Annotated in this window: 54 protein-coding genes, 1 rRNA gene, 2 other RNA genes and 1 pseudogene (1 of these 58 running past the window's edge); 31 read left to right on the top strand and 27 right to left on the bottom strand. The window is 41.4% G+C overall.

Annotated elements, in window-relative coordinates:
- Positions 1 to 543, top strand: the 3' portion of a protein-coding gene (locus AS219_RS00285; protein ID WP_067978512.1) for a DMT family transporter. It extends 348 nt beyond the left edge of the window; the window shows 543 of its 891 coding nt (coding positions 349-891); its start codon lies beyond the left edge, outside the window; it ends in the stop codon at positions 541 to 543.
- Positions 544 to 569: 26 nt separating this feature from the next.
- On the opposite strand, the gene AS219_RS00280 is transcribed toward AS219_RS00285, so the two are convergent.
- Positions 570 to 1,802: a multidrug effflux MFS transporter gene (locus AS219_RS00280; protein ID WP_231861787.1), complete on the bottom strand. Its 1,233-nt coding sequence runs from the start codon at positions 1,800 to 1,802 to the stop codon at positions 570 to 572.
- Positions 1,765 to 2,784 carry a substrate-binding domain-containing protein gene (locus AS219_RS00275; protein ID WP_067978509.1) on the bottom strand — a complete coding sequence of 340 codons (1,020 nt, stop codon included), beginning with the start codon at positions 2,782 to 2,784 and terminating at the stop codon, positions 1,765 to 1,767. The genes AS219_RS00280 and AS219_RS00275 overlap by 38 nt, the downstream gene beginning before the upstream one ends.
- Positions 2,785 to 2,988: 204 nt before the next feature.
- Between AS219_RS00275 and rpsF the strand changes: the two genes are divergently transcribed.
- The 7 genes from rpsF (at position 2,989) to fumC (ending at position 9,867) form a co-directional block, all read left to right on the top strand.
- Positions 2,989 to 3,333 carry a 30S ribosomal protein S6 gene (gene rpsF, locus AS219_RS00270; protein WP_067978506.1) on the top strand — a complete coding sequence of 115 codons (345 nt, stop codon included), beginning with the start codon at positions 2,989 to 2,991 and terminating at the stop codon, positions 3,331 to 3,333.
- A 12-nt stretch (positions 3,334 to 3,345) separates the two neighbouring features.
- Positions 3,346 to 3,600, top strand: coding sequence for a 30S ribosomal protein S18 (gene rpsR / locus AS219_RS00265; protein WP_067978502.1), 255 nt, complete (start codon positions 3,346 to 3,348; stop codon positions 3,598 to 3,600).
- A gap of 12 nt (positions 3,601 to 3,612) precedes the next feature.
- On the top strand, positions 3,613 to 4,095 hold the full coding sequence (rplI, locus tag AS219_RS00260) for a 50S ribosomal protein L9 (RefSeq protein ID WP_067978500.1): 483 nt from the start codon (positions 3,613 to 3,615) through the stop codon (positions 4,093 to 4,095).
- 11 nt (positions 4,096 to 4,106) lie between these two features.
- Positions 4,107 to 5,405, top strand: a complete 1,299-nt coding sequence (gene purB / locus AS219_RS00255) for an adenylosuccinate lyase (protein WP_067978497.1) — start codon at positions 4,107 to 4,109, stop codon at positions 5,403 to 5,405.
- A gap of 198 nt (positions 5,406 to 5,603) precedes the next feature.
- Positions 5,604 to 5,864: a 30S ribosomal protein S15 gene (rpsO, locus tag AS219_RS00250; RefSeq protein WP_067978495.1), complete on the top strand. Its 261-nt coding sequence runs from the start codon at positions 5,604 to 5,606 to the stop codon at positions 5,862 to 5,864.
- Between the two features lie 3 nt (positions 5,865 to 5,867).
- The gene (gene pnp, locus AS219_RS00245) at positions 5,868 to 8,144 is read left to right on the top strand and encodes a polyribonucleotide nucleotidyltransferase (RefSeq protein ID WP_067978492.1); all 2,277 of its coding nucleotides are present in this window, start codon (positions 5,868 to 5,870) and stop codon (positions 8,142 to 8,144) included.
- A gap of 331 nt (positions 8,145 to 8,475) precedes the next feature.
- Positions 8,476 to 9,867, top strand: coding sequence for a class II fumarate hydratase (gene fumC / locus AS219_RS00240; RefSeq protein WP_067978489.1), 1,392 nt, complete (start codon positions 8,476 to 8,478; stop codon positions 9,865 to 9,867).
- A gap of 1 nt (position 9,868) precedes the next feature.
- On the opposite strand, the gene ffs is transcribed toward fumC, so the two are convergent.
- From ffs to AS219_RS00215, 5 genes are all read right to left on the bottom strand, one after another.
- Positions 9,869 to 9,957: signal recognition particle sRNA small type (ffs, locus tag AS219_RS00235), an RNA gene on the bottom strand.
- Between the two features lie 15 nt (positions 9,958 to 9,972).
- Positions 9,973 to 10,533 carry a BON domain-containing protein gene (locus tag AS219_RS00230; protein WP_231861786.1) on the bottom strand — a complete coding sequence of 187 codons (561 nt, stop codon included), beginning with the start codon at positions 10,531 to 10,533 and terminating at the stop codon, positions 9,973 to 9,975.
- A 127-nt stretch (positions 10,534 to 10,660) separates the two neighbouring features.
- Positions 10,661 to 11,671 carry an NADH-quinone oxidoreductase subunit NuoH gene (gene nuoH / locus AS219_RS00225; RefSeq protein ID WP_067978483.1) on the bottom strand — a complete coding sequence of 337 codons (1,011 nt, stop codon included), beginning with the start codon at positions 11,669 to 11,671 and terminating at the stop codon, positions 10,661 to 10,663.
- Positions 11,649 to 13,688 (bottom strand): NADH-quinone oxidoreductase subunit NuoG, encoded by a 2,040-nt coding sequence (nuoG, locus tag AS219_RS00220; protein WP_067978480.1) that lies wholly within the window; start codon positions 13,686 to 13,688, stop codon positions 11,649 to 11,651. The genes nuoH and nuoG overlap by 23 nt, the downstream gene beginning before the upstream one ends.
- A 7-nt stretch (positions 13,689 to 13,695) precedes the next feature.
- The gene (locus AS219_RS00215; RefSeq protein ID WP_231861785.1) at positions 13,696 to 13,950 is read right to left on the bottom strand and encodes a hypothetical protein; all 255 of its coding nucleotides are present in this window, start codon (positions 13,948 to 13,950) and stop codon (positions 13,696 to 13,698) included.
- Between the two features lie 268 nt (positions 13,951 to 14,218).
- On the opposite strand from AS219_RS00215, the gene AS219_RS00210 reads away from it, so the two are divergent.
- Together AS219_RS00210 and AS219_RS00205 are read left to right on the top strand one after the other, a co-directional pair.
- Positions 14,219 to 16,732, top strand: a complete 2,514-nt coding sequence (locus AS219_RS00210; protein ID WP_067978477.1) for a hypothetical protein — start codon at positions 14,219 to 14,221, stop codon at positions 16,730 to 16,732.
- Positions 16,733 to 16,897: 165 nt separating this feature from the next.
- Positions 16,898 to 17,602, top strand: coding sequence for a Bax inhibitor-1/YccA family protein (locus AS219_RS00205; protein WP_369814145.1), 705 nt, complete (start codon positions 16,898 to 16,900; stop codon positions 17,600 to 17,602).
- Positions 17,603 to 17,672: 70 nt separating this feature from the next.
- Here the strand turns inward: AS219_RS00205 and argS are convergent, their stop codons facing one another.
- From argS to AS219_RS00185, 4 genes are all read right to left on the bottom strand, one after another.
- Entirely contained in the window at positions 17,673 to 19,388 is a 1,716-nt protein-coding gene (gene argS, locus AS219_RS00200; protein ID WP_067978472.1) for an arginine--tRNA ligase, read from the bottom strand.
- Between the two features lie 4 nt (positions 19,389 to 19,392).
- Positions 19,393 to 19,722 carry a succinate dehydrogenase, hydrophobic membrane anchor protein gene (sdhD, locus tag AS219_RS00195; protein WP_067978468.1) on the bottom strand — a complete coding sequence of 110 codons (330 nt, stop codon included), beginning with the start codon at positions 19,720 to 19,722 and terminating at the stop codon, positions 19,393 to 19,395.
- Positions 19,719 to 20,096 (bottom strand): succinate dehydrogenase, cytochrome b556 subunit, encoded by a 378-nt coding sequence (sdhC, locus tag AS219_RS00190; RefSeq protein WP_231861784.1) that lies wholly within the window; start codon positions 20,094 to 20,096, stop codon positions 19,719 to 19,721. Before sdhC ends, sdhD begins: the two co-directional genes overlap by 4 nt.
- A 65-nt stretch (positions 20,097 to 20,161) precedes the next feature.
- A 16S ribosomal RNA gene (locus AS219_RS00185) occupies positions 20,162 to 21,658 on the bottom strand.
- 326 nt (positions 21,659 to 21,984) lie between these two features.
- Here AS219_RS00185 and AS219_RS00180 point away from each other — a divergent pair.
- Together AS219_RS00180 and thiS are read left to right on the top strand one after the other, a co-directional pair.
- Entirely contained in the window at positions 21,985 to 22,521 is a 537-nt protein-coding gene (locus AS219_RS00180) for a gamma carbonic anhydrase family protein (RefSeq protein ID WP_067978465.1), read from the top strand.
- A gap of 26 nt (positions 22,522 to 22,547) precedes the next feature.
- Entirely contained in the window at positions 22,548 to 22,766 is a 219-nt protein-coding gene (gene thiS, locus AS219_RS00175) for a sulfur carrier protein ThiS (protein WP_067978463.1), read from the top strand.
- A 33-nt stretch (positions 22,767 to 22,799) separates the two neighbouring features.
- Here thiS and AS219_RS00170 read toward each other — a convergent pair whose 3' ends face one another.
- The gene (locus AS219_RS00170; RefSeq protein WP_067978459.1) at positions 22,800 to 23,600 is read right to left on the bottom strand and encodes an enoyl-ACP reductase; all 801 of its coding nucleotides are present in this window, start codon (positions 23,598 to 23,600) and stop codon (positions 22,800 to 22,802) included.
- A 263-nt stretch (positions 23,601 to 23,863) separates the two neighbouring features.
- On the opposite strand from AS219_RS00170, the gene AS219_RS00165 reads away from it, so the two are divergent.
- On the top strand, positions 23,864 to 25,597 hold the full coding sequence (locus tag AS219_RS00165) for a type I secretion system permease/ATPase (protein ID WP_067978456.1): 1,734 nt from the start codon (positions 23,864 to 23,866) through the stop codon (positions 25,595 to 25,597).
- A gap of 4 nt (positions 25,598 to 25,601) precedes the next feature.
- Here the strand turns inward: AS219_RS00165 and AS219_RS00160 are convergent, their stop codons facing one another.
- The 4 genes from AS219_RS00160 to AS219_RS00145 form a co-directional block, all read right to left on the bottom strand.
- A complete protein-coding gene (locus AS219_RS00160; protein ID WP_067978453.1) occupies positions 25,602 to 26,687 on the bottom strand; it encodes a hypothetical protein in 1,086 nt (361 codons plus the stop codon).
- Between the two features lie 162 nt (positions 26,688 to 26,849).
- Entirely contained in the window at positions 26,850 to 27,761 is a 912-nt protein-coding gene (gene ribF, locus AS219_RS00155; RefSeq protein WP_067978451.1) for a riboflavin biosynthesis protein RibF, read from the bottom strand.
- A 21-nt stretch (positions 27,762 to 27,782) separates the two neighbouring features.
- Complete coding sequence (gene rpoZ, locus AS219_RS00150; protein ID WP_067980382.1) at positions 27,783 to 28,169, bottom strand: DNA-directed RNA polymerase subunit omega; 387 nt, start codon at positions 28,167 to 28,169, stop codon at positions 27,783 to 27,785.
- Positions 28,170 to 28,219: 50 nt separating this feature from the next.
- Entirely contained in the window at positions 28,220 to 28,522 is a 303-nt protein-coding gene (locus AS219_RS00145; RefSeq protein WP_067978448.1) for a helix-turn-helix domain-containing protein, read from the bottom strand.
- A 533-nt stretch (positions 28,523 to 29,055) separates the two neighbouring features.
- Here AS219_RS00145 and AS219_RS00140 point away from each other — a divergent pair.
- From AS219_RS00140 to AS219_RS00095, 11 genes and pseudogenes are all read left to right on the top strand, one after another.
- Entirely contained in the window at positions 29,056 to 29,754 is a 699-nt protein-coding gene (locus tag AS219_RS00140) for an RsmE family RNA methyltransferase (protein ID WP_067978444.1), read from the top strand.
- Positions 29,755 to 29,784: 30 nt separating this feature from the next.
- Positions 29,785 to 29,934 (top strand): hypothetical protein, encoded by a 150-nt coding sequence (locus AS219_RS04015; protein WP_156469304.1) that lies wholly within the window; start codon positions 29,785 to 29,787, stop codon positions 29,932 to 29,934.
- 31 nt (positions 29,935 to 29,965) lie between these two features.
- On the top strand, positions 29,966 to 30,235 hold the full coding sequence (locus tag AS219_RS00135) for a monovalent cation/H(+) antiporter subunit G (protein WP_067978441.1): 270 nt from the start codon (positions 29,966 to 29,968) through the stop codon (positions 30,233 to 30,235).
- A gap of 30 nt (positions 30,236 to 30,265) precedes the next feature.
- A complete protein-coding gene (locus AS219_RS00130) occupies positions 30,266 to 30,802 on the top strand; it encodes a DUF4040 domain-containing protein (protein WP_067978438.1) in 537 nt (178 codons plus the stop codon).
- On the top strand, positions 30,792 to 31,232 hold the full coding sequence (locus AS219_RS00125; protein ID WP_067978435.1) for a Na(+)/H(+) antiporter subunit B: 441 nt from the start codon (positions 30,792 to 30,794) through the stop codon (positions 31,230 to 31,232). Before AS219_RS00130 ends, AS219_RS00125 begins: the two co-directional genes overlap by 11 nt.
- 209 nt (positions 31,233 to 31,441) lie before the next feature.
- A complete protein-coding gene (locus AS219_RS00120) occupies positions 31,442 to 31,768 on the top strand; it encodes a cation:proton antiporter subunit C (protein WP_082784601.1) in 327 nt (108 codons plus the stop codon).
- 214 nt (positions 31,769 to 31,982) lie between these two features.
- The gene (gene purM, locus AS219_RS00115) at positions 31,983 to 32,951 is read left to right on the top strand and encodes a phosphoribosylformylglycinamidine cyclo-ligase (protein ID WP_067978426.1); all 969 of its coding nucleotides are present in this window, start codon (positions 31,983 to 31,985) and stop codon (positions 32,949 to 32,951) included.
- Between the two features lie 363 nt (positions 32,952 to 33,314).
- Positions 33,315 to 33,959, top strand: a pseudogene (locus AS219_RS00110) (queuosine precursor transporter).
- Positions 33,960 to 34,301: 342 nt separating this feature from the next.
- An RNA gene (gene rnpB / locus AS219_RS00105) (RNase P RNA component class A) lies at positions 34,302 to 34,658 on the top strand.
- A 26-nt stretch (positions 34,659 to 34,684) separates the two neighbouring features.
- Entirely contained in the window at positions 34,685 to 35,560 is an 876-nt protein-coding gene (locus tag AS219_RS00100; protein ID WP_067980379.1) for a hypothetical protein, read from the top strand.
- Positions 35,561 to 35,789: 229 nt separating this feature from the next.
- Positions 35,790 to 36,410, top strand: coding sequence for a hypothetical protein (locus AS219_RS00095; protein ID WP_067978422.1), 621 nt, complete (start codon positions 35,790 to 35,792; stop codon positions 36,408 to 36,410).
- A 497-nt stretch (positions 36,411 to 36,907) separates the two neighbouring features.
- On the opposite strand, the gene AS219_RS00090 is transcribed toward AS219_RS00095, so the two are convergent.
- The 3 genes from AS219_RS00090 to truA form a co-directional block, all read right to left on the bottom strand.
- A complete protein-coding gene (locus AS219_RS00090; RefSeq protein WP_067978421.1) occupies positions 36,908 to 39,163 on the bottom strand; it encodes an ankyrin repeat domain-containing protein in 2,256 nt (751 codons plus the stop codon).
- Between the two features lie 157 nt (positions 39,164 to 39,320).
- Positions 39,321 to 39,599 (bottom strand): hypothetical protein, encoded by a 279-nt coding sequence (locus AS219_RS00085; RefSeq protein WP_067978418.1) that lies wholly within the window; start codon positions 39,597 to 39,599, stop codon positions 39,321 to 39,323.
- Between the two features lie 454 nt (positions 39,600 to 40,053).
- Positions 40,054 to 40,785 carry a tRNA pseudouridine(38-40) synthase TruA gene (truA, locus tag AS219_RS00080; protein WP_067978415.1) on the bottom strand — a complete coding sequence of 244 codons (732 nt, stop codon included), beginning with the start codon at positions 40,783 to 40,785 and terminating at the stop codon, positions 40,054 to 40,056.
- 223 nt (positions 40,786 to 41,008) lie between these two features.
- Here truA and dnaK point away from each other — a divergent pair, with 223 nt between their 5' ends.
- On the top strand, positions 41,009 to 42,919 hold the full coding sequence (gene dnaK / locus AS219_RS00075; RefSeq protein WP_067978411.1) for a molecular chaperone DnaK: 1,911 nt from the start codon (positions 41,009 to 41,011) through the stop codon (positions 42,917 to 42,919).
- A 468-nt stretch (positions 42,920 to 43,387) separates the two neighbouring features.
- Positions 43,388 to 44,596, top strand: a complete 1,209-nt coding sequence (gene tgt / locus AS219_RS00070) for a tRNA guanosine(34) transglycosylase Tgt (RefSeq protein ID WP_082784569.1) — start codon at positions 43,388 to 43,390, stop codon at positions 44,594 to 44,596.
- A gap of 26 nt (positions 44,597 to 44,622) precedes the next feature.
- On the opposite strand, the gene AS219_RS00065 is transcribed toward tgt, so the two are convergent.
- The 4 genes from AS219_RS00065 to AS219_RS00050 form a co-directional block, all read right to left on the bottom strand.
- Complete coding sequence (locus AS219_RS00065; protein ID WP_231861783.1) at positions 44,623 to 45,180, bottom strand: ankyrin repeat domain-containing protein; 558 nt, start codon at positions 45,178 to 45,180, stop codon at positions 44,623 to 44,625.
- A 192-nt stretch (positions 45,181 to 45,372) separates the two neighbouring features.
- Positions 45,373 to 47,331: an NADH-quinone oxidoreductase subunit L gene (gene nuoL, locus AS219_RS00060; RefSeq protein WP_067978405.1), complete on the bottom strand. Its 1,959-nt coding sequence runs from the start codon at positions 47,329 to 47,331 to the stop codon at positions 45,373 to 45,375.
- Between the two features lie 278 nt (positions 47,332 to 47,609).
- Entirely contained in the window at positions 47,610 to 47,909 is a 300-nt protein-coding gene (nuoK, locus tag AS219_RS00055; protein WP_067978402.1) for an NADH-quinone oxidoreductase subunit NuoK, read from the bottom strand.
- 237 nt (positions 47,910 to 48,146) lie between these two features.
- On the bottom strand, positions 48,147 to 48,716 hold the full coding sequence (locus AS219_RS00050; RefSeq protein ID WP_067978400.1) for an NADH-quinone oxidoreductase subunit J: 570 nt from the start codon (positions 48,714 to 48,716) through the stop codon (positions 48,147 to 48,149).
- Positions 48,717 to 48,917: 201 nt separating this feature from the next.
- On the opposite strand from AS219_RS00050, the gene pgsA reads away from it, so the two are divergent.
- Both pgsA and AS219_RS00040 read left to right on the top strand, forming a co-directional pair.
- Positions 48,918 to 49,466, top strand: a complete 549-nt coding sequence (pgsA, locus tag AS219_RS00045) for a CDP-diacylglycerol--glycerol-3-phosphate 3-phosphatidyltransferase (RefSeq protein WP_067978396.1) — start codon at positions 48,918 to 48,920, stop codon at positions 49,464 to 49,466.
- A gap of 62 nt (positions 49,467 to 49,528) precedes the next feature.
- A complete protein-coding gene (locus AS219_RS00040; RefSeq protein ID WP_231861782.1) occupies positions 49,529 to 49,771 on the top strand; it encodes a hypothetical protein in 243 nt (80 codons plus the stop codon).
- Between the two features lie 75 nt (positions 49,772 to 49,846).
- Here AS219_RS00040 and AS219_RS00035 read toward each other — a convergent pair whose 3' ends face one another.
- Positions 49,847 to 51,121, bottom strand: coding sequence for a phage portal protein (locus AS219_RS00035; RefSeq protein WP_369814138.1), 1,275 nt, complete (start codon positions 51,119 to 51,121; stop codon positions 49,847 to 49,849).
- A 93-nt stretch (positions 51,122 to 51,214) separates the two neighbouring features.
- Between AS219_RS00035 and AS219_RS00030 the strand changes: the two genes are divergently transcribed.
- Together AS219_RS00030 and AS219_RS00025 are read left to right on the top strand one after the other, a co-directional pair.
- Entirely contained in the window at positions 51,215 to 51,694 is a 480-nt protein-coding gene (locus AS219_RS00030; RefSeq protein ID WP_067978391.1) for a RuvX/YqgF family protein, read from the top strand.
- A gap of 13 nt (positions 51,695 to 51,707) precedes the next feature.
- Positions 51,708 to 52,739 carry an extracellular solute-binding protein gene (locus AS219_RS00025; protein ID WP_369814137.1) on the top strand — a complete coding sequence of 344 codons (1,032 nt, stop codon included), beginning with the start codon at positions 51,708 to 51,710 and terminating at the stop codon, positions 52,737 to 52,739.
- 41 nt (positions 52,740 to 52,780) lie between these two features.
- Here AS219_RS00025 and AS219_RS00020 read toward each other — a convergent pair whose 3' ends face one another.
- Positions 52,781 to 53,773, bottom strand: coding sequence for a hypothetical protein (locus AS219_RS00020; RefSeq protein WP_231861781.1), 993 nt, complete (start codon positions 53,771 to 53,773; stop codon positions 52,781 to 52,783).
- Between the two features lie 312 nt (positions 53,774 to 54,085).
- On the opposite strand from AS219_RS00020, the gene AS219_RS00015 reads away from it, so the two are divergent.
- The gene (locus AS219_RS00015) at positions 54,086 to 55,429 is read left to right on the top strand and encodes a sensor histidine kinase (protein WP_067978386.1); all 1,344 of its coding nucleotides are present in this window, start codon (positions 54,086 to 54,088) and stop codon (positions 55,427 to 55,429) included.
- Positions 55,430 to 55,449: 20 nt separating this feature from the next.
- Here AS219_RS00015 and AS219_RS00010 read toward each other — a convergent pair whose 3' ends face one another.
- Positions 55,450 to 56,832 (bottom strand): hypothetical protein, encoded by a 1,383-nt coding sequence (locus tag AS219_RS00010; protein ID WP_067978384.1) that lies wholly within the window; start codon positions 56,830 to 56,832, stop codon positions 55,450 to 55,452.
- 65 nt (positions 56,833 to 56,897) lie between these two features.
- Positions 56,898 to 57,671 (bottom strand): ParB/RepB/Spo0J family partition protein (locus tag AS219_RS00005; protein ID WP_231861780.1); only part of this gene is annotated, 774 nt, incomplete at its 5' end.

The raw sequence follows: 57,671 nt of genomic DNA, 5'->3' as shown, positions 1-57,671 counted from the left end.
CATGAAAAAATCGGTGTGAGTAAAGCTACTTCACTAGTGATAGCCTTCATAGGAGCAATAATCATAGTCAATCCCGACTATTACAGCTTCAATTACTACTCTCTCTTTGCAATTCTTGCGACTTCTTTGTGGGTACTTTACGATTTGGCTACGGCAAAGTACGGAAAAACAGAGTCCATAGTGACTCAATCATTCTTCATCATGTTTTTTATTACGTTATTTTCTGGCCTATTAGCAGCTTATAGAGATTTTACAAGCATCCCAGAACTATTCTGGGAAGATGTTCACTACTTTGGATTAGTTGCTTTTGTTTACTTTGTCAGCGGAATTGGAGCAATCATGTATACAAACGAACTTGGTCTGGTCATGCCCTTTTATTTTCTCGTACTAATTGTTTCCACGGCGATAGGATACTACGGCTTTTCGGAAAGTATATCATTTAAAACATCTTTTGGAGCAACAACAATCCTGTGTAGCACCATCTACATTGCATACTGCGAGTACAAAAACAAAGGTAAAAGAAACCTGAAAAAACAAAACTAACGCACGGATAAGAATCAACTCAATACCTATCTAACCGATTTTATAGTGGGACCCCTCACTGCGTAGCGGAAAACCAGCATACTTATAAGAACTGACACAATTGTAAATGACGATAGTGGAACTATTGTGCCGTCATAAAAAGGTGCGTTTAGGTAGACACTCAATGCACCAAGTACCATTTCGGAACACACTAAAAGTGCTGTAGCCTTGCCATTGTCAGATTCATCAACTTGGTCAAGAGCAAGCGTCGTTGAATTCCCAATTACGAACGCGAGTCCCATAGCACTGAAAAACCATATACATTCAAGTACAAGCGGCGAAAACCCAACAGTATAGTGGAGAATAATAAGCGTCACTTCACTAAACAGAGGAAGGATCAACCCAAATGCTACCAACTTCTTTAGACCTACCTTCGTAATATATCTGTTATTTAAGATTGTTCCCAGTAAGAAACCCATTACATTAATTGCAACTAGATACCCGTACTCGCGGATTGTGACGCCCATATCTTCGAGTAATAAAAAAGGAGAAGAACTAATAACATTCCAGAGCCACATAAAAGTAATAACTGTCACAGCAGAATAAAGGACGTAATTCCTGTTGGTCGCTATTCGAATGTAAGAGTTAAAAAGACTTTTTAGCGAAGCAGGATTTCTCTCCTTCACCGTTTCCTGAAAAAAGAAAATTAATAGCACGAGACACACCGATTCCAACAAGGCAAGGAACAAAAAAGTGTAGTGCCAACTGAAATAAAAGAGGATAGCAGTACCTAGAATAGGCGCAAATGTGGGAGAAATTGCAACCACAGAGGATAATTTAGAAATAACTTGTGCACATTTATCACCGGAGTAGAAATCCTTAACACTAGCAAAACCGACAACAACCGCAACACCTTGTCCGATACCTTGTAGGAACCTGAAGAAAACCAATGCATCGACCGAAGTGGAAAAAGCACAAAGAACACTAGAGACAATAAAAACCGATGCTCCTAAAAGCAAAGCAGGCTTCCTTCCCCATAAATCAGAAAGCGTACCCCAAAAAAGGCTGGAAAGAGCTAGACCCAGTATATTACCACTTACGCTCGCCTTTACAGCTACTGCCGTGGCTGAAAAAAAAACACCAATGCTTGGCAGCGCGGGCACATAAATTTCCACTGCAACATCTGCCACAAAAATGACGAACGTGATCAAAGCCACGTGCAAAAACCGATTCACAGACAACTCAAGAAGATAAAGATGCAACCTCTTCTCTAATGGCATCTAGTTCCTGATTTGGCAGCGGAACCATACCAATAGCCCTTAGGTAGCCGTATGTTCCTAGTGCATTCTCACTAAGAACTTCATTAAGCAGATCCCTAAGCCCCCGAACAAGACCAAGATGCGAGAGTTTTACGTACAAGTACACTGGACGAACAAAATCGTACTGACCACTCATTATACTTTCATAAGTTGGTCGCACCCCATTTACAGAATGCGCCGTTAGTGCATCGGAATTCCTTATGAAAAAACTGTAACTCAGAAGACCAAACGCATTGGGATTACGTGCAAGCTTTTGGACCATCAAGTTTTCATTGTTACTGACTTCCACATACACACCATCATCTCGAACGACTGAACATATCTTTCTCAATTTTTCCGGCCCATACGCTAAATTGAAAGCAGGTTCACTTAGACACTGGCTGAGTAAGATCATTTTTTTTACTGACTCGAACGTACCAGTATTCCTTGTAGGGCCATAAATCTTAATCTCGGAATCATAGAATTTTTTATCATCTATGTTACCCCATCGCTTGTTGTGATTTTTAACAAGTCTGACCCCCTCCGGCACGTAAAAAGAGATAGCCTCAAAAATGTCACGAATGGAGAATTCGTAATCAAGGCCACTACCACTACTACTTGCAACAACAAGAGCATCTCTGCCGAGCTCAATTTCCATTATATCTTCACTGTTGATTGAGTACACCTTGCACAGTGCCAACTCCACTTCATTTATCCTGCGAGAGGATACAACTATGTCTGGATGAGCATCACCCACACCCGTACAAAAGAGCTTAAATCCAGCACTAGTTCCAGTGGACTCGACTATAGGAGTCTTAACTCTATAGGTCTTAGCGAACCCCTCAGAAATCGCACTCATGAAGGGAAAGACGGTACTCGAACCTACAACCCTCACATACTCCCTAGCATAAGAAAAACTAGCACAGAGGAACAGGAAAAATAGGTATAGAAAAATCCGCGCCATTCAAACTAAAAAGACACTCTAACACACCAGTCTACACTCTACTGCAAAAACCGGAACGATACTCGCATTCCAGAAAAACTGAGCCAGTTCGCACACTAGAGTACCGACACAAACAGACGAGATTATAAGTGCATTCACGGTATACTTGTCAAGCTAAAATTTTCCTGTTAGAATTCGCCCTTTATCGTGTAACCACTTAATCACATGCCTTCTCACATTTATGAGTGCGTGTTCCTTGCGAGTAGCTCCCTTTCTGAAGGAGGTGTGTCCAATCTCATGGACAACTTCAATGCCGCCTTCGCTGAGAACAATATCAAAGTTCTGCGTCAGGAAAACTGGGGATCTCTTGCTCTTGCATATAAGATAAAGAACCACACGAAGGCAAATTATTTCATGTTCGTTATTTCTGCTGAGCCGACAGCCCTTCAGAAGTTTGAGGCAAAATTGAAGTATAATGATCTTGTGTTACGTTATTTGCTACAGAGAAAGAGGGAGTTCAAGGTGCCTGATGGGGTTATATCGCTTAAACTGCCACAGTATCAGCAGTAATTCGTAGGTAGTATGGGGAGTATAGAAGAAGTTAAAAAAACTCAGGCATCTCCGGTGGACGTTGAGTCTCAGGTTGAGCTTGATTTGAAGATCGAGGATTTTGATTACAAGAATGTGGCGCTCATTAAGCGTTTCATGACCTCAGTTGGGCGTGTCTTGTCGAGAAGAGCCACTGGTTTGAGTGCGAAAAAGCAACGGAAGATGGCGAAGGAAGTTCGGAAGATGAAGTTTCTTGCACTTGTTCCGTATTGTGATCGCCACAAATAGAGCGTAGGGTGTATGTTGGTTATTTTAAAAGAAACAGCACGTAAACTTGGAAACGTGGGTGATGTCCTCAAGGTCAAGAAGGGCTTTGCAAGGAACTATCTCATTCCTTCTGGTAAAGCCGTGCGCGCCACCAAGGCAAATTTGGCAATTCTGGAGAGCAGTAAGGAGAAGTTAGCAGCCCAACAAGCTGCGGAGCTAGAGGCTGCTTCGGAGTTGGCAAAATCTTTTGCAGAGATTGATGTTCTTCCTATATATGCGCAAGCGGAGCGCGGTGTCCTTTTTGGGGCAGTAAATGCTAAGCAGATTGTTGCGGAGCTTTCCAAAAAAGGAGTAGAAATTACTGCTAAGAATGTCGTTCTTGGAGCACCGATAAAGACTCTTGGAGAGCATGAAGTGAAGATTTTTTTGCATTCCAAAGTCGAGTGTTCTCTCAGGATTCACATTTTGGACGCCTCTAGAAGAGACGCCGATGGAAGCACTACAGGTACGTCATAAACACTTGAGTCATGATTCCCAGGTACAGCAGAGAGGTAGCTGCATCGATCTGGAAGGATGATTTTAAGTTTTCCTTATGGTTAGAGATTGAGCTTCTTGCATGTGAGGCGCAAGCTCAGCTTGGTAATATATCTAGCGCAAGTTTAAGTACCATTTTGGAGAAAGCAACATTTAGTATAGAAAGGATCGAATCCATTGAAAGAGAGGTTAAACATGACGTTATAGCCTTTCTAACAAGTGTGGCGGAGTTCGTTGGCCCTGATGCCAGATATATACACATGGGCATGACTAGCTCAGACGTAATAGATACTGCTTTTTCGCTTCAACTTCGTCGTGCGGGAATTTTACTCTTAGAAGGCTTGGATAAGGTCATTGAAGCACTTAAGGAAAGAGCCCTCGAACACAAAAATACTATCTGTGTCGCCAGGACGCACGGAATTCACGCTGAACCCATTACTCTTGGGCTTAAATTTGCTCGATTCTATCAAGAGTTTAAACGAAATCGGCTAAGACTTTCACAAGCAATAAAAGAGATTTCTGTATGTAAGATTTCTGGCGCCGTAGGCCAGTTCGGTAATATTGATCCATTTGTCCAGGAGTATGTTGCAGAAAAGCTCGACCTTGAACCGGAATCGTTGGCAACACAAGTGATACCGCGTGATAGGCATGCTGTCTTTTTTGGTACTCTTGCTCTTATTGCTTCCTCAGTAGAGAACGTTGCAACAGAAATTAGACATCTTCAAAGAAGTGAGGTGTTGGAGTGCTCAGAGTATTTCTCGCCAGGTCAGAAGGGGAGTTCGGCGATGCCTCACAAGAAAAACCCGATTTTGAGCGAAAACCTTACTGGCCTAGCTCGTATTGTAAGGAGCACAGTTATTCCGTTTCTTGAAAATGTTACTCTGTGGCACGAAAGGGATATTTCGCATTCCTCAGTTGAGAGAGTGTATGCTCCTACAGCTTGTATTACGCTGGACTTTGCATTGGAAAGACTTTCCACTGTAATAAGAGAGTTAGTAATTTTTGAGAAAAATATTGAAAAGAATCTAGAACTTCTAGGTGGACTAATTTTCTCGCAAAAGGTCCTTCTGGCACTTATAGAATCTGGGAAGACACGGGAAGAAGCTTACCGCATAGTTCAAGAAAACGCGATGAGAAGCTGGACTGACACAAGCACGTCTTTTATGGAGAACATAAAGATGGATAAACGTGTGACACTCCAGGAAGTTGATAAACTCTTTTGCTATGATAATTATCTCAGGCATTTAGATCACATGTTTGAGCGGGTCTTTGGTACTAGTGAAGCAGATTAGTATACCAAGTGTAACCTTTGCGTGTGTAATCGCCAGACGTGTACAAACAGTGATCGGGATGTACTATGAGTTGATATAAGCGCAAAAGTGTCATAGTAGATCTTTATGATTATTCGTATTACAATGGCCTTCGACCTTCGCGGTTTTCTGAGGGAGACTTTTGGTAGAGCTTGATTTTTGTGTGTCTTTTTATAGATTATGGTTAATGAAAAAGCTGAGGTAATAAAAAAATTTAGGACGGCGGATAATGACACGGGATCTGCTTTCGTGCAGGTTGCGCTCTTTACTAGGCGTATAAATAACTTGACCAGGCATTTACAGGGATTCAAAAAAGATTACTCGTCTAGATTGGGTTTGCTTAAGATCATAAGTAAGAGACGTAAGCTGCTCAATTATCTAGCAAAGAATGATCGTCAAGGGTGTAAGAATTTAATGGAAATGCTTGATATAAGAAAGTAGATAATGTTTGAGATAAAAGAATCCTCCATAGAATGGGAAGGTAAGAGTTTACATATAAAAACCGGTGAGGTGGCACGTCAGGCTGCTGGTGCTGCCTGCGTTTCGTATGGCGGGACTGTTGTTCTGGCCGTAGTAACTCTTCAGAAAGATAGTGCAGCTTCTAAAAAGACTTCCGACTTGTCGGGTCTAGCACTTCTAACGAACTTCTTGGCTAAATCGTATGCTCTTGGGCGCATACCGAACGGTTTTTTTAAACGGGAAGGCAAACTCTCGGAAAGAGAGGTCTTGGCTTCTAGAGTGGTTGACAGGGCTGTGAGGCCCCTAATACAGGAAAACCTCGTTAATGAAGTGAATATAGTGTGCAAACTTCTCGCACATGGCAATAAAAAAGTTTTACCTGAGGTACCAGCGCTGATTGCAGCCTCTGTTGCATTGCAGCTTTCTGGAATTCCGTTTAGCGGTCCCGTTGTTGGGGTCGATGTTAACAGATGTGGGACAGAAATAACATGTAACGAGATTCCGGAAACAGAAGGTGGACTTGGAGTCTTTGTTGCTTGTACAGAGGAATCAATTGTGATGGTGGAAGCCGAAGCGAATGAATCCTCTGAAGAGGAAGTTGTAACTGCCCTTTCAGAAGCGCTGAAAAGTGCACAACCGATTTTTTCCTTTATCAACGAGTTTGTTAGAGGTGTTGGTACAATCAAATCAGTAGGTGTGCTCTATGATAATAAAGAGCTCTATGAGAAAGTGCGTTTGGTCTGTGGTGCACAATTAGAGAACATCTATAATGAGAAAATAAGTAATAAAGAGGAGCGGCATAGCAGACTTAGCCAGGTCTACATGGATACCTTTGCTGAGTTATCAGCTGATGGGTATGCTGAATCGGAGATTTTATTCTTCATTAAGAAGCTCGAAAAAGAAATCGTAAGGAAAAACGTTTTGGAGAACGGTATAAGACTGGATGGAAGAGGTTTGACGGAAATACGTCCGATCAGTATTGCTCTGGATTATCTCCCTGGCACTCACGGTTCTGCTCTGTTTACTCGTGGTGGAACACAGAGTCTGGTTGTAGCTACGTTGGGATCTTATCAAGACGAGCAGGTTATGGATGACATCGATGGTGAAAGGAGAGAGTCCGTGCTTTTGCACTACAACTTTCTGCCGTATGCAGTTGGTGAAGTTGGTGCTCTGCGCGCGCCTGGAAGACGAGAAATCGGTCATGGACGCTTGGCTTTAAAAGCAGTGAAGGCCATACTACCGGGTAAGGACGTTTTCCCTTATACCTTGCGTTTGGTCTCTGAAATTACAGAATCTGATGGCTCCTCTTCTATGGCAACAGTATGTGGGTCGTCTTTGGCTCTCATGGATACGGGAGTTCCTGTTGCGAAACACGTAGCTGGAATAGCTATGGGCTTAATGACTGATGGAACGAAGTCTGCAATTCTAAGTGATATTTCAGGTGACGAAGATATGCTTGGAGACATGGACTTCAAAGTTGCGGGTACACGAAATGGTATTGTCGCACTTCAGATGGATATGAAAGTCCGCGGCATAAGCATAGCGACAATTAAAGATGCATTGAATCAAGCATTAACTGGAAGGTTGCACATTCTTGAAAAGATGGAGAATGTCATTGCTGAGCCGCGGAAGAATCTCAAAGATTCGGCGCCTAAGATATTATGTTACAAGATTGATAAAGATGTTGTACATAAGGTGATAGGCAGTGGCGGAAAAACTATTAGGGGAATCTCCTCTGATACTTCCACGAAGATTGATATAGACCAAAATAACTATGTTTATATCATGGCTGAAACTGAAGAAGCATTGATGGAAGCAAAGAGTAGGGTTGATATGGCTTCAGGTGCTTCTGATTTGAATTTGAGTGTTCCACAGCTCAAAATTGGCGAACTATATGAAGGAAAAATAGTGAGCATAGTTGACTTCGGGTTGTTTGTTGCCCTCCCAAATAAGCAGGAAGGATTAGTCCATATTAGCGAAATTAGTAGGAGCAGGGTTAATGATATACGTGCGGACCATACTGAAGGACAGCCAGTTACAGTCCGGATCAAGGATATAGGCCCAGATGGAAAAATTAAACTGACTATGCGCATTGATGAGGATAGAGTAGGCAGTGGAAGTGGCCCCTCACCTAAGAAGCGTTTTGGAGCTCCTCCTAGAAAAAATAGTAAGGATCACCGATCTGGTGGTAATGAAAGAGTTTTCAATGATAGGTCCAACTCTGGTGAAGGTTCCCCTGTTGGTAGGAAGCGGTTTTTCTAAACGTGGAGAAGCTTTATCGATAAAGAATAAGAATTTAGCTAATTCTACCTTTGTTTGATAAGTGTCTTGCCTTTTGCCACTCGTGATAACTGCGGTCTTGCCTCCTCGAAATAGGAGGCTTGCCTGCAGTTGTTACTTCCTTCGCGCTCCATGTCCTGTGAAAGTTCCTCACTTCATTACGTAAAAGTCTGGCGTTACCGCAGGCAAATTACCAAATTAAATGCCAGAGAAAGAATTTTCTGAACCTTCTTCCTGAATAAACTCTAGCTGAACCCTGCTTGAAGGACTATAATCACCCTATGCTGGTGTGTTTGGATTCCACTTACAGAACATGGATTACAGAATTGAAACTGATTCTATCGGATCAATAAAAGTTCCACAAGATAAATATTGGGGTGCACAAACTCAAAGAGCAATAGAAAATTTCAAAATAGGGACAGAAAAGGTTCCTATGGAAGTAATAAAGGCAATCGCGGTAGTTAAGCTCGCTGCGGCGCGCACAAATGTGAAAGCAGGTGCATTGTCAAAAGCCCACCTTGGGGCAATTGAAGAAGCATGTTATGAGATCATCGATGGAAAATTAGACGATCAGTTCCAGCTTTCGGTCTGGCAGACAGGATCTGGAACTCAGACTAACATGAATGTCAATGAAGTTATCTCTAATCGAGCTATAGAAAAGCTTGATGGTGTGGTTGGTAGCAAAACTCCGGTCCATCCAAACGACCATGTTAATATGGCACAATCATCCAATGACACCTTTCCCTCTGCAATGCATATTGCAGCTGTTAAGAAGATACTCACAAAACTTCTCCCCTCGCTTTCCTGCCTTATTGGGGTATTATCGGAAAAGATAAAGGGTTTTTCTGATATAGTGAAGATCGGGAGAACTCACATGCAGGATGCAGTCCCTATTACATTAAGTCAGGAATTCTCATGTTTTCGTGACCAACTCAATAAAAGTGCATCCCGTTTGAATGAGAATTTATCTAGGCTCCTTGAAATCCCTCAAGGAGGTACTGCCGTCGGTACTGGTTTAAACACGAGAAAGAATTTCGATCATGAGATAGTTGCTGAAATCTCGAGAATTACTTCCATAGACTTCGTTCCTGCACAAAATAAATGTGAGATGCTTGCCTCACACGACGCACTAGTCGAGTTAAGCGGTAATTTAAACACGTTAGCTGTGTCGTTGATGAAAATAGCGAATGATATTCGATTACTCGGTTCTGGTCCAAGATGTGGTATAGGGGAACTTATATTACCTATGAATGAACCTGGCTCATCAATTATGCCTGGGAAAGTAAATCCGACTCAGTGCGAAGCCTTAACTATGGTCTGTGCACAGGTCATTGGAAATCACTTAGCCATAACCGTAGCTGGTGCTGGCGGCCAACTGCAACTCAACACATTCAAACCAATGATTATATACAATCTACTACAATCAATGGATTTACTTTCAGATGGAATGATGAGTTTCGGTGAGAAATGTGTGATGGGAATAGTGCCAAATAAAAAGCGAATAGAAAGTATGTTACAAGGGTCGCTGATGCTAGTTACAGCTTTGAACAAGGAAATTGGATACGACAACGCGGCAAAAATCGCGAAACTCGCCTACTCAAAGAACTGCACACTCAAGGAAGCAGCCATAGAACTCAAAGTGCTTTCTGAAGAGGAGTTTGACAGGATTGTCAACCCCGCACACATGCTGGGGCCAGACCAGTAAGAAAAAATGGGTCCAGCTTAAGGTACTAGGTTACGGCTGCTGCATTTCTGCCCTGACCGGGTTCGCCCGACACCTTACCTGGACCCAAAAAAGAATATCACCCTTCTAGCGTTTGTGCAATTGAAGAGGAGTCCCAGTACTGTTTTTGAGTCTGACGTAGCTTACAACTTCCTTTACACCTTCGATACGTTTTGCAATGTCATGAACCCTATTAAATTCATCTTTGCTTTGCGCGATCCCGAGTAGATACACCGTCCCATCTACCACCTCAACGGTATAACTGAAAGACTTCACAGAACTCTTCAGTAGGAGAGCTAACTTTATTTGTGCCGCGATCCACGCAGATTCGGCAAAAGATTCTTCCCTATCCTGTACCTGTATCTCATTTATTACCTCACGCACTCCATCTTGTGACCATACAAGCTTGCTCGCTGCCACTCTATCCATTGAACTACGCACACTACCATGAATAAGTACACTACCCTCGTCTACTGAGACAGCAAGATCCTTGCAAAAATCCTTGCTAGAAATAACTCCAGACACTCTAGATAAAATAGCGTTATCGTCGATGACCTCACCAGTTCCTCTATCCTGGATAGAGGTTACTGCAACTGTGGCCGCTGTTGTTCCTATCAAAAGCGGTGTACAGGCAGATAAACAAAACACAGCCAAGAACAGAAAAGTCACACAAGCACGCATTTCTAAAAGGGGAGAGCAGGAAACAAAAGATAGCAGAACCCTGAACAATCGCAACACTACTATCAAAGCATAAATGGAGTCTTACGACTCTTTGTTAGACAATATTAAACGCTACTAACCCACCTATAACAACTACCCAGAGTAACGTCACTGGCAGAAATACCTTCCAACACAATCTCATCAACTGGTCATATCTGTAACGTGGGAGTGTCGCTCTGACAATGAGAAAACAAAATAAAACGAACAGAATCTTCAAAACAAACCAGATGAAACCTGGAACAATGGACAAACCCCACCAATCAATTGGTGGATACCATCCACCCAAAAACAGCGTCGCCATTATGCTACTGCTTAGTATCATATTTGCATACTCTCCAAGAAAGAAAAGTGCAAAAGGAATAGACGAGTACTCCACATTGTATCCCGAAACCAGTTCGGCTTCTGCCTCGGGTAAATCGAAAGGATGTCTGTTTGTTTCTGCGAGAATTGAAACAAAAAAGATAAAACTTATGGGCAACATCAGGATATCAACCCAATATGGAAAACTGTGCTTTATTACAACTATCTCAGCCAAATTAAGCGACCCTGTAAGCAGTATAACCGTCATGATTGCCGGCGCTATGACAATCTCGTATGAGATCATCTGAGAAGCCGACCTGAGTGCTCCCAAAAATGAATAACTAGACTTACTCGCCCAACCTGCAATGATTGTTCCGTAAACTTCAAGCGCGGCAACAGCCAGAAGATACATAACCCCTAGATTAATGTTTGCAATTACAGTTGGCACTTTCACACCATCTATTTCTGATATCCCGAAAGGTATAACCGCCCATCCTACCAATGCCAATACAAATATGATTACAGGCGCAAACAAAAATAGTTTTGGGCCAGCAGCATTCGGAATAATTATCTCTTTAAGCAGAACCTTTATGGCATCAGCAATTGGTTGAAGAAGCCCAAAAGGACCTACAAGATCAGGACCAATACGGAGTTGCGTCGCTGCTATTACCTTCCTTTCTGCGTATGTCAGATAGGCGACACAAAGTATCAATGCTATTGAAAGTAGCACTATCCAGATAAGCTTAGAGAGAATAAGATAAATCATTAAACTCCTCACTACACTTTGCCATCGTACTAGAAGCCCTACTGATCACATCGGACATATAGAAATTCCTTTTTTTGAATGAAATCACTTGATCTGCAAAAACCGCTTCACCCATAAACTCATACTTAGAAGGTCCACTAGGTACACATACACCAAGACACTTAAAATGCGGTCCTAGCTTCTCTAATTTCGCTCTTATAAGCGGTAGGCTGATATTGCCAAACGGAATACCAAGTCCCTGAGCGAGTTCTGCTATAATTTCCCTATCATCCCTTGCCTCGCCAGGAGGAAAAACAGCTCTAAAAGCAAGCTGTGCCCTTCCCTCGGTATTGACATAAATCGCATCTTTTTCCACGTAAGAACAACCAGGAAGTATGACATCAGCCCTAGATGCACCCCTATCACCATGATGACCCTGATACACAACAAACGCACCTTCAGGTATGCTATCAACACAATCATCAGCGCCCAAAAGATAAACGAACTTCGTACCGCTATCTAGAACGCCTCTCAAACCATCCTGGTGATAAAATCCTACGTCTAGTGCACCAACAGTTCCAGAGTGACGTTGTAATACCGAGAAGCCATTAAAATTCTCTTGGAAAAATCCAAATCTCTCAGCAATTGCTCGAAGCAATGAAATGATATAGTTCGCATCTGCGCGGCTTAAAACGTCGGGACCAACAATCATCATTGGCCTTCTGGCACTACCCAGTAAATCCTGGAATTTCTGATTTCTGCCGGATGCTATTTCAACAAGTGTAGCAACATCATTACCGATGCTTGAGACATCAAACGCATATCTTGCATCGCTTCCCAACCCCACTACGGTATAATTACCAGACAACCATCTTTTTCTAATTCTTGCGGCTATTAGTGGAGCATCCATACGTAAATTTACTCCAACAAGGAAACAGAAATCGGATTCTTCTATACCAGCGAAAGTTGTATTAAAGGTATAAAAATCGCGCTCTGAGACCATATAACTTGCCCCATCCTGTCTGCATTCGGTCTTGGAGACCCCCAATTTATTGAGCATCCTCTTCAGGAGGAAGACTGACTCCACATCAGCCAAATCTCCTGCAACTGCAGCAATTTCTTCACGATTTACGTGATCAATCTGTTTAACAATTTCGGAGATTGCCTTTTTCCATGTAGACTCACGAAGCTTACCATTCACTCTCACATAACACCTATCCAACCTCTGTACTCTCAAGCCATCATATGAGAAACGCGACCTATCCGAGAGCCATTCTTCATTTATTTCTTCATTTAGTCTTGGAAGTATACGCATCACCGTTTGCCCTCTTACATCAATTCTGATGTTACTTCCAACTGCATCGAGAACATCTACACTCTCGATTTTAGTAAGTTCCCATGGACGAGCTGTAAAAGCATATGGTTTCGACGTTAGAGCTCCAACAGGACATAGGTCTATTATGTTGCCAGAAAGCTCAGATGAGAGAGATTTCTGTATGTAGGTACTTATCTCCGAATCAGCCCCTCTATTGACCATTCCGAGTTCTTCCACACCGGCAACATCAGAGAGAAAGCGAATACAACGTGTACAGTGTATGCACCGATTCATCTCGGTCGAGATCAAGGGTCCAAAATCCTTCTTCTGTACGGATCTTTTAGCGTAAGAGAACCTGCCCTCACCTTTTCCATAGAGCATTGCCTGATCTTGGAGATCACACTCGCCGCCCTGGTCGCATATAGGACAATCTAAAGGATGATTAGCAAGTAAAAACTCCATAACACCCTCTCTCGCAGCTCTTATTTTTGGCGTGTCAGTACGCACAACCATATTGTCAACAACCGGAGTTGCACAAGAAGCAACCAGCTTCGGAGGACCACCTTCCACTTCAACAAGACACATTCGACAATTCCCAGCTATCTTGAGACGCTCATGGTAGCAGAATCTGGGTACCTCAACGCCAGCCACTTGGCAGGCCTGGATGACAGTACACCCAGACCCAACCAAAAGCTTCTTACCGTTGATAGTAACATTCGGCATAAACTTACTAGATACTATCCCACCTTACTGGCATACCGGATGAATCATCACTTTCGACAGGATCACCGTTCTCATACTCCGCACCCATATAGGAAATATTTTTCCCCATGGTATGTCTATGGATATAGAGAGAAGGCTGCACCGGCCTGCCATTATAAGTCTTGGTGGCCTTGGAGCCTTTTTGCCTTCCAGGGTTCGTCTTGCTTGCTACTTTAGCCATATACAAAACCTCTCTAACACGACAACACTGAGGACGCAACAAAAGCGTACTTATAAAACACTCAGAACAACCGTGCCCCTCCAGTTTAGCACTCTCCTCCAAATCCGCAAGATTAGATTTGTAAAGATTCTCTTTTACTTAGATGCAGCCCTTTATAGCACGCAGCAATACCGAATTACCCATAATGACCTCCTGAAAATATAAGAATCTTGGATTTTAGTGTGAATTTTCATTTAGGAATAATGAATTAAAAGAATTTATTAAGGATAATATATGAATATTAGAATACAAATTACTTACTTATTATAGTATGCAAAAATTCAAGAAGAAACTCGTTAAACTCAGTTTGATGGACAAGGACACCACAAACTCTGACACTACTGCAAAAATAAAAAAGCTACCAAAGGAAAAACCACAGAAAAAAATTGTCCAACAAAAATCCAGCTCAAACACAAGCCAATTACGAAATCAAATACCAGAGGAGACATTCATTACGCAAAAGTCTGGCATTACTGCAGGCAAATTAGTGGATCAAATACCAGAGGAGACATTCATTACGCAAAAGTCTGGCACTGCTGCAGGCAAATTAGCAAATCAAGTGCCAAGGGAAACATTCGTTACGCAAAAACCAGAGATAGCGATGTCCGTAGCACCGCTGTGGAAGAGATATACAGAACGCCCTTTACCACCAATCCCAACCAAATATGCAGATACGGATGAAATCCCCTTTATTGACGAGGGAATAGAGGCATCGGACCAAAGTACCAGCGTATACGATGAAATTGCACATATAAATGATGAAAACCACTCCACAAAAAGCAGTATTGGCGATTCGGGAATTTATGATACTTCAGCACCTGACTCAGAAATTCTGAGTGTAGATAAGCAAAATGAAACAAAAAGCGGATTTAGCTTTGGGATAAACACTGCAGTTGGAATTAAAAGTGAGAACGAACTTGCTGCTCACATGCTTCCACCACTATTCAAAGCGTCGAGAAATACCGGTGATCCGTTCCCTTTATCCATCAAGCCGGTAAAAAACGAGTACAACACACAAACAAGTAAGACATCTGAAGAGAAACACACAACTGGAAGACCACAGAATGATCAAGAAAGCCTTACCTTACCGGGTGGTAAAAGTAGTGCAGAAAATGAGGCCATAACAAAAAACCCAACTCTGTCAAAGACTTTTGACACGTTATACGATCTGGAACAGAACAAACATAGTAAGACCGCCTACACTAGAGATGTAAACAGTATCTCCGGAAGAGAACAAAGCAAAAATTTTGCAGAAAGGGAAATTGCTAAAGTGCAAAATCAAAATTTTCTTCCCTCAGCAGATACACAGAAAGAGGCTCGCACACAGAAATCAAATACTTTCTCCACAAACGCAAGAAAAGAACAAGTGGGGAATACACCTTCAGGGATAAAAGGATTTACATCCACCTCTGATAACAAACATGAGGATGTAGAAAGTGAACCCATCTACTGTGAGCCATGGGACCTAAAACCTATACCGGGATTGTATAAGTATACACATACTGATTCTAGTAACAGTTTACATAAAAAATCGGCAAATGAATCAGCTCTATCCACGTTTCAAGAAGAAGGAATTTACGAAAGCCTTGACGATATTGTAAGAACTTACCGAGCAGCAGACAGCATGTGGTTTTCGGGAGAGTTTGCTGAAGAAGCACCTCTAGAACTCTACCCTTACAAGGAGAGAAATGATGACAAAAGCAAACACGCATATGCGCAAGTAAAGAGAGGTAGCCCTTTCAATTCAGAAGATGACACAATAACCGCAGACAGACCCGCTGTAGCAACATCTAGGGCACATCTCAAAGAACATACAGTTGCTGTTTCTTTTGGTGAAACACGGCAAAAAACAATCACAGACACTCTCCTTAGTACTAGGAAAACGGTACCTCAAGAGGCGGAAACTCATAAGATAGTTCCGCATAAATCATGGTTCCGGCGCATACTGGACAGAATCACAAAAGCATTCTCGCAAGGATATGCTACTTTACGTTCCATTTTCGCTCGGTCTACCAAAAATAATGAAACACACGTCGATCAGAGCTTTTCTTTGCACAACGAAAATGGAAAACAGAACGAAATTAAGGAAGCACTTTCTCAAAAACGCCCTATAACGTTAGGTAAGGCTGGAGAACTCAATGAAATTAAGGGAGCACTCTCTCAAAAACACCTTATAACGTTAGGTAAGGCTGGAGAACTCAATGAAATTAAGGGAGCACTCTCTCAAAAACGCCCTATAACGTTAGGTAAGACCGGAGAACTCAATGAAATTAAGGGAGCATTTTCTCAAAAACGCCCTATAGCGCTAGGTAAGACCGGAGAACTCAGCACGATTAGGGAAACACTTTCTCAAAAACGCCCTGCAGCGCTAGGTAAGACCGGAGAACTCAGCACGATTAGGGAAACACTTTCTCAAAAACGCCCTGCAGCGCTAGGTAAGACCGGAGAACTCAGCACGATTTGGGAAGCACTTTCTAAGAAACCTCTTTTGCTACAAGATAACGCTGCGAAACTTGGTAATACCAAAGAAGCTCTTTCTGAAAAAGGTTTTGGCACACATCTTACGAACGATGCACAAAACAAAGGACAGGATAATCTCTACAAAGACAGATATGCATTTAGTACCTGTACAGAGCATGATAAAATTAAATCTATTCTGACCAGAGAGAGTGGCATAACTGACAAGCTCAGAGAAAGTGGGATGAAGGAAGAACAAAACAAAACCTGTGTCCCGTCCTTGGGATGCAATTCGCATTCAAGAAATCAGGCTTCAAGAGCGCTTTGAATGCAATCAGGGCCTCCTGAAAGAGGCCCTACAATCTAGATTACTCTGGTTGCTCCTAAAATGTGGAAAATTCGTTAACTAGTGGAGAAACAGGGTGTCATAATAGATCTAACTGTTGTATAATTGTCGGGTGTTTGTTCGTAGCATTTTGCTTATATGAGTTTTATCAACCGTTATTCTTCTACTTCAGTAAATTCTGCCTACGGAAATGAGGGGCTAAGAGTGTACATGGTGAAGGTCTTCAACTATATGGCTGCAGCTCTTGGAATAACTGGTCTGACTGCTTTCTTTGTTGCAAGCTCTCCGGCAATGCTTTCCCTGTTGTACCAAACACCACTTCACTGGGTTGTGATGTTTGCCCCTATAGTTTTTGTTATGGTCTTCAGTGCGAGAATCTCAAATATGAGCTCCGAAAGAGCAAAGGGCTTATTCTGGTGCTTCTCAGTGCTTATGGGACTCTCTCTATCTTGGGTATTTATTGCTTATACTGGTGCTAGTGTGGCTAGAGTTTTTTTCATCGCAGCGGCAATGTTCGGGGCGATGGCAATATACGGGAATAATACCAGGACAGATTTAACAGGGATGGGTTCTTTTCTCACAATGGGGGTTGTGGGTATTTTGCTCGCTGCTTTAGTGAACATCTTCCTTGCTAGCCCAGCTATCTATTTCGCTGTATCCGCCCTTGGTGTTGTGATATTTACTGGCCTTACTGCTTACGATGTACAGCGCATTAGAGATTTTTATTATTTCTCTGTCAACGCAGATGAAGAAGCACTTTCGAAGGTTGCTGTCGTTGGTGCACTTACATTGTACTTCGATTTTATCAATATTTTCGTTAGCTTATTGAATCTCATGGGTGAGCGTAAGTAGGGATGAGTGTCGGATCTCTGTGAAGAAAAAGGATGTCCGAGTTTGAGACCTAGTGAGCTGTTTTGGGTTTCTACATTCTTTCTACGGGTTCAATCTTCATCACCTTGAGAACGGAAGCTAGGATCCTTCTCACCGCTTTTACCAATGTTAACCTTGCATTCGTGAGCTCGGGTTCGTCCTCTATGATGAACCTGAGTTTATTGTTTGTCATGCCTGCGTTCCATAAAGCATGGAATTTTTCTGCGACTTCGTGTAAATAAAAGGTCAACTTGTGCACTTCACCCGACGCTACGATTATTTGCAGAAGAGAAGGTAACTTCGCAAGAGTAACCATGAGGTCACGCTCTTGATTCTCCACGAGCAGTGCAGCATCACACTTATTCACTGAAGGTTCACATTTTCTAAGTAAGGAAGAACAACGTGCATGCGCGTACTGGACATAAAAAAGCGGATTATCATATGAAGTACTGACGAATTTATCTAAATCAAAATCCAACACAATTTCGCTACTTTTAGTCAGCATGGCAAATCGTATTTCGTTTACCGTAATACCACTCTCAAGAATGTCTTCAAGCGTTATAAGGTCACCATTGCGCTTAGAAAGCTTTACTGGCTTTCCATCTCTAAAAAGATTGACAAGGTTATACAATTTAATATCGATGCGCGCATCACCTCCCGAAAGTGCGTCGACCACACCAGAAAGTCTCTTAACATATCCAGCATGATCGGCACCTAAACCAACAATCATATGCGTGAAACCACGTTCAAGTTTATGATAGTGATACGCAACGTCCGATGCGAAATAAGTCCAACTTCCATCTGCTTTCTGGAGCGCTCTATTCGTGTCGTCACCAAATTTCGTTGAAAGGAAGACTGTTTGCTTCCTTTCAACCCAATCCCCGGCTTTTCCTTTAGGCGATGGTAATTCTTCTTCGCTCAAGTAACCTTTTTTATCGAGTACTGCTATCACTTTTTCAATATAATTTCGCTTATGTAGCTCCTCTTCTCTGACATAGCAATCGTAACCTATACCTAACTTAGTTAGATCCGACTTTATCATATCCATAGTTAGCGAAAGTATCACTTCCCTGAAAGAATCCGAGAAACTTTTCAACTCTGTAGCACCTCTAACGGAATCAGGGAAAGTAGAAATGAGGTAATTTGCTATATCCCTTATATAATCACCGGCATAACAATTACTCGGAAAATTATCACTCTCTTTTCCCTGCAGCTGTTGGCAAAATCGTACAAAGACGGAATAGACAAGCAAGTCAATTTGTTTTCCCGCATCATTAACGTAGTACTCACGCGTAACAGAGAATCCAAACTTATCCAACAGCTCTGCAAAGATATCAAAGATAACCGCACCTCTAATATGTCCCAAGTGAAGCGGACCTGTAGGGTTTGCTGATACGAACTCAAGGTTTAACGGAGCACCATGCCCGATATCTAGAAATCCATAATCACCTGCATCATCATTCACCGAAGCTAGAAATTCGGACCATGTGTCATCCGTAAGAAAAACATTAATAAAACCCCCAGAAGCTACAGAGACATTCTTGAAAAGGTTTTTAAAAGACTCTAGACCAGACGCTATAGAACAAGCGACTTCCCGGGAAGAAAGCTTAACCTCCTTCGCAAGCAGAAAAGAAATAGCCGTAGAAAAATCTCCATACTCTCTTTTCTTTGAAGAGCTCCATAGCGAAACTTGCTCATTAAGCGTCACATTAAAAATCGAGGTAACCACCTCAGTCAGTACATTGTCCAACCTCAAGAACAAGTCCATAAGGCTAAAAAAATAATTTATAAAATACGGCTACAAAAGCAAAAACAGTAGAGCCGACAAAGATAATATTCAAAGAAATAAGAATCTTCCGTAAAAAAGGAGAGGCGATATAATCCTCTATTATTACGTTCAATCCAAGCAAAGCATGGTACTGAGTAATTAAGATGAACGTAGCAGACAGAAACAGCACACCCCAACGGGACCTCAAATATTCGATATCTAATGGCAGAATCCATTCAGAAGAACGGAGCGAGAAAATCGCAAAGATAAATAATAAAAACAGCAAAAGAGCCGTAATACGTTGAGCCAACCAACTCTTAACAGCACATCTCATAAGAAAACAAGAGAAAATACCAAGAAAAACAGCAAAAGGGCAGAAATAATAACAACAAAGTTACTTACCTTCACAGAAGCCTGGGAAAGACCAACGCACAGATCCCAGAAAAGATGTCTAACCCCACTGCAAAGATGATAGCAAAAAAAGAAAAGAAAGAAACAGAAAAGAAAACTCCCTAAATAACCTGAAAAGAATGGACTCAGAACAGTGTGCAAAAACGAAGATGGCATGTAAAAATGAGCAAAAACATACCAAGAAAAAAAGCCTGTATAAAAGAACAAAAACGCACCTGAGAGTCTGTGACTTATCGACAAAATAGCAGCAAGAGGAAAACGATAAGCGAAAAGAGAAGGAGAAAGAGGAGACCTCATGGCTAAGAAACAAGAGAAAGAAAGTACGCAAAGACAGCGAAACAAGTTAGGCATTTGCCTAAATAAAAGGAGGTAATCCAGCCGCAGGTTCACCTACGGCTACCTTGTTACGACTTAACCCCAGTCACCCACCCCACCGTAGATAGCTGCCTCCTTGCGGTCAGCTCACTAGCTTCGAGTAAGATGAACTCCCATGGCCTGACGGGCAGTGTGTACAAGACCCGAGAACGTATTCACCGCAGCATGCTGATCTGCGATTACTAGCGATTCCAACTTCATGCCTTCGAGTTGCAGAAGGCAATCCGTACTGAGACAACTTTTAAGAGATTGGCATCACCTTACGGTGTAGCTAGCTCATTGTAGTTGCCATTGTAGTACGTGTGTAGCCCATACCATAAGGGCCATGATGACTTGACGTCGTCCCCACCTTCCTCCAGCTTGTCACTGGCAGTTTCCTTAAAGTTCCCGGCCGAACCGCTGGCAACTAAGGATGAGGGTTGCGCTCGTTGCGGGACTTAACCCAACATCTCACGACACGAGCTGACGACAGCCATGCAACACCTGTGTTGGATCCAGCCGAACTGACTCCCTCCCTTCAGAGGGATACGATCCACATGTCAAGGTATGGTAAGGTTTTTCGCGTTGCATCGAATTAAACCACATACTCCACCGCTTGTGCGAGTCCCCGTCAATTCCTTTGAGTTTTAGTCTTGCGACCGTAGTCCCCAGGCGGAGTGTTTAACGCGTTAGCTACAAAGCAGATAAAATAACCCACTTTTAACACTCATCGTTTACAGCGTGGACTACCAGGGTATCTAATCCTGTTTGCTCCCCACGCTTTCGTGCCTCAGCGTCAACTGTGATCCAGGCAATCGCTTTCGCCCCTGACGTTCCTCTTGATATCTACGGATTTCACCCCTACACCAAAAATTCCATTGCCCTCTATCACGTTCGAGTCCCACAGTTTTAAATGCAGTTCTTGGGTTAAGCCCAAGGATTTCACACCTAACTTACGGGACCGCCTACGCACCCTTTACGCCCAGTAATTCCGAACAACGCTAGCCCCCTCCGTATTACCGCGGCTGCTGGCACGGAGTTAGCCGGGACTTCTTCTGTGGGTACCGTCATTATCTTCCCCACTAAAAGAGCTTTACAACCCAAGGGCCTTCATCACTCATGCGGTATGGCTGGATCAGGCTTTCGCCCATTGTCCAATATTCCTCACTGCTGCCTCCCGTAGGAGTCTGGACCGTGTCTCAGTTCCAGTGTGGCTGATCATCCTCTCAGACCAGCTATAGATCGTCGCCTTGGTAGGCCATTACCCCACCAACTAGCTAATCTAACGCGGGCCTATCTGATAGCAATAAATTTTCCCCCTCAGGGCGTATAGGGTGTTGCCCAATGTTTCCACTGGTTATTCCCTACTACCAGGCAAGTTCCCACGCGTTACGCACCCGTCTGCCACGGGACCGAAGCTGCAAGCAGCTTTGATTCCGTTCGACTTGCATGTGTTAAGCCTACCGCTAGCGTTCGTTCTGAGCCAGGATCAAACTCTCAAATCAGGAGAATTTGATTTATTCAAACTCTATAAATTAACGTTTCGCTGTCTTTACTTACTTTCTCACTATTCAAACAACCGGCTGTGTTACCCAAACGAGACACACGCCTGAGATCTATGGATACTACACAAAACTTCATGAGTCAACAGAGGCACACAACCCATAAGACCCTATTTTCATTTTGCACGCAGGATTATTGAAAGTATGGAACCCACTAAAGGAGTGGCTAAAACAACGACTTCGCGAAAAAACCACACCTAGAGACACCTAAATGTCTACCACAAGAGCCTTTTACCTTTTATAATCCCGTGGAACATTTCTCGTTTATCATGAGCCTGTTAAAATTGAAAGAGGCTTTTCCAAGTATCGCCAGCTCTTCTTTCATAGCTGAGAATGCATTCGTTATTGGTGATGTTGCAGTTGGTCCTAAAAGCAGTATTTGGTATGGATGCAATATTCGAGGCGATGTTAATTACATAAGGATTGGTAGTTATACGAATATCCAGGATTGTACAATGATACATGTTAACCACGATGAAAAAGGGCATACAGAGATTGGCAACTATGTCACTGTTGGACATCAATGCTTATTACATGCGTGCACTTTAATGGACGAAACCTTCGTAGGTATGGGCTCGATAATAATGGATGGCACCATTATGGAAAGTGGATCAATGGTAGCAGCCGGTTCTTTAGTGACTTCTAATAGACACATAAAATCCGGTGAATTATGGCTCGGGAGACCAGCAAAGTTCGCAAGGATACTTACTGCAGAGGAAATCTCACACATAAGAGAGTCCGCAGTGAGGTATGCTACTCTTGCAGAGAAATATATAGAAAACTCACTAAATAAGACGACATTTTAAGCATTTCTTATACAGTCCTCGGGAAAATGTCAGACGAACAGAAAATAACCATTAGCGTAAATGGTGACAGCATTGCTGTAGAAGCAGGAACAACGGTATCAGGCTTGGTACATTTGCTAAAACTCAACACTTCGCAAATGGCAATTGAATTAAATCACACCATCATACCAAGGTCTTTACATGAGAAACACGTACTAAAAGCAGGTGATTCGGTCGAAATCGTAGAGTTTGTTGGGGGCGGGTAAGGTCTTTAGTAGGAACCCCTGTACACAAACCGATCAGGAAGTCATGATATCCGGCGGCAAGTCTACTGCTCTCATCCCAACTACATGATATCCACAGTCGACATGTAACATACTACCTGTGGTTCCACCGCTTAGATCACTCAAAAAGTAGAGAGCTGCACCAGCAACGTCCTCTTTAGTAGTGTTCCTCTTTATAGGCGCATTATGCTTGTTCCACTTAAGTATGTAGGAAAACTTTTCGATTGCAGACGAAGCAAGAGTCTTGATCGGCCCAGCAGAAATTGTGTTTATCCTTACATTGTACTTACCAAGATCAACAGCTAAGTATTTGACGCTCGCCTCCAAAGCAGCTTTACACACACCCATAACATTATAGTGAGGAATCACTTTTTCGGCTCCGTAGTACGACAAAGTCAGAACACTGCCACCGTTTTTCTTCATCAACGGTAAGGCATATCTACAGACTGAAGTGAGGGAATAACATGAAATATGCATTGAATTCAAAAAATTACTAAGAGAAGTATTGATATAATCACCCTGTAGTTCTTCCTTATCCGAAAAGGCAACAGAGTGCACGACAAAGTCGAGCCTTCCATATTTCTCCTCAATGAAACGAAACAGTTCTTCCACCTGGCTTTCCTGTGAAACATCACAGCACACAAGCAGGGAATTCCCAAATTCCTCAGCTATCGGAGTTAAACGTTTTTTGAATTGGTCAGCCGGATATGTAAGAACAAGCTCCGCTCCATTTTCTCTACAAATCTTTCCTATTGCATATGCAATCGAACGGTCATTGGCGACACCCAATATTACACCCAACTTCCCCTTTAGCATTAACTCACCATATCTAAAACAGCTACGGTATTGTACTATGATAAACTAAGAAATAGAACTTCACGGTTAATAATTGCAAGAAGGAACAAAATTCATTTTAAGATTATAAAAGTTGAGCATTATTCGGGCTTAACTTTCGAGAACGACTTCAGGTATCTGCGCAAGGCAAGGATTTCAATTCGTTAACACAGAGTTAGCAATTTTACATTGAGAGGCACATCTTTTCCTGAGATAATACGTTTCACATAAGTAATCAATGCGAAATGATTAAAATTACGGACGCGGCCACTGAAGAAAAACTCAAGGAGACCATACTCCACAAAACTTTACATAAGTGCAAATCTGTATTTTGGATTCTTTTTTGGTTCAGTTCAGGGATAAATGTACTGGCACTGTTCTTACCGCTTTACACCTCACAAGTTCTCGACAGGGTACTCTCAAGTGGCAGCACTTCGACACTAATAGCACTCACAGTGATAACCTTGTGTGCTTTCGCGTGCTCATCAGTCCTTGATGCTTCGCGAGCCATGATCACTGTAAAAGTTGGCAACTGGTTTGATGACACCCTAACACCAGGTCTACTGAACAATGCGATTGCACTCATATCGGTTAGGCCGGGCACGTCAAGTGGCGAAACTATGCGGGACATGCAGATCATCCGTGGATTCCTTACTGGCCATGGAGTCTTTGCATTTTTTGATGCCCCCTGGTCGATATTATATTTGATAGCAATATTCTTAATAAACTTTACCCTTGGTATTGTCGCTATCATAGGTATTGTCACACTCATCGGCATAGCACTCTTAAACGATTTTGCAACTAGAAATCTTGCCCGTCAGAGCAATGAAGCAAATGTGCGTAATTTGAATGAGATAGAAATAGCAACACGAAACTCTGAAGTGGTAGAGGCTATGGGTATGGTGGAACCTATAGTCGAAAAGTGGAGTAAAAAAAATACCCTGGTAAGAGACATACAGACACTCGCTTTGAGTCGTTCATACATAATCATGGCATTCACAAAGGCGGTACGTTTCACGTTACAAATCGCCGTAATCGGAATTGGAGCTTACCTTGCTATTTCTGGACACAAGACGGCAGGAGGGATAATTGCCGTATCAATTCTAATGGGGAGGGCATTAGCACCATTTGAAATAGCTATCTCGAACTGGAAAAATTTATCGCAGGCAAAAACTTCATATAGTAGGCTTCAAAACATGCTTATTACCTCCCCCGTAAGGTCCCAAGCCATGGAACTTCCTGAGCCCACTGGGGAAATAGAATTTGACAGAGTAATATACACTCCATTAGGTGGTTCTAAGCCAACGATCAAAGGCATCTCTTTCACAATTCCAGCTGGTAAAGTAGTGGGGGTCATAGGCAGTAGTGCAGCTGGAAAGTCCACTATAGCAAGGTTGACCGTTGGAGTTCTCAAACCAATAGCCGGGGTAGTACGACTCGATGGTGCTGACACGTACACTTGGGAACGTAAGCACTTTGGTAAGCATGTGGGATACCTTCCACAGGATATAGAATTATTTAACGCAACGGTTAAGGAAAATATTTCAAGATTTGACCCAAATATGGATCCTGCAGAAGTCGTGAGAGCAGCGAGAATTGCTGGTGTCCATGAAATGATACTGCACCTGCCAAATGGGTACGACACCGTTATAGGTGCGGGTGGCTCAGTTTTATCCGGAGGACAACGCCAACGTATAGGAATAGCAAGAGCTTTTTATGGAAATATAAAGCTTCTTGTACTAGATGAACCTAACGCAAATCTTGATTCAAATGGAGAGGCGCATCTAGCCAAAGCTCTACGCTACGCAAGAGAAGCAAGGATCACCACACTTCTGATGACCCATAACTTTTCTCTGCTAAGCGAAGTTGAATGGCTTATGCTTGTAAAAGAAGGAACAATTGCGTTCCTTGGAGAGAAGGAAGAAATCATCAAACAACTCTCCATAGGAACCACAGAACAAGGCAGCGAATCTAATTAGGCACCTATATCCTACTTCGATTTTTAAGGAGAGGTTGATCAACCCCCGCTTTATTTAAGCTTGAAGAAGGGGCTTTGCCCAGATCTCCGGTTGCCTTAGATTTGTCAGTCTCTGAAGAAGCCTCTTGTGATGAATCTCGCATGCTAGTGCCAGCATCCCGACTTAGTGGTTTACCAGTATCCGGAGAAGCACTTCGTGATACCCCTGCCGTGCCAGCATCCCGACTTAGTGGTTTACCAGTATCCGGAGAAGCACTTCGTGATACATCTGCCGTGCCAGCATCCCGACTTAGTGGTTTACCAGTATCCGGAGAAGCACTTCGTGATACATCTGGCGTAACATAACCTGGACGTAGTGGTTTACCAGCATACGGAGAGGCATTTCGTGATGCATCTGGCGTAGCATGACCCGGACGTAGTGGTTTATTACTAGTACCCGGAGAAGCATTCCCTGATACACCTACCGTGTCAGAATCCTGGGTTAGTGGTTTACCAGCATCCGGAAAGGTAGTTCGTAATACACCTACCGCGCCATAATGCCGACTTAGTAGTTCGCGAGCATCTGAATTTGGAGAAGTATTTCGTGATAAATCCTGTCTGCTTCTACCCATATCGATCATATTGATGTTGTCTCTGAAATGATTCTCAAGGTTCAAGGCTCCAGTCCTTCTTTTGTACATCGTGTACCCAGCACCCAAACCCAAAAGAGAAATAGATAAAATCCCCAGAACCACAGTTGCGGCTACAAGCCCACTGTTTGCGGTGCTGACAACTTCAGGTGCTGGAACAGGTATAGGGTTATGTGGAAAAATACCATTCCACCTCTGGAGTAGATCGGTTAACTGGGCACCACACTCTTTTTCACTGCACACAGCCTCCAACATCTTTCTTATGACGCTGTCGTCCGCACTAAATTTCGCCAAGCTGTCTACGTAGACACTTAGGTCCTCAATTTCCACCTGATCAAGTTGAGCAAGCGCATCTTTGAAAACATCAAGACCAAAATTCAACTTTAATTTTTCACTAAAGAGTTTTTGTATGTGCTGTGCCAATTCATCTGCGTTCATAGTTGTGTATTCTTTTCCTAACATGTTTTTATTATAACATTAGGATAAAAGAATTGCAATGCTAATAAAGTTTTTAATTTTAAAATTAAACAAGCTTGATTTCTACATATAAATTTTAGCATGAACCAAAATAAAAAAACGCATCACACTGAGGAAGAATGAGATTACGCAAATGAGAAAACGAACTTAAAAATTCAGAGAAAGAGCAGCGCGGATATCTGCCAGGATTTGTTCCTTTAATTCCTCAAGGGAAGGAAAAAGCTTTTCTTCTCGCAGAAAAGCTTTTAGGTATACTGTAGCCTCTTTACCATATACGTTATCAGAGAAGTGAAAAATATGTGCTTCTAGGATAACTTCACCACTATCAGAGGTAGTGGGCCTTTTACCAATATTTGCTATACCGCCGTACCTGGTACCTTCTATCGAAATATCAACTACATACACACCAAGTTTTGGCTTAATTATCTCCTCGGGAATTGCAATATTGATTGTGGGAAAACCGATAGTACTAGCAAGACCCCTGTCTCTCCGAATAATGCCACGTATACTGTGATACCGTCCCAAGAGTTGACTTACACTTAACACATCACCATTCTTGATGCCCGCCCGCACCAGAGTAGAAGAGTATCTACTGCCAGAAGCGTTAACCTCAGGCTTGATAATTACAGCCTTATATGAAAGCAACTCTTGATATTTCTCTATTTCAGTTATGCTACCGGAACTAAATCTCCCGAACCTGCAATTTTCCGCGTTTACAAGGCACTTAAAATTCAAAAAAGAAGACAAAAACTGTAGAAAGTCCTCAGGAGACAACTTCCTAAGCTCATCATCAAACTTTATAAAATATAGAGAATCCGCATACGGAGAAAGAAGAGCGATTTTAGTACATTGATCTGTAATAAGAAAGTCTTTTTTGCAGTTAAGAAAACAAAACGGGTGAGGATCAAAAGTGATTACAACTCTATGTAAAGCAGCCGACTTACCCACACTAGAAAGTGTAGACAGCAAAGCCAGATGCCCCAAATGGACTCCATCGAAGTTACCAAAGGTAACGACTGAAGGGTGGGGAAGTAGCTCAGGAGTGTGGTAAACTCGCATCTACGGAGGCAAAAATCCTACCTACTCGTCCCCCTCATCTTCAGCAAAGGAAAACTCAGAATCAGAGAAAACTTCCGGGTCACGCTCTTCGACAAGATCGTGATTAATGTGCTCTACGAGACCTCTAGCATGAGATCTAGCCGGACCAGAATCCGACGAGATACCCGCATAACCAGAACCCGAAAAATGGACTATTCTCCTTATGGCAGCATGGAAAAGCTTTCCATAATCCATGTTGAGAGAATAGAGTTCCTTTAATGCAATCACGGGGCTCTTATCACCTTCTTCGTGCTGGACATCAGGGAGAGAACCGCTTTGTAAATCGTAAGCTCTCTGGCTTGCAAGTATCACCAGCTCAAACCTGGAACAGGATAAATTCCCATCCTCAAAGAAACGCCAATCGCGCATCGCAGACAAAAGAAAGTCATAGAGTAACACAAAAAACCGGAAGCAACAACTTACTTCGTCAACCTAGCATCAACCTTCCAACCAAGAAGGATAAAAAATTTGAGCAATCTTTCTAATGAAAAACCCTCTGTTTTGAAATTTTTTATCTGCGAAACTTTTGGCTGATCGATCTTCAAAAGACTGGCAGCATACTTCTGACTCCAGTTGTTATAAGCAATGATCTGCGAAATTCTCTTCACAAGGATAGCACGCACATCACTAAGCTGACTGGCATCCGAGATACTGAAGCGGTCCACATCAACGTATACCTCCTCTTCTGAGGTTTTATCACCTCTAACAATATCTTTTAACATTATTTCTTTCCGTCCCAACTACTACACTAAGTGGTATTATAAACAATATTAGGTAAATTATCCATAAATAATATACTACACAGCACTCCCTAATTTCGAAAAATACTATATTTATTATGAACTTCACACCCAGATTACAATAATAAACGCTATAAAAGTCCTAAACGCATTACGAAGGTAGATTAAAGACAGGCTTAACCAAAGTAGCTTCGTGGTTGTTAAATACTTACAAACTGCCCGCTTGTATTAGGGTAAAGACTGCAACTTTGTATTAGAACAAAATTATTATGGCATGTCTACTGATTTTTCTTATCCATCACTTCCAAGGAATGATTTGATGAAAAGTGCGTTTGTCATATCGGGCAAATCAATTTTGGATAGCGGTAAGTGCTAAGATAATCTGGACTGTACGCTAAAATAATTTGAACTACACAACTTTTTTGCGTCGTGATACTTGCAATAAGAAGTACATTCAACAATATGCCCCGTTTGTTATGTTAAAGTGGGGTGTTTTTACTTTTATATAATCAGAAATGCGACTTACAAGGTTGTTTTTGAATGTTGAAACCATAGAGAAAGGTGTAAAAATTCATATAGATCCGAAAAAACAGCACTATTTATTTACGGTAATGCGCTTACAAAAAGAAGGTCAGGTTATAGTGTTTAACGGCCGGAATGGTGAGTGGATCGCAAAAGTTACGCAAAATTTTTTGGTACCCGATGTACAAATTCAGCCACAAACAGCAGGTTATCCATATGAAATCAATTTATGCTTTGCAATTCCAAAACACAAAGCGCTCAAGGAAATTGTTAGGCAGGCAACAGAGTTAGATGTCACAGCACTACGACCAATATACTCATCGCGTGCAGAAAATAAGAACAAGGATCTCGAAAAGCTTGAGCTTTGGGCAATCGAGGCAGCACAACAATGTCGTCGGATGAGCATACCCACCCTACTACCACCTATCACCCTGAAAGAGGTGAAAACATATCACGAAAACGTATTCATTTGCGATGAAACACTTTCTGACTCTGTCATTTGTGATATCCCCATCTTAGGCTCTTACACTATAGTCATTGGACCAGAAGGAGGATTCTCTAATGAAGAGCTCTCCTTGATCGATAAAAAAATCTCACTAGGTAGAACTATATTGCGTTGCAGCACCGCAGCAACCTCTGCAATAGCCCAAGTGAGGTCTGTGTACAGCCACCTCACACGACCTCCTAAGTGAAAAATTGAACTTTTCCACATATCTGAGATAATGGGCTTCATACTTGCTTTGCGAGTGTTGGAAGCGGCTCGTTCTGTCCACTTAGGAATTGCCTTGGTCGTACGTTCCCGTCTGTTTGGAGTAATGGGCTCTGTGCTTGCTCAACGAACACTCGAGATGGTTCGTCCGGTACAGCATTAGTATGCTTTGATTATCACGCGTGTGTGGTTCTATGATTGAATCGTTGTGGCTATTAATTGTCTTCATAGGGGTTACCTTTATGTTCAGCGGAACTGTTGGTATCATCCGTTTCCCGTGTTTTTTTTTGAAGATCCATTCAGCAAGTATGACGGATTCTTTTGGTGCACCACTTATACTCGTTGGATGCGCGCTCAAATTCGGATTTTCGGTTACGACACTAAAAATTTTGTTACTCGTTCCAATAATGTGGATTGCTTCTTCGCTTTGTTCATATCTCCTGTGTAAATCTAAATTGGGATGACCATATATTAACGCCTCAGAGTCAACAACTATGGAACTCACTATATTGAGGATCACACTTTTATTTCTCCTCCTTTTTGTCACCACGGCACTGGCCCGTGTTGAGGATCTATTAACAGAAGTTATCTATCTTGGTTTGATTAGCTTCCTTCTTACACTTTCATATATGGCAATGAATGCAGCAGACGTTGCAATTACCGAGAATGCCGTAGGGAGCTGTATCTCGACCATCTTCGTTTTGTGGGCTGGACATTTAATCGGCAGAGAAGGTATTCACTATTCGAGGAGTACCGTTCCCGCTCTATTTGCAAGCATCATGCTTGGAAGCATTCTGCTTTATATTACAGTCGATCTTCCTATATACGGTTCACCTACTGCTGCTGTGAACAATGAAGTTTACCGGTATTACTTGGAAAACACTGAACCATTATTTGGTTTTCCAAATGTCGTTACAGCAGTGCTAGCTGGTTTCAGAGGATATGACACTTTGATAGAAACGATTGTTGTTTTCACAGCGGCTTTATCAGTTTTCATTTTATTAGGCTTCGGTAAAGGAAATGATAGGTGATAAAGTGTTGAAGGTCCTCGCTTCAGGAATTATCCCACTTATTATTTTGTTTGCCGTGTACATTCAAGTACATGGCGAGATTTCCCCTGGTGGAGGCTTCCAAGCTGGTGTATTACTTGCAGCATCTTTAATAACGTACTCGCTCGTATTTGGTCTCGATTCACTTCTTCATTTTCTTGGTCCAAATACTCTCATCCGCCAAGGGGCAACTGGTGGACTGATGTACCTATCAACAGGTTTAGTGCCGTTACTTAAGAATGCATCATTTCTACAGCACTCTCATATAATTGAGAGCTTGCCCATACTGTCTCAAGAAATTGGCATTTTTGTTCTTGAGTTGGGCGTGGGACTTACTGTTTTCAGTTCAATACTAACTATATATGTGTGTTTTTCGTTTTTGCTAACGAAAAAGATATCCGACACCGACTAGCGCGAAGTATTCATATCCAAATGCGTCCACGTGTATTTCTACTTTCACCAGTTAAGAAAGACACTTAGTACTACTTCGTGTGTAAAAACTTCCTGTGTGAGTATGTTCATCCGTATTTTCACAGTTGCTGATAAAAACCACTTTATTGGTCAAGATAAAAACCTTTTGTGTAAATGTGCTATGCTGGAGTGCAACCGATAAAAGTACTTATGTTCACGTTTTACAACTACGCAGTAGTAGTATGGTTAATGGTGGTTGGATTGTACATAACAATGGCGAGTCCCAGACCAATAAAAAAGCTCATAGGCCTTGGGCTTTTCCAGTCATCAGTTTTGTTGCTTTATATATCTCTCGCGTATATTGAGGGCGCCGCGACCCCGGTAATTTCGCCCGGTGTACAAAATTATGTGAATCCCTTACCTCATGTTTTGATGCTCACAGCAATCGTTGTTGGCGTTGCAACCTTAGCGTTAGGTCTAACATTAGTTATACTGATGAACCAAACACCAAAAGATAGTAATACTAAAAACATCTAGGCTTGGGCCGAAGGTCTCGTCCTTTGAGTATTCTTGTCATCCAATATGGACTTTACTGCTCCGATCATATAAGAAATACTCTCCTAATTTCCCGAATTGTGAGAAAAGCGAGCTAGTGGAAATACTACAACAAATTGTGGTACAATCGCGGTTTGCCTGCGTCCGTATACATTTATCACCGCGGCACTTTTTTCAGCGGTGAGTTCTGCCTAAAATGAAAAAAACTCTCTCTTACAAAAGCTCCGGTGTGAATATAGATACCGCGAATAGCTTTGTTGATTTTATAAAAAAAAATGCAGAAGTTGATAATCATTGTGTTTCCACTATCGGTGGTTTCGCTTCTTTATTCTCCGTGGGTAATTTGAATTACAAGGACCCAGTTATCGCTGCAGCAACGGATGGAGTTGGAACCAAGTTACTGATAGCAAATGAGTGCAACAACCATGCAAACATTGGTATAGACCTGGTGGCCATGTGTGCTAACGACCTGATCTGTCATGGGGCAAAACCACTCTTTTTTCTTGATTATTACTCCACAGGAAAACTTGAGCTTGGTGTAGCACAGGCAGTAATCTCAGGGATTCTGGTTGGCTGCAGAGAGGCTTCCATGTCCCTAGTAGGTGGAGAAACCGCTGAAATGCCCGGTTTATACGGTGCTGGTGAATATGATTTGGCTGGCTTCGCTGTTGGAATCGTCGAAAAGGAGGAAATCCTTCCACAAAATGTTACGAAAGGCGACATCCTGATTGGATTAAGGTCATCTGGCTTTCATGCAAATGGATTTTCACTTATCCGCAAGGTTTTCTCCAGCTTAAATATTGGGTACTCAACACTGTTCGATGATAGAAGCTGGGGTGAGATACTCCTAACTCCAACAAAAATATATGTGAAGTCACTTCTTTCCTTGAAAAAATTCGTAAAAGCAGCTGCACACATCACGGGTGGTGGACTGTTAGAAAATCTCAAAAGAGTCCTTCCTGAAGAGTTAAAAATTTGCATTCAACCTTATGAGTTTCCCGAAATCTTCAAGTGGCTCATGTTGAATGGCAATATTCCCCGGGAAGAAATGTTGACTACTTTCAACTGTGGTATAGGGATGGTTCTAGTTGTCGCAGCACAAAATGCAGAATTTGTTTCGGAGGCACTTGGGGAAGAAGCTCTAATCCTTGGAAACCTTAGCTAGGATTTCAGCAATTTAAGCACCAAAGTTTACTCTCGTGTTTTAGGCTACGCTTTCCCGAAATATTCACTCAGTTCCCTTGGAATAGGAAAGATTTTGATCATATTTAATCTCGGTGTTGATTTCCATCCTTTTGGACCGCACATATCTTAAACAGTCATTTGGTCTTTTAATAGATTACCTCTCAGGGTGACATACAACAGTGTAACTACTGCTTTGCATCTACCATCCTGCTTCAAAATCTCGGATATTTATGAAAATGGAGCATCAGTTTACATTACCTTGGAACAAATATTTCTGGATTCAATAAAATACTTGGAAGGTCTTCCATCATACACAATTAGTCTACTGGAGTTTCTTCTGTGTATGATGACAATACTTATAAGTTTTAAATTCTTTGGAGAGAAGGGAATTTATGCCTTCAGTAGTTGTGTTTTTATTCTTGCAAATATACAGGTCTTAAGACAGGTGCAGTTTTTTTTTCAGGATACTCCGGTAGCACTTGGAACAATTTCTTTTTCGTCAATTTTCCTTGCTAACAACATTCTGGCAGAGTATCGCGGAACTAAAGCGGCAAAGACTAATGTGTATTTGAGCTTTCTCTTATATACATTCTTCACCTTAGAAATAATAATCACGCTAAGCTATAACCCTAAAACAGACATCCACTATTCATGCATGCAAAAGCTCTTTCAAAATAATGCTACGCTTCTATTTTCTGGAGTTATTGCATATTTGGTCAGTCAGCTTTCCGACATCTATATCTTCGGTGGTTTAAAGTAGATCCTTCCAAAACGACGTTTTCTCTGGCTACGCAACGTAATAGGTACAGGAGTGTCCTCGTTGATAGACAACATAATATTTTCAACTCTTGCATGGTACATTCTTACAGGAGAGCCAGTCGAAATGAAAAGTTTAGTGTTCACATACATACTAGGAACATATTGGATAAGAGTACTAGTTGCATTACTGGGAACCCCCTTTCTTTATTTTGCGAGGCGATTAGCATAAAGAGGACTAGTTGGGAGTCTTTTTGGAAAATATCTTCAAGTTTTGTAAGCTGTTCAAAATTGCCTTGCAAAATGATCAGAACAAGGCACTAATTGATACCTCTCCTAAGGGACACCTTTGCAAGTCACCTGTAATTAGCTGCTATTAGGAACATCATTTTTCTATTTTTCAAAACAATTAAGACAAAGTCCTAAATCAATACCTCTTTTGGTAAGACACTTCAAGAACCGCTTTGTCATTGTCATGCAAGGACAATTGAGATAAAGGTGCGATTAATGTTTCTTTTAGGAAAAAGCTTTTTAATATCTTCTATAAGCTGTTTAGAGTTGGTATACTGGTCTGTGAGGTGCCTGAGGTAGTCGCTGCTCTTTTGATAATTCAAAAACTGAGGAGAGGAAAGTCCGGGCTCCACGAGAGAATGGTAGCGGATAACTTCCGCCGGGCTTAGCCCAGGACAAGTGCCACAGAAAATAACCGCCTGTTTTTTCAGGTAAGGGTGAAAAGGTGCGGTAAGAGCGCACCGCGTTCGCGGCAACGTGGATGGCATAGGTAAACTCTACCAGGAGCAAGACCAAACAGAAGAAGAGTGTACTCTCGCGCGATAGATTCTTTGGGTAGGTTGCTTGAAGTGCACAGTGATGTGTGCCCTAGATGAATGACTACCATCTACAGAACCCGGCTTATAGGGCACCTTGTTTTGGCCGAGCTTATCGGAGTGGAGAAATATGCAAGACGGCAGAAAAATACCAAAGTCGCTTAAAAGGAGAATAGAGGAGTCCAATATTATTGGAGATCTAGCTGCTGGAATGAGGACGCGGAGAAGCAGCTTAGAGGCTAGTCAACAAGCTTTTTTTGATGAAGTAAGGAGCGCCAGCCCTGCTCTAGCGGAATTCTGCCAACAACACAAAGCTATTCTTGGATTAAACGATTTACACAAATTATCCGCGGAGGAAGTAACTCTTCAAGCACGCTCATTAGTGGAACATCATGGGGTGGTGTTGGGGTGTCACGGCGAAATACAGGCTCTACACGAAGCAATTATACAAGCTGAAAAAAGGATAAAAGAGATAAGCAAAAGAGAAAAAGAGGCCTTGCTTGCCGATTTCGCAAAAATTTCGACTTCATCTAAAGTCATGACACAGATCAGTGACAAGATAGAGAAAATTACCGGCATAAATATCGCTGATGGAATGTCGGGTTTGATGAAATCGTTGGGAGCAAAACTTGCTCCTAAAGGAAGCGATTCAGATCCTACAAAAACACTCTCTGATATTGAGTGTCTCAAGAAAATTACAAGTGCCAAGTCCATCAGTATGCCTATGACGTTGGCTAAGGCTGTGGTTATTGCTATTATCGCGCCAGGTGGCATTCCATTAGTTGGAGCAGGTTTGACAATGCTCCCAATTGTAACGATGGTTTGGCCGGCTATGGTGGCTTGGGATGTGTTAAAGTTGCCTGGCAACATTGTAGGCTCACCTTTTGCTACTGGCAACCTAAACCTCTTGGTTAAAGAGTGTGAGGCAGGTTTTTGCAGCGGTCCTGTGATTGCAGAGAATATGCCACAACATAGTCAGAGAGATTCAAGGGCAAGAACATTGTAATGAAGATTAGCATTACTCAGGTATCTTTCGCCTAAAAAGATACACTTCTTCGACGTCTTGATCTTATTAGTATTTCGCCTTGTAGTTGCTTCCATATCGTAGGGGTATTTCCTGCTATATGCGATGTCCTTTTTAAAAACATCTTCTGTTAACATTTTTATACTCAACAAAATTTTTACTTTATTCACCTTAAAATATACCTAGTGTTTATATCGGATAAGGTTAGCTAATGCATTCCAGACGGATCGTTTCACATCGGAATATATACAATATTGTCAAGAACTGTAGTGATTTTTACATTAGGGCCGAAGGGTTTAATCCATTTAAGACGATCTACTGGCTTTGTATCATCATCATTGCCACGTTTTTCTTGCTCTACTGCACCTCAGGAATGCTGACAGCGGACCCATCGAAGTACTCCCTAGACAATCTAGCAGTTTCGATGATTGTCATTGGAGCAATATTCATGTTTCTAGTTGCAACGGCAACCTATCTAATCTGCAAAACGCAGAGAATGCTTGTCATAACGGAGTTCCAGAATCTCTTGTTTGCAAGCGCAATGAGAAAAGATACTGTTTTTTATGCGATCATCTCCAAAGATAGTGTCCTGTATATGGACGCACCGTGCATGGAACGAGTTGGAAAGGATTGGAGAGCAATCAGTATAGAAAAATTTTTCCAAAGGCTGGACCTTGATCGTGAACAATCCTCTGGTTACATGGAAAGCCTTTCCCTAAACAAGGAGTTCTCCGCAATATTTTCCAAGGAAAAAGAGGAAATAGAAATCACCCTTACTCCCCTAGAAAGACCCATTGGGTTTTTCGCGGTTTCTGCAAGAGAGAAATATTAAAACACCTCCCGGATGAACCCATCAGTGTAATGTTTTCTTGCATCTGAAACGTTCTTGGGTGAGGATCCTCAGATCAGTGCTATACCTTCTTTGCGGTTTTAAGGTGTTCCTAGATAAAATTTCTCTTTGGTGCCACACTCTTTTGCAATTAACGGATCCCTCATGTAGAAACCCGGCGCAATATTTCTCGCACCTGGAATACCTTCGCGTGAGCTACTTTGGCGTCATAACTTCTTGGCAGCCTCAAAGTATACCACAGCTCTGCGAAAACCGTGGCCGGACTTAGCCACTCAAGAAAAGCCGCTCCACGCGAGAAGTGAAAAACATACCTAAATCAGGTATTTGTACGCTCTGAAGCTGTACCAACCACAGTATATACACATTCCACAAATAAGACCGTGTCCAGTACTCGAAGAAACTCATCACATACACAGAAACTTCTTTACAGAAATCATACAATACGCATCTGTATAACTTCCCACTAAAGTGAGGGTCGATCACTTACTACGACTTCTCTGATCATCACATACATCCTCTACTCTCAAACCTCGCATACTTAGCATGGGAGCACGACCCGACAAAGCATTCTCCCCGGACAACCCTCGTTCCGCAGAGGGAAGGTTAGATCTGGTGCCTGAATCGCCTCTCCGAGGGTCCTCAGTGCAACTATTGATAACAGAGGAGGCAGAAGGAGACGAAGAAAATGCAGCAAGCGGATCTCTGTGACTTCTAACATCACCCCTTGCCCTTTCTACCTTCTCAACGCCTTCAGGTCTGAAAGAAATATCTGGACTTGCATCCAAGAACACCCCATTGTTGAACATAGGACCCGCTACCCTCTCAACAGACTTATCGCTTGACTCCTTTAGAACTGAAGAAAGCAGCAGAACAGCTACGGCAAGCAAAACAAGATATAGAGCGCTTGCAAGGAGCATAACTGCAACAGCGGGTGTTGAAAATCCTGTGTCGTCAGTTTGTTTGGAATATAGAATGGAGACAGCTCCAGCTACTACCGCAATGGTCGATATGCAGAACAAGCAAAAGGCGGCTAAGTTATCAATCAAAGCCCCGGTTCCTAGGCTCTTTCTGCTCGCAACTCTTCTTTGTCTATTTATAGCTCGGGAAACGCAATCGTTCACAGCAAAACCCCAGCTGTACAATTCTTGTTCCATAGAGCAAATAACATCAAGTGCAGATATTCCTTCCGATGCGTTTAATTGCGCGAGCAAAGACTCGAGGTCTGCCTTGTCTTCAAGATAGCGAACCACAGCCACGAAATCAGTGGGAGAAAAACCTCTTGAACCTACAAGACTTGCACAAATGTAAAGAGTGTTACGTCCTGCACCATCCATTGAGGAAAGCGCGCGCTGAACCAAATTTTGCTTACCTCCTAAAAGATCCAGCATAGCCATCATCACATCAACTGCCCTAGGAATAGGTCTTCCATCACCACTAGGACCGGCAAGCATAGCTTGAAGTGGGTTCATACCATCAGGGACAAAAACAGGTGCTGCAGGAGAACACTCTAAAGACCCAGTCGTAAGTAGACTTAGCAGAGCTTCCTCAGACAAGTTATACTTTTTCAGCAGTCTAACTGAATCGCAATCAGTAGCACAATGCAACGGTGTAAGCCCACCGGAATGTTGGGCAAGCATGCTTAACACAAGGTCTTTATTTCCACCGCGACCAGTGACAAGCGAGTCAAGCATTGCTTCTACGCATTCCGGTTGACCCAGGGAAAATGCTAGCTGCAATGGAGACAAGTGATAACCCCAACCCGTACGCAGCATTAAGTCATACCGCCCCTGGACAGACAGAGGTGACAAAATTCGCCTGACAGCCTCTACGTTACCACTTGCAATTGCGTTACTCAAAAAGCGCATTGAAAACTGCTCTGCAACTTGGAGTCCACGTGTCCTATCTCTACTTTCCATAGAGGACTCTATAACTTTCCTAAAAGATGTCTGAGCCCACGCCTCATACTGATTACCCAACTTGTTGAACAGAATCTCAAGAATCCCCACATTTCCTTCGCGTGCGGCCCGGTCAAGTGCAGTGTCACCTGTCAAATTACACCTTGTTAATAGCGATCTTACCTCCTCAGAAGTCAGAGCATTAACTAGAACCCGAACCATTGCAGGATCCCCTGTGGATACAGCCTTATTAAGTCCGTTATCACCTCTAACTCTGATGTCATCATATGAAGCAGATGCATAGACAAGTGAAATCCCAGGTTGCTGCTCGGGACCCATTTTTTTCTCAACAGCCTTCATTGCTTCAATCACCAGGCTCGCTATCTTTACATTGCCAGAGAGGATTGCAGCATTTAAAACCGTCTCCCCGCTCACATCAGCCATGTACCATATAGCCATCATAGAAGATGGCGGCCCACCATCTTCCCCACGCGCGCTTAATATTTTGTCTAGTAGTAACTTCAGGATCTTTAGGTCTCCAAGCGCAATTGCAGTGTGCAGTACCGTGCACTCAGGAAACACATGCGTCGCGCCTGTTCTTCTAGCGCACAAAGCCGCCAAGCAGTCACCAGATAGGGCCTCCATCACACAGTTGAGTATTGCTGGATTCTGCGTCTCTACAGCAAGTTGTAGGATACTACATCCATTAGGATCAACTGCAGACGAGAGAACTTCAGATGGCGTAGCACCACCCGCTTCAGCTGACCCTGCCCTTCGAAGTAGCGACGCTAAAGCAGCAACATCTCCTTTTTTGACTACCTCACATATGCTTTGAAACATCTTTTACTCCTGCAAAAGCATTTTTTCACTTGATTCCTGATGACACCAGCACAACAGAAACCAACTCGCACTTCCACGCACGTGGGGAGTGCGGTATATAACAAAGCATTCTTTATTTGCCTAGCTTACTAGCAATAATTCACCAAAAATAGCATTACTAGCACTGCCAAAAAAGGAAAATGGCCTCATACCACATAAACGAGAGAATACCACCCATCAAAGCCATTATCACAATCGAGCAAAGGAACTGTAACAACGCTGTGGAATCCCGCCACCCTGGACCATGGCAACTAGGGAGCTTAAGCATCAATCCGATCATCTTCACATGATCAACTCTACTCTCGGGCCAATTATTAAAACCTTCATCTTTATTTGTAAACGATAAATATTTAATATGAGTTCCCGTGAGTGGAGCACAGACTATCATAAGCAGCATCTTCAACCTTCGGAATAATCTCAAAAGAAATCACACCTATCGTGAAAAACGGGAGCAGACACTTTGCATACACCCACTCACGAAGACAATTCCTCCGGCAGCTCAATGAGACACATCTCTATCAGCACCAGGAACGTTAAAATCCGATTCCGAATCAACTTTGCAAGGAAACACCGCACCTGTAATCAATATCTCTACTCACAAACACATGGCCTGTCGCCATCGAGAGGTTGTCACCATAGGAGAAATCAACCATCAAAACGTGCTCAACAGTAGCCACTAGAAAGAGCTACATTAAAAATGTGCAGACATCCAGTCACTACCACTCATTTTTGCCTCACAAGTACGCCAAGACAGATAGTGCATCAAATACAGATCCAATGAATATCATAACATAGTAGATTAAGAAAATCTATTTATGCTTATATAGGGATAGGTATAGATCGCTTTTGCTTCAATAATCCACTTTCAAGAAATATAAACCACACGGAGGAGCAGTCGGGCCAGCACAACAACGATTCCTCTTAGAGAGAATCTCTGTAACACTTACGAGTTTTCCAGATGCAATAGCAACCAAAGTACCAACCATTATCCGCACTTGATGATGCAAAAATGACTTGGCAGAAGCATAAAAAATGATTTCTTCCCCATTTTTCTCCACTTCCAATCTATCTAGAGTCCTAATAGCATTAGAAGCACCACATTTAGATGAACGAAAACTTTGAAAATCGTGTCTCCCAACAAGACATTGAGCTTGTTCCCTCATGAAATCCAGATCTAATTTCCACGGTACATGCCAACAACGGTTCCTAAATACTGCCAGGGGTGTCTTTCTATTTATGATTCTGTACTGATAGTGTCTCCTAATAGCGGAAAATCTAGCATCAAAAGTTTCATCGACAACTTCCATGCTCAACAGGACTATTAACTTCTCTTTCAAATGGTAATTTACTGCATTTACTATCTGGAAAGGCTGCAAAGCGGATTCACGTACATCAAAGTGAAAGACCTGCCCAAGAGCATGTACCCCTGCATCTGTTCTGCCAGCAACACTAACTGCTATTTTCTCCTTTAATAAAAAACTAAGGACTGATTCTAACTCTTCCTGCACAGATGGAACAAACATTTGTCTCTGCCAACCAGAGAAACCAGTACCAACATATTCAACGGTCGCCTTGTAGCGCATAAAGACCTACCAAACTACCTGCTAGAAATACTTAATACACAAATAGAAAATGAAAAACGGTCCCAAACAGGGAAACATATAGGTACCGCAGTCATTGAGAAAGCCTATCTGAGGCCTCAAAAAACAGAACCTTAAAATAAAAACATTGGTGATGCCTTATCTTGTAATTCAGGGACTTCATAATTACATATAGTTTTGTGGGAAAAAATAATAAGACACTTTTATGGCAGGCGAAATAGCAATAGGAATAGATCTAGGAACTACAAATTCATGTGTAGCTATCAAGGATAAAGTTATAGAGAATGCAGAAGGAGTAAGAACTACACCTTCGGTAGTTGCATTTACATCGGATGGTCAGACTCTCGTTGGCGCTCCGGCACAGAGACAAGCCGTTACAAATGCTAAGAACACAATTGTTGCCTCTAAGCGACTTATAGGAAGACGTTTTAAGGATAACCTTATCAAGGGAATACAGAAGGACTACCCGTACAAGATTGTAGAAGCAAAAAATGGTGATGCGTGGATCGAAGCAGGAGGCAAATCCTATTCTCCGAGTCAGATAGGTGCAAATATACTGATCAAACTAAAAGAAGCAGCTGAAACCCATACCGGCAAAAAAGTCACAAAAGCTGTAATTACAGTGCCAGCATATTTTGACGATGCACAACGTCAGGCAACAAAAGATGCAGGAAGAATAGCCGGACTTGAAGTCCTCAGGATCATAAATGAACCTACAGCTGCAGCACTGGCTTACGGTCTAGATAAAACTGCGACAACAAAGAATATTGCTGTCTTTGACCTAGGCGGAGGAACTTTTGATGTTTCAATTCTAGAGCTCGGCGATGGAGTCTTTGAGGTAAAAGCAACAAATGGTGATACCCACCTAGGAGGTGAGGATTTCGACAGGATAATACTCAACTTCTTGGTTGAAGAATTTAAGAAAGAAAATGGCATGGATCTTAAGAACGATCCACTCGCTCTTCAAAGGCTCAAGGAAGCAGCAGAAAAAGCGAAAAAAGAGTTGTCTAGTACCCAGGAAACAGACATTAATCTTCCGTACATTACTGCTGATGCTACAGGCCCTAAACACCTAAATGTCAAGTTTACAAGAGCGAAACTCGAATCGCTTGTCTCTGATCTTATTGATAGAACAATAGAACCATGCAAAAAAGCCTTGAAGGATTCAGGACTCAAAAGAGAGGAGATCAATGAAGTCGTTCTTGTAGGTGGGATGACAAGAATGCCGGCTGTAGTCAAAAAGGTAACTGAATTCTTTGGCAAGGAGCCACATAAAGGCGTAAACCCAGATGAAGTCGTCGCTATCGGTGCCGCGATACAAGCAAATATACTAGCTGGCGGAAGCGATGCACAAGATATAGTATTGTTGGATGTTACACCACTTTCCCTTGGCATAGAAACATTAGGTGGTGTTTTCACAAAGCTCATAGACCGCAACACCACAATCCCAACTAAGAAGTCACAAACATTTTCCACCGCAGAGGACAATCAGTCTACTGTGACAATTAGAGTTTTCCAGGGAGAAAGGCAGATGGCTGGTGATAACAAGCTTTTGGGACAATTTAGTTTGGAGGGTATTCCCCCTGCACCGCGCGGAATGCCACAGATCGAAGTAACATTCGACATCGATGCAAATGGAATAGTCCATGTATCGGCAAAGGATAAAGGTACTGGAAAAGAGCAAACAGTGAAAATCCAGGCCTCCGGTGGTTTGACAGAAGAAGAAATTAAGAAAATGGTAGATGAAGCTGCTTCAAAGGCCGATGAAGACAAAAAAAGAAGAGAATTAGTTGAAGCGAAAAATAATGCGGAAAGCTTGATCCACTCTACAGAGAAGTCACTTTCTGAATATGGTAGCAAGATTAGTTCGTCGGATAAACAAAGCATAGATGATGCAATTAATGATCTGAAGGGTGTTCTAGCAAAAGATGATACTTCCTTGATTAAGGAGAAAACCGATGCTCTTTCGAAGGTTTCTATGAAACTAGGTGAGGCAATGTATAAGGAATCGCAGAATGCATCCGACAACTCTTCGTCTAAGAATGACAACACAGAAGAAGGGGAAAAAGTAGTAGATCCTGAATATGAAGAGGTAAAAGACGAGGACAGTAAGTAGTCAGCGAGTGCGGTTCGTTTTCCGTACTTCATAAAAACCAAGTGTACAGCGTAGCAGCGTTTTTGCTTTTGCTATTGCGTGTGCTGCGTCTGTCTCTTGCGAGCATCGGTTCTATTGCGAGCGTACTGTATTGGGAGATTCTTCTATTGGAAGAGAGTCATTCATGAAACCTCGTCCTATAGCAATCCATAAGCTTTCCTGTAAATCGGTATAGGCAAGTGAAATCTCCCCGGTACTTAATGGCGTTTGTATCCAAAAAGCGTCGAACACTTAGTCTTTCCGCTTTTGAAAGAATGGATCTGTGAAGCCGCAACAAAATACTGCAGCTGTTGATACTTAAAACAAAACTTTCCTACTACCTACCACTTGCACTCAAAAAAATCTTGGATGTCTAATCTCTCCACTTTTTGGTGGAAAACACTCGTGAAGCTATAATAAAACTCTACAATGGTTACCACTCAAAACAAAATGCACGAATCGGAAATTTTCCCTCGATTCAATTACCTGGAATATGGAAAAAAACGCTCGAGGACTGGTAGGATAATAACCAAACACGGAGTGATACATACACCAGCCTTTATATTTTGTGCAACCCGAGCAGCAATAAAAGGCTTGGAAATACACCAAGTCAAAGAAGCCGGATCTCAAATAATACTGTCAAATACCTACCACTTGATGCTTAAACCCGGAGGAGAACATATAGAGAAAGCCGGCGGAATACAGAAGTTCACAGGGTGGAATGGGCCAATGTTAACCGATTCTGGAGGTTTTCAAGCCTTCAGCCTAAACACAAAAGATAAGACAAATGTACAAGAACTAAAAAGAAAATACTCTAGGACATCCAACAGTTCCGGCATTATCGCAATATCGGAGGAAGGAATAACCTGCAAATCTTACTATGATGGAACAAAGTTTTTCCTGTCCCCGGAAAAATCGATGGATGTTCAAATAAAACTCGGAGCAGACCTCATTGTTGTGCTAGATGAATGCACTAAATTCTCGTTGGAGAAAGAATACAATAAGGAAGCTCTAAAAAGAAATGAAAGGTGGGCAGATAGGAGTCTTTCGTACGCAGAAAAAAATCGTAAGGCATGGCAAGGGGTCTACGGAATTATACATGGAGGAACCTTTGAAGATCTAAGAAAGGAAAGCGTCGAGTTCAACAACAGTAGGGAACTCTTCGGAAATGCAATAGGTGGCTCTCTCGGAAGAACTAAAGAAGAAATGAAAGAGGTCGTGGAGATGTCTATAACAAACCTAAATAGAGAAAGACCGGTTCACCTCCTTGGAGTGGGTGGCATCTCTGATATTTTCATGGGTGTCGATATGGGAGTGGACACTTTTGATTGCGTCCACCCAACTAGAATAGCCCGGCATGGAGGAGCTCTAATAAAATACTCCTCCTATCCAGAAAACAATGGTAAGGAATACATAAATCTCAGAAACAGCATCTTCAAAAACTCCGACTTACCAATCGATGGATCCTGCGATTGTAAAATCTGTAAAACTTATTCTCGCGGATACCTAAACTATTTACTCTCTGCCAAAGAAAACATCGCATTCAATATAATCACCTACCACAATATATACTTTATGAATGAACTCATGGAGAAAATAAGACACACAATAGAGAAGAACTTAGATCTCGAAGAGTTAAAAAAACTCTACTGCGGATAGGTGATATCTCTTAAGAACCTCTTTTCTCAGTTACCACGATGAACATCATTGGAACGGATTTGAGATTTATATGAACCTGAAAAACAATCTTTTCGCGCAAGTGCAGTTTTAATGGGCATGAGCATGTTAATAATCTCAGTGTCGGCCGCTTCAGTTGCAATATCCATTGGCGTTTTACCAGCTTTATTCAGTAGACAAGGATGCTTACTTAATGCATTGCTCGATAGAAAACTTTCCACGACCCTTTTCAGTATTTTCTTTTCTACTTTTGAAATTACCGCCTCGTGTATAGCTGTGTTACCCAAGAAATTTTTCTCCACAACTGAGGCTCCATTATTAAGTAAGTGCATTATTATGACGACATTTCCTCTTCTCATTGCAACATGTAGAGGAGTATCTCCAGCACTTCCATTTCTCGCGTTCAGATCTGCACCGCTCTCCAAAGCAGTGATTACTGCTTTAACATTACCTGCATTGCAAGCAATATGGAGAATCGTATCACCATTACTGTCAACCATCCTAAATAAGTTATCAGTCTGCAACTTATCTAGAAGGTCACAGAAAAGCTCCGTGTTCTGATCCAAAACGGACGCCCTGACCTCATTAAACGAGCAAGAATTGCTAAGCTTCATTTATATCTCCGGGTTTCATAGATCTTAATAATATACCCAAAATAGTAGTCTAAATTGGTATAAATTCTTATAATTTATGTGTGAACTCAAAACAAAGCTTACACATCTGGCCACTCGTCCACAAAACTAAATCGCATGTAACGATCAGGCGACGAAAAATAAAAACAACATACCCAGGAGAAAAAAGAGCACGGTATGGTATAGAAACCCAGCTTGCAACGTCAGAACGCCAGACGAAAGTTTCTGTGAAATCCTAGCGAGCAATGTCGGCACGAGGTCAATACACTCGACGTCAATCACTTTCCAGAAGAACCTACTACACCGCGTTAATGGACCAACAAACAACATTCTATACACTTCGTCAAAGTAAAACCCACAACTCAGGATCCTTTTGAAAAAGTTCGGAACAACACTATTGCGATTAACTAATACAAACCCGATTAAGAAAATGCACGTTATCACACCTAAATAAAAATTCAAAAGAAATGACAAGAGTGATAAACAAACGAATATTCTGGAGAAAGAAACTCTTCCACCACCAAGAACAAAAACAAAAAAGAAACCAGCCAAAGCAAAAAGCAGAGGAAGGAAATGCATCAACCCATGCACTTCTACAACTTGCTGGAAAATTAAACCAGTTTGCATCCAAAATGATGAGTTTACCAAAAGCTTCACCCCAAAATAACCAGAAACGAGTGAAAGGAGGACCAGCGGCACAAGGGGCAAAATCATGCTTACAGAAGGGGCATGAAACTTCTTAAGACTGAATTTCTGCTCACCGAAAAATACCAACATAAGCAGTCTACACGAGTACACAGAAGTACAAAAAGCTGTGAGTACTAACAAAATAAACGGAACCTCTGCGTGTGAGAGGGAGGAAATTATTAAATCCTTTGAATAGAACCCAGCAAATGGAAAAATTCCACATAAGGCAAGACTTCCTATAAACATCATGCAATAAGTGGAAAAAACCTTATTTTTCAATGCACCCATTTTATGAATGTCTTGTTCCCCACCAATGGAATGAATCACGTTACCGGCACACAAAAAGAGCAGTGCTTTAAAAAAAGCATGTGTGGATAAATGAAAGATAGCTAAGCCATATGCCGATGCACCACATGCAGCAAACATATACCCAAGCTGACTACAAGTTGAGTATGCTATAATTCTCTTTATATCATCCTGACAGAGTGCAACCACAGCCCCAAAAGCAGCCGTAGATACACCAACCCACATAATTATATGCCTGACCAGTTCAGCGCACTCAAATAAAGGAGACAACCTCGCCAGAAGAAATACACCAGCAGTAACCATGGTTGCTGCATGGATAAGTGCCGATACTGGTGTAGGGCCCTCCATTGCGTCAGGAAGCCAGGTATGCAAGCCAAGCTGAGCGGACTTACTCATGCAACCAATAAAGAGCATTGAACAGATAAAAGTGATAGAATCAAAACCCAAAATTGTTTCACCTGAGTGCAAACCAACTTCCGAAATAATTTTCTTTAACTCTAGTGTCCCAAAAATTTTGTATACTGAGAAAATTCCTATTAAGAAGCAAAAATCTCCAACTCTGTTTACAAGAAAAGCCTTCATAGAAGCAGCATTGGCAGACTCCTTCCTGAACCAAAACCCTATAAGGAGATAGGAGCAAACTCCAACGCCTTCCCATCCCAAAAAAAGCTGCAACAAATCCCCTGCGGAAACAAGAGCAAGCATGGCAAAGGTAAAGAGGGAAAGGTACGCGAAAAACCTGGACTTGCAAGGATCTTTCTTCATGTATCCGATTGAGTAACAGTGCACGACAAACGAAACGGTATTAACAACTACGAACATCAGCACCGTTAATTTGTCTATGTTCACCCTAAAAAGGGTTTGCAATGACATAACGGAAATCCACTCAAAAAGGGGAAGTAAAAAAGCCTCACCATCTTTAAGCGTGAAAAATAGACTCCAAGAAAAAACTGCAGCAAGACCAATCAAGAACGAGCTCGATAGCTGTAAAAAGATTGATTCCCTACACTTGACAAAAAAACAACATAACAAACATGACAAAAGTGGCAGGAAAACTATCGAATAACCCAACATACGCAAAATGTTCGACACTTAATTTAGAGAACACGGATAAGCGCACAGAGACTTACCCAAAGAGAGTAAGAATATGCACCACTCCTCAGGGCGGATAATCAACTATTATAGATAATGAATCCCCAAAGTAAACTCAAAAAGGGAGTCCAAAAAACTAACCACAAAGTAGGACACTATAATGAAAAATAAGTACATCAATATTCTGAGCTGCCACGGTTCTCTATTCTTACACTATAGGACTTCCTAAAGTTCAAAACAAACAAAACTTACCGACACAATAAAGAAAAACAATGAGCTCAATGCCCCAGTTTGTCGAGCTTTTTTATATCCACATTTCCGGCTTTTTTGAAATACAAAACAACTACCGCAAGTGCCACCGCAGCTTCAGCAGCAGCGACTGTAATCACCAGGATGGAAAAAACTTGTCCTCCTATAGCGTTGGAAGAAGCACTACAGAAGCTAAGTATTGCACCAAGTAACATAACTTCTACTGCTAAAAGCATAGTAACTACGTTCCTGGTTGAGATTAGCACACCAAAAAGTCCGATAGAAAAGAAACAGCTAGAAACAAAAAAGAGCGCAAAACTAGGACTCATGAGACTCTACGTAACGGAAACACGATAAGTCTAACAAAATCCTATATGATTTGACACCTAAGTAAGGCAAAATCAGGGGAAATTTTCTCAATACGAGATATACGAATGGACGTGCGTTTTCACATTGGAAGGCCTAATAGCGTCTCCACATTGGAAAGCTTAATAGAATGAACCGTGGTCGAGTGACGCAAAACCAAAAAATTGCTCAAGTCCCATCTGTGAAAACTTAGTAGTGGATCAGTCGTAATTTACACCCTTCCCTGAAGGTACATTTAACAATCTCACAACAGAAGACCTAGAAATTTGTTCTTTCACTATCTGGAATTTAGTGCCGCTTTTACTTGGCAAAGCAATACTGATTGCCGCCACCATCGCAAATAAAAGCACTACTCCCGAAAGATGAAAAAGATATACATAATCCGTATAAAGCACAGCCCCTATATCCTTTATGCTTATGTAAGTACGTTCCTGTTGTATGTCGTCATGTGAGGCCAGAAGGAAAAAAAATGGAAGTAATGCTATAAAAAACAGACTCAGGTATCTAGCTACGGACGTCTCTACACCCTTCTTGAAATCATCTGCATTGAGCATCATGACAACAAACAGGAATAAGATCGCTATTGCACCAACGTATACAACAAGCAGCATCAGCGAGATAACCTCTAAGCCAGATACTAACAGAAGCACCGAAGAAGTAAAAAAAGCAAGGACTAAGTACAAAACCGCGTGCACAACATTTCTACACGAAACAGCCCTAAAGGATGAAAAGATTGCAACTAGTACAAGCAAAAAACAAAGTATGTCCATTTATTTTTGCACACGAACATGGTACTTCTAGCACGTGTGGCGTATCCATTGCAATATGAGGTAGCAAGCCTGGGATGGATATAGGTGTACGCAAAGAAACCGATAAAATTTACTATCAAAAACTTTCAAGATTGGCAATTAGGTGGTAGGGTTTGGGGCTGTTAAGGAACCTTTGGACCATTCTTTGTTGCAATTTTCTCTATGAAGGACCTTCCTAACCTACTTACTGTTTTAAGGATAGCGATAATCCCGGTATTCTGCTTAAGTTTTTACATTCAATCTAGATTCTCTTGGGTGATAACGGTAGGAATTTTTTCAATCGCAAGTCTGACGGATTTTTTTGACGGGTACCTCGCTAGGATGCTAAAGGCTCAATCAAAGTTTGGAAAACTCCTTGACCCGATAGCCGATAAAATGATTGTTTCCACTGCTATCGTTATGTTGGTACATATGCAGTACATAACGGGAGCCCAACTAATTCCTGCAATCATGATCATTTGTAGAGAGCTTTTCATTTCTGGACTCAGGGAATACCTCGCTCGTGACAGTGTGGCATTTCCTGTAAATAGATTTGGTAAACTAAAGACGATATCCCAGATGGTTGCTATACTCCTCTATCTCTTAAACAAGGAATGGATCCCAGATATTCTCCCGACGTTTTTCATATGGATAGCTGGTCTAACTAGTGTGGCATCAGCATATTTGTATCTTCATGAGAACAAAGAAGAACTACTAAAATCTCTTAGTTAAAAACTGCTGCCCCAACCCCAATTATCTGCCCTATAATCAGGTCGTGATTTTTGGATAGAGAAATGAACATATCGAATTTGGTGGCATTTTTATCAAAGAAGAAATCTCTTTGGATAATTATTATTTCTGTGTTGTTCGTAGTTTTTCTAGAAATACTGCACATAACGATAGGGATCGACCTAACCGGTGATAAACTTCCTGATATACACATATTGAAAACACCATCTTATCTTGGGATAGACTTGGATGGAGATAAAAAAGCAGACTATGTTCTTGGAGACATGGTGGAACCACGCAAAGACTAGGAAATAAAACAGCAAATCAACCTTGGGGTTGTTTAAGGTGAAATATTCCTTAAATCCCCAAGTTCCTAAAACATATTACTGTTCAAAATTTTTGTTGCGCTCTGCTATTTCGTCTTCACCTTCCATAGTGGAATAACCAAAGACCTGCCTTTTTTCATTGATTGTCAAAAAAGATGCTTTTTCTATACAATCCCAAAGCCTTTCTCTCTTCTTAGACAGCGCCTCTATACTGTCTTTTTCATACGCGAACTCCAAATTGTCTCCAAAAACCGGAGCGAGCCAAACATTCAAGCTATGGACTATTTCATCGAGTATTGGGAGAACTGTTTCTTCCCATAGAGATAGTCTAGCTTCTATTAAGTTGCTGTAGGTATTGTCTCCTGGTATGCCGAGTAATTGTGGTGGTACACCAAACGCCAACGCTATTTCTCTTGCAGAATTGTACTTACTTTCAAGGAAATCCATTTCCTTTGGAGAGATACTCATCTCTTTCCACTCGATTCCTCCTTCTACGAGAATAGCCTTACCTGCATTTTCAGCCCCGGAACAATTTTCGAGTTGCCTACTTAAACGTATGAATTGTTCATGCGGCATTGGCTCCTTAGACCTGGATATAAACGCCCCGCTAGGTCTGGCACCATTTTTGAGCATAGCTTGGTTCCAAAGACTAGCCTGATTATGCTGATCTATACTGTACATTGCCGCCTCTACTGGTGATAGTCCATACCAATCGTTGTATGGATGAAAATTCTTTATGTGTAAAACATCGCAGTCTCCTGTGATTTTGTTCATGTAATATTCCCTTTCGTAGTTTCCAACTTTGTATCTGTATCCCAAAGGTAAACAATCACTTCCTGGTATAACCGTGACCCTATCAGGTCTTAGAAGGTGCAGTTCTTTTGGTAAATTATTCCCAATCTTAAGAAAATATAAATTCCCGCTAATGAGCTTGTACGTAACAGCATTTTTTATCAATGTTACTCTTGACATATTAGGATTAGGTTCGTTTAATAGCTCATTGAGCGGATGCGAGACCGAGCAACGTTTCTTCTCCGTCCCACTACATTCAAATAGTTGTATAGGAACAGAAGAAGCAGCCACTGCTACTATACTGATTGCACGTGAGGCGATCACATTTCTTATGTACGCTTTTTGGGCAAATGCGCTGTAGTCTCTCCCGCTCCAGAGTTCTGTATACGTGCTGTATAGACATTCACCTCCTAATTGGGTTCTACTACTGCGGCAAGCTTTGCTTCTTGATTTTTTAAATATTTTTGTTAGCATCTGTCCTGTGACGTCTGGGTTGACCTCATAGATACACGCTAAAAACCTTCTACGGAAGCAATTCATGTGTCTTCGCATATTGGAACTTCTGCATGGTAGGCTTTTAAATCGCTTTTTTTCAGTAGCCTGGAGTTGCTTTTAGTCGAGTACCAGTAAGAAATGATAACCTTCGACCTGCAAAAATTCTTGAATGCTATTGGAACAGGGAGGGTTGTATCCATTGATCCTGGAAAGCGTACCATAGGTGTTGCGGTCAGTGACCCCGAACTTAGGTATGTACAGAACTATTTTCAGTTCACTTCCCGGGGGAGAGGTTCTGATGCCTTTCATATTATGGAAGTCGTTTCGGATTTTTCAGGAATAATTCTTGGAACCCCGTTTTCGCACACTAGGAACAATGGGTGGTTACATTCTATAGACAAATTTGCTCAAAAATTAAGTGAGGTAACTAAGAAGCCTATCCTTATGTGTGATGAGTCATCGTCAACCAGTGAAGTGATGGTCTTACTCAGTTCTCTTTCCAGATCAAGGCAAAAGAAGTGGAAAGATAAAATCGCTGCCTGTTGTATTTTGGAAAAAACGTTATGTACAATCATGCACTACAATCTCTGCAACCAGAGGAGGCTCGACAGTGTATAAAAAACTGTATTACTTGATACTAGTAGTTCTAGTAGGCGTGCTATTTTTTCTTTATAAAAAGCCTGCTCCAACAGGAAGTAAAGCCACCCAACAAAAGGAGAATATTGTTAACATTTATTCTTCAAGGAAGGAGGAAATGGTAAAAGAAATTTTTGCAGCCTTCACAGAGCGTACCGGTATAAAGGTAAACTATATTACGGACGATGCGACAAAGTTAATTTCAAGAATGAAGAGTGAAGGAACTAACACGTCAGCGGATGTTTTTTTGGCAGCTGATGTAGTGAATTTAGCTCTAGCAGAGTCTGAAGGACTCCTCGAATGTGTATCCTCTACCATATTGGAAGATGCATTGACACCAGATCTGAGAAACTGCTACTGGTTTGGACTAACACGACGCATGGCAGTCATAGTTTATTCGAAAGAAAGAGTTGATCCATCTGATATTAGGGACTACGAAGATTTAGCTGATCCCAAGTGGAAAGATAGGCTTTTGCTCAGATCATCTAATTCTCCGTACAATCAATCTCTCATAGCATCTGTAATACTTGCCAATGGTGAGGAAAAAGCCGAAGCATGGATAAAAGGTGTCATTAGGAATATGGCTAGACCACCATATGGAGGCGATACCGATCAGATTAAAGGCGTTGCATCTGGAGAAGGAGACTTGACTGTAGTAAATAGCTACTACTTAGCTAGGATTCTGTCGTCAAACAAGGAGGCATATAAGAAGGTTGCGCAGAGAGTGGGCGTGGTATTCCCGAATCAAGGCAACAGAGGCACATTTGTAAATATAAGTGGCGCTGGTGTTGCGAAAAATGCGAAGCACAAGGAGAACGCAATAAAGTTTCTCGAGTATATGGTAACTGAAGAAGCACAGAAACTATATGTCAGTAAGAACTATGAATACCCCGTTGTAACATCTGTTGAGATCCCGGAAGTTTTAAAAAATTGGGGAGAATACAAGATTGATTCGTCAAGTCTCTCGAAGATTTTTCCGTATATGTCAGAAGCTGTGTACATGGCTGACCAAAATGGCTGGAAGTAGTTCCTGTTAAAAGTAAAGAAAGCAACACTGAAGAACGGGCCCTAGTTTTGTTTGTTGCCAAGAAAAAACTCTACCGCTTCGGATGCTGAGTTTACTGCGTTTGCAGTTGTAAATGTTCCGGAGCCAGACATGACAAGATACTTCCCTTCTAAGCTATTACCACACTTAACAATCGGCAAAGAATTATATGAAAAATTTCTTATACAGTTTCCGTCAAGTAGAGTTACTTCTTTTTCGGGGAATAAGTCCTTTATAACTTTCTCGTTTCTTTTCACAAACTCCACATTTGAGTGACCTTCACTACAGGTTGATCCCTTCCACATACAGCCAGTACCTACAACGACAGCCTTTTCTCCACCCTTGAAGCCATAACTCTCAGACTTAGTAAAACTATTACAGGAAACAGGAGTATAATTTTGCCAAAAAGTCAGATTTGGACCAACGTAGTTACTGTATTTAAGGGGATGTTTGAGATTTACATCATGTACAAGATGCCATGAACCAATAATTGGCTGTGTTAATTTTCGTAAATTGAAATAGTCATTATAACCAAAAAAGTTGGCCTCAATGGCAATAAAGTAGTTTTTTCCATGAAAAATTTTGCCATGTGACGAAATCATGTATTTCAGTTTCTTAGTGCTGGTGAAATCCACTTTTGAAATTTCAGTATCATAAAAAAAACTAACTCCGTTATTACTTAAGAAGTTCTCAATTTTTTTGCAAAACTTAAGAGAATTAAAACTAAATCCATCACTTTCAAAAGAAATATTTCTTCCATAAATTAAATTCCACTCCATGTCATCAATTTTTAGTGCCTGTGTGATATGCTCGCCCTTTTCACAGTAATTGGATACACCATAGATACCCTTAACCAAATCAATATCTACAGCAAATTCTGGATAATTAGATAAAAATTCCTTCCACAAAAGGGGACCTCTGAATGCTAAGTTTTTTAATTTGTAATCTAAATTTTGATAAAGAAAACGCCCTTCTAGAAGCCGTTTTTTTAGCCAATATTTTTCTTGTGTTTTCAATGACCTACCTATTTCGTTCCACCCACCTAAAACAGCTCTTCTCGAAAGAGTATTTAAATGAAATCTTGAAAGTAGATTTGTATATTCGGATGCACTGACATGTCTAAATCCCACTTTTGAGAGCGAAGAATGCTTTGACATATCAGATGGACTTTTTGTAATAAATGCTATGTTGCTTTTTTAGTGTTATGTAAAATCAGAAAACAGAACAAAAAGGATTCTATTCCTCCACCAACTACTACGTAATCGTACATCTCTGTGATTTAAATAAAAAGTTATATACTTTAATCGCTAACTTGATCGCTGCTCAAAATGTTTAACTATACAAAATCGTTTATCCTGATTGTAGTAACAATACTACTGACTTCTTTTCTTGGATACATGAAAACAGAGAAAAGCCTTCTCGAAAGCAGTATAGAAAGAAATGCAATAAATATTAGAAATATTTTTAATAGACTAATATGGGAAAAATACTCCTTTATGCTTGAGATGTATAATTTTGAGCCTACAAGGATGCATAAAAAGCCACAATTCATGTATTTTGAGAGCGAAGCAAAGTTACTTTTTGAACCACTGGATGTTATTCAAGTTGAGATATTTTATAGAGGAGAAACAAGAGTTTTCAGTCTCAATAAATATTTAGAACATACACATCACGTATACAGTCATGATCTAAAAAACAATATTTCCTCCACTTCTACCGACAACGAGGGAAATATAGTGGTAACAGTGGCCTTGAATCCTGAGGAAAATCCCCCATCAGTTATTGAAATTACATACAATGCAAAGAGCCTCATAAGGCCTTTCAGAGTTATGTGGATAGGGTTCACACTTATCGTATTGCTCATTTGTTCATCCTTATTTTTCTGGAGCGTGATGAAAATCAGGGAAAGCTCTAAGGTCCTGAATGAACAGTTTTCAATAAATACGAAACTAAAAAAAGCTAAAGAAAGTATAGAAGAAATAAGCTCTCAAAAATCACAATTTTTAGCAAATGTTAGTCATGAACTAAAAACACCTTTAAACGCAATAATCGGTTTTTCAGATCTGATACGCACAGCAGAGGTGCTTGGTAACGAACATAGAGAATATGCAAATGATATCTATTATTCAGGGAACCACCTGCTGAATTTAATCAACGATATCCTCGATTTTTCAAAGTCAGAGTTAAACAACTTGGAGATAAAGCCAACATTGTTTGATTTAGTACGCTTGACCGAGACTTGTATCAGAATGACAACAACTAAGAGAAAAAAGATAAAGATAGTGAAGAGTTTCTTTTCAAATAAGATACTTATCAAAAGCGATCATAAGAGGGTAAAACAGGTAATCCTAAATATCCTTTCGAACTCGATAAAATTTACGAATGAAGATGGCTTAATAAAAATTTCCATAATCAGATTACCTTCAGAAATTGAAATCAAAATTTCGGATAACGGTGTTGGCATACCAGAAAAAGATATAGCAAAGGCACTTTCTGTATTTGGTCAGTCAAATACAGAACTCTCAAGAAAATATGATGGAGCTGGAATAGGATTACCACTTAGTAAAAAGCTGGTAGAGTTGATGGGTGGAGCATTCGAGATCGAAAGCAAAGAAGGAAGCGGAACCGTTGTAAAAATAAGGCTTCCGTATATAGAAAGCAACGCCGCTTAAAAGCTAAATTATCTGACTATTCATTGGAGATTCCTAGTCGCAACCCTGCAACTAGGAGGAACAAAAGTACACGATCCAATACCGGCTTCAGAAAAACCTGAGGACCTAAGATCCAATCCAAGAGTGGAGATACCAGGTATTTTTTTTCCTGTTCCATCAGGTACGATACTCTTTTCACGCTCCTCAATTGCAGCTGCAAACGCATCTTTATCAAAGGAAATTATCTGATCCATACAATGCGTAGGTTCTACCTCATCACCGAGCAAAACACGGAAATCATCTCGCATCTCACAAAAGGGCTGTTTAAACAGGAATAAAGATGCCTGAAAGTAATCCGTGTTTAGAGTCAAAACTCCAATAACGATGCTTGCGAGTACCTGAACAGAAGAACAACATACATTAACCACTCCCCTTACTACACTCAAAAGGGCACCAAATCCTATAGATAACGAATCAAGTAAAATGGATATACTTCTTTTAGATTTTAACTCTTTCTTTTCAGAATTCGACACCTGCAGGGAACCACTTACCGTCCCAGTGTGTTTGTCATCTACACAATCCAATCCAAGAACGGCACTTTTTATGTAAGTAAGTGTCCCCACAAGAAACATCTTGCGAGAAACATCTAAAACAGTTTTGTACAACCCAATGTATTCTCTTCTTTTATCCGGACGCATCAGAGGTAGTCCAACGAGCCCAAGAGTCAAAAAACTATAGGAAAGAAGAAGGAAAGATAGTGGTAAGACGAGTCGTGTTACTACACCAACTAGTACTTTAGAAACTAACCCCAATGAAAGATAAGAAGTGTATTTTACAATCAGAGTCGCCGTATAAACGGGAAGAGAAATAAGTGTACATATGAGATTGATGCTTTTATCTCTTGGATCTCTGACAACAGGACTAAATGCTTTCACCGGACCACTGAAATGCATTTCGACATTCCCTGGATTATTATGTTGCTCACTTGAAATACTGTTATCTGGATCTAACCAAAGACCATAAACTGCTGAATTTCTCCTTGTAGTTGTTATTATTCCTTTATTTAATCCCTTTATTTCATATAGTGTCCTTCCTGCAACGGTCTGACCACCTCCTATTTTAATTTTTTCAAGTGTATACGGCTCACCACCGATTGAAATCTCAAGTTTACCCCTGGAAGATCTGCGTGCAGTACTGCTGTCAATATCATTCAAACTAGGAATTTTAACTACCCTATCATTACAGTAAAAGTTTCTCTTCGTTGATAAGACAAACTTCTCAGCTTTTGAAAACCTACTTGCAGTATCAGTGATAAATATTCTTTTGAAAGAAGAGTAATAGAAACCAGCTGAAGTTTTCCACTTTTGGTTTTCCCCAAAAAAGAGGTGTTTTAATTTTACAAAAGGTCCTTTACCGTAGAACATTATTGAATCCAGACCAACTACATTTACAGTGGATCATATGTTACCACAATCCTAAATATGTTTCATTAACTTAGTCTCTCCAAGATATTCTGGAGTTCATCTAAATTTTTGAAGGTAATTTTAACATTTCCGTTTTCCTTTTCACTATCGGTTATTGTCACTTTCATTCCTAACCTTTCTGAAATTTTGTTTTCTAACATACACAATTCATGACTTTTCTTGTTCACATGTGAGTTCTTTTTTTCACGCGCATCTTTTAGGAGGCTTTCGACCTGCCTTACACTCAACGAGAGACGAACTATCTTTTCTGCTATTTTCTCGCTGTCTTTCACGTTCATTAGTAATTTAACGTGCCCAAGCGAGATTTTATTTTCTTCCAAAAGCTCTTTTACTCTTTTTGGCAAAGAAAGTATTCTAAGGTGGTTCGTTACATGAGACCGACTCTTACCAACTATACTTGCCACTTCTAAGTGCTTGTAATTAAATTCGTCGATGAGTCTTTTGTATGCTTCTGCTTCCTCCAATGGTGTTAGATCTTTCCTCTGTATATTCTCTATTATCGCAACCTGAAGGGAACTCTTATCTGTAAAGTCCCTAATGATTGATGGGATCGTTTCTTCTCCCAAGTTTCTCATAGCTCTAAAACGTCTTTCACCAGCAACTAGTTTGTATCTTTCACCAAATTTTCTAACTATTATTGGTTGTATCAAGCCATTTTGTTTTATAGATTCCTCCAACTCCGCTATAGACGCCTCATCGAAAACTTTACGAGGCTGAAAATCATTTACATCTATCTCACTTAACTTTAAATAAACGATGTTCTCCTTTAATCCCATATC

Source organism: Neorickettsia sp. 179522, assembly GCF_001593535.1.
Lineage (GTDB): Bacteria > Pseudomonadota > Alphaproteobacteria > Rickettsiales > Anaplasmataceae > Neorickettsia > Neorickettsia findlayensis.
Note: the sequence above shows the minus strand (reverse complement) of the source record. Positions and strands in the feature narration are given on the sequence as shown.

What these genes read in the sequence shown, in the direction of transcription:
- fumC (WP_067978489.1), top strand. Translation starts at nt 8,476, where the DNA reads ATGGATTACAGAATTGAAACTGATTCTATCGGATCAATAAAAGTTCCA.
- ribF (WP_067978451.1), bottom strand. Translation starts at nt 27,761, where the DNA reads ATGCGAGTTTACCACACTCCTGAGCTACTTCCCCACCCTTCAGTCGTT.
- AS219_RS00015 (WP_067978386.1), top strand. Translation starts at nt 54,086, where the DNA reads ATGTTTAACTATACAAAATCGTTTATCCTGATTGTAGTAACAATACTA.
- nuoK (WP_067978402.1), bottom strand. Translation starts at nt 47,909, where the DNA reads ATGAGTCCTAGTTTTGCGCTCTTTTTTGTTTCTAGCTGTTTCTTTTCT.
- AS219_RS00130 (WP_067978438.1), top strand. Translation starts at nt 30,266, where the DNA reads ATGGAACTCACTATATTGAGGATCACACTTTTATTTCTCCTCCTTTTT.
- AS219_RS00165 (WP_067978456.1), top strand. Translation starts at nt 23,864, where the DNA reads ATGATTAAAATTACGGACGCGGCCACTGAAGAAAAACTCAAGGAGACC.
- dnaK (WP_067978411.1), top strand. Translation starts at nt 41,009, where the DNA reads ATGGCAGGCGAAATAGCAATAGGAATAGATCTAGGAACTACAAATTCA.
- AS219_RS00170 (WP_067978459.1), bottom strand. Translation starts at nt 23,600, where the DNA reads ATGCTAAAGGGGAAGTTGGGTGTAATATTGGGTGTCGCCAATGACCGT.
- rpoZ (WP_067980382.1), bottom strand. Translation starts at nt 28,169, where the DNA reads ATGCGCGATTGGCGTTTCTTTGAGGATGGGAATTTATCCTGTTCCAGG.
- AS219_RS00030 (WP_067978391.1), top strand. Translation starts at nt 51,215, where the DNA reads ATGATAACCTTCGACCTGCAAAAATTCTTGAATGCTATTGGAACAGGG.
- AS219_RS00135 (WP_067978441.1), top strand. Translation starts at nt 29,966, where the DNA reads ATGATTGAATCGTTGTGGCTATTAATTGTCTTCATAGGGGTTACCTTT.
- AS219_RS00275 (WP_067978509.1), bottom strand. Translation starts at nt 2,784, where the DNA reads ATGGCGCGGATTTTTCTATACCTATTTTTCCTGTTCCTCTGTGCTAGT.
- AS219_RS00280 (WP_231861787.1), bottom strand. Translation starts at nt 1,802, where the DNA reads ATGCCATTAGAGAAGAGGTTGCATCTTTATCTTCTTGAGTTGTCTGTG.
- AS219_RS00010 (WP_067978384.1), bottom strand. Translation starts at nt 56,832, where the DNA reads ATGTTCTACGGTAAAGGACCTTTTGTAAAATTAAAACACCTCTTTTTT.
- AS219_RS00140 (WP_067978444.1), top strand. Translation starts at nt 29,056, where the DNA reads ATGCGACTTACAAGGTTGTTTTTGAATGTTGAAACCATAGAGAAAGGT.
- thiS (WP_067978463.1), top strand. Translation starts at nt 22,548, where the DNA reads ATGTCAGACGAACAGAAAATAACCATTAGCGTAAATGGTGACAGCATT.
- AS219_RS00085 (WP_067978418.1), bottom strand. Translation starts at nt 39,599, where the DNA reads ATGCTGCTTATGATAGTCTGTGCTCCACTCACGGGAACTCATATTAAA.
- tgt (WP_082784569.1), top strand. Translation starts at nt 43,388, where the DNA reads ATGCACGAATCGGAAATTTTCCCTCGATTCAATTACCTGGAATATGGA.
- AS219_RS00160 (WP_067978453.1), bottom strand. Translation starts at nt 26,687, where the DNA reads ATGTTAGGAAAAGAATACACAACTATGAACGCAGATGAATTGGCACAG.
- AS219_RS00050 (WP_067978400.1), bottom strand. Translation starts at nt 48,716, where the DNA reads ATGGACATACTTTGTTTTTTGCTTGTACTAGTTGCAATCTTTTCATCC.
- pgsA (WP_067978396.1), top strand. Translation starts at nt 48,918, where the DNA reads ATGAAGGACCTTCCTAACCTACTTACTGTTTTAAGGATAGCGATAATC.
- rpsF (WP_067978506.1), top strand. Translation starts at nt 2,989, where the DNA reads ATGCCTTCTCACATTTATGAGTGCGTGTTCCTTGCGAGTAGCTCCCTT.
- sdhC (WP_231861784.1), bottom strand. Translation starts at nt 20,096, where the DNA reads ATGAGGTCTCCTCTTTCTCCTTCTCTTTTCGCTTATCGTTTTCCTCTT.
- rpsR (WP_067978502.1), top strand. Translation starts at nt 3,346, where the DNA reads ATGGGGAGTATAGAAGAAGTTAAAAAAACTCAGGCATCTCCGGTGGAC.
- AS219_RS00035 (WP_369814138.1), bottom strand. Translation starts at nt 51,121, where the DNA reads ATGAATTGCTTCCGTAGAAGGTTTTTAGCGTGTATCTATGAGGTCAAC.
- AS219_RS00180 (WP_067978465.1), top strand. Translation starts at nt 21,985, where the DNA reads ATGAGCCTGTTAAAATTGAAAGAGGCTTTTCCAAGTATCGCCAGCTCT.
- nuoG (WP_067978480.1), bottom strand. Translation starts at nt 13,688, where the DNA reads ATGCCGAATGTTACTATCAACGGTAAGAAGCTTTTGGTTGGGTCTGGG.
- nuoH (WP_067978483.1), bottom strand. Translation starts at nt 11,671, where the DNA reads ATGATTTATCTTATTCTCTCTAAGCTTATCTGGATAGTGCTACTTTCA.
- AS219_RS00090 (WP_067978421.1), bottom strand. Translation starts at nt 39,163, where the DNA reads ATGTTTCAAAGCATATGTGAGGTAGTCAAAAAAGGAGATGTTGCTGCT.
- AS219_RS00210 (WP_067978477.1), top strand. Translation starts at nt 14,219, where the DNA reads ATGCAAAAATTCAAGAAGAAACTCGTTAAACTCAGTTTGATGGACAAG.
- rpsO (WP_067978495.1), top strand. Translation starts at nt 5,604, where the DNA reads ATGGTTAATGAAAAAGCTGAGGTAATAAAAAAATTTAGGACGGCGGAT.
- truA (WP_067978415.1), bottom strand. Translation starts at nt 40,785, where the DNA reads ATGCGCTACAAGGCGACCGTTGAATATGTTGGTACTGGTTTCTCTGGT.
- argS (WP_067978472.1), bottom strand. Translation starts at nt 19,388, where the DNA reads ATGGACTTGTTCTTGAGGTTGGACAATGTACTGACTGAGGTGGTTACC.
- AS219_RS00145 (WP_067978448.1), bottom strand. Translation starts at nt 28,522, where the DNA reads ATGTTAAAAGATATTGTTAGAGGTGATAAAACCTCAGAAGAGGAGGTA.
- AS219_RS00040 (WP_231861782.1), top strand. Translation starts at nt 49,529, where the DNA reads ATGAACATATCGAATTTGGTGGCATTTTTATCAAAGAAGAAATCTCTT.
- AS219_RS04015 (WP_156469304.1), top strand. Translation starts at nt 29,785, where the DNA reads ATGGGCTTCATACTTGCTTTGCGAGTGTTGGAAGCGGCTCGTTCTGTC.
- AS219_RS00125 (WP_067978435.1), top strand. Translation starts at nt 30,792, where the DNA reads ATGATAGGTGATAAAGTGTTGAAGGTCCTCGCTTCAGGAATTATCCCA.
- purM (WP_067978426.1), top strand. Translation starts at nt 31,983, where the DNA reads ATGAAAAAAACTCTCTCTTACAAAAGCTCCGGTGTGAATATAGATACC.
- rplI (WP_067978500.1), top strand. Translation starts at nt 3,613, where the DNA reads ATGTTGGTTATTTTAAAAGAAACAGCACGTAAACTTGGAAACGTGGGT.
- purB (WP_067978497.1), top strand. Translation starts at nt 4,107, where the DNA reads ATGATTCCCAGGTACAGCAGAGAGGTAGCTGCATCGATCTGGAAGGAT.
- pnp (WP_067978492.1), top strand. Translation starts at nt 5,868, where the DNA reads ATGTTTGAGATAAAAGAATCCTCCATAGAATGGGAAGGTAAGAGTTTA.
- AS219_RS00095 (WP_067978422.1), top strand. Translation starts at nt 35,790, where the DNA reads ATGCATTCCAGACGGATCGTTTCACATCGGAATATATACAATATTGTC.
- AS219_RS00120 (WP_082784601.1), top strand. Translation starts at nt 31,442, where the DNA reads ATGTTCACGTTTTACAACTACGCAGTAGTAGTATGGTTAATGGTGGTT.
- sdhD (WP_067978468.1), bottom strand. Translation starts at nt 19,722, where the DNA reads ATGAGATGTGCTGTTAAGAGTTGGTTGGCTCAACGTATTACGGCTCTT.
- AS219_RS00100 (WP_067980379.1), top strand. Translation starts at nt 34,685, where the DNA reads ATGCAAGACGGCAGAAAAATACCAAAGTCGCTTAAAAGGAGAATAGAG.